This is a genomic window from Streptosporangium brasiliense, assembly GCF_030811595.1.
Classification (GTDB): domain Bacteria; phylum Actinomycetota; class Actinomycetes; order Streptosporangiales; family Streptosporangiaceae; genus Streptosporangium; species Streptosporangium brasiliense.
In genome coordinates this window covers 3,124,797-3,182,467 of sequence record NZ_JAUSRB010000002.1, presented here as the reverse complement: position 1 = coordinate 3,182,467, position 57,671 = coordinate 3,124,797, and the positions used below count along the sequence as shown (strand labels likewise).

46 protein-coding genes (2 of these 46 cut by a window edge) are annotated in these 57,671 nt (G+C 71.9%); 24 read left to right on the top strand and 22 right to left on the bottom strand.

The genetic code is table 11. The features are described 5' to 3' along the window. The 12 genes from J2S55_RS23300 to J2S55_RS23245 form a co-directional block, all read right to left on the bottom strand. Window positions 1-712, bottom strand: partial view of a serine/threonine-protein kinase gene (locus J2S55_RS23300; RefSeq protein WP_306864753.1) — the 5' end (the start) only. 737 nt of this gene lie to the left of the window's left edge; 712 of the gene's 1,449 nt are visible here — the first part of the coding sequence; the start codon lies at window positions 710-712; its stop codon lies off the left edge, out of view. A 59-nt stretch (window positions 713-771) separates the two neighbouring features. Then, window positions 772-2,748, bottom strand: coding sequence for a serine/threonine-protein kinase (locus J2S55_RS23295; RefSeq protein WP_306864750.1), 1,977 nt, complete (start codon window positions 2,746-2,748; stop codon window positions 772-774). Then, a complete protein-coding gene (locus tag J2S55_RS23290) occupies window positions 2,745-4,883 on the bottom strand; it encodes a serine/threonine-protein kinase (RefSeq protein WP_306864747.1) in 2,139 nt (712 codons plus the stop codon). Before J2S55_RS23290 ends, J2S55_RS23295 begins: the two co-directional genes overlap by 4 nt. A gap of 131 nt (window positions 4,884-5,014) precedes the next feature. Then, window positions 5,015-5,536 carry a YbaK/EbsC family protein gene (locus J2S55_RS23285; protein WP_306864745.1) on the bottom strand — a complete coding sequence of 174 codons (522 nt, stop codon included), beginning with the start codon at window positions 5,534-5,536 and terminating at the stop codon, window positions 5,015-5,017. A 64-nt stretch (window positions 5,537-5,600) separates the two neighbouring features. Further along, a complete protein-coding gene (locus J2S55_RS23280) occupies window positions 5,601-7,163 on the bottom strand; it encodes a flavin monoamine oxidase family protein (RefSeq protein ID WP_306864743.1) in 1,563 nt (520 codons plus the stop codon). Window positions 7,164-7,169: 6 nt separating this feature from the next. Beyond that, window positions 7,170-8,024 (bottom strand): M55 family metallopeptidase, encoded by an 855-nt coding sequence (locus tag J2S55_RS23275; protein WP_306864740.1) that lies wholly within the window; start codon window positions 8,022-8,024, stop codon window positions 7,170-7,172. Next, complete coding sequence (locus tag J2S55_RS23270) at window positions 8,009-9,232, bottom strand: DUF6395 domain-containing protein (RefSeq protein WP_306864737.1); 1,224 nt, start codon at window positions 9,230-9,232, stop codon at window positions 8,009-8,011. The genes J2S55_RS23275 and J2S55_RS23270 overlap by 16 nt, the downstream gene beginning before the upstream one ends. Beyond that, window positions 9,229-9,693: a hypothetical protein gene (locus tag J2S55_RS23265; RefSeq protein WP_306864734.1), complete on the bottom strand. Its 465-nt coding sequence runs from the start codon at window positions 9,691-9,693 to the stop codon at window positions 9,229-9,231. Before J2S55_RS23265 ends, J2S55_RS23270 begins: the two co-directional genes overlap by 4 nt. 111 nt (window positions 9,694-9,804) lie before the next feature. Beyond that, window positions 9,805-10,578 carry an enoyl-CoA hydratase/isomerase family protein gene (locus tag J2S55_RS23260; protein ID WP_306864731.1) on the bottom strand — a complete coding sequence of 258 codons (774 nt, stop codon included), beginning with the start codon at window positions 10,576-10,578 and terminating at the stop codon, window positions 9,805-9,807. Between the two features lie 48 nt (window positions 10,579-10,626). Beyond that, window positions 10,627-11,733: a glycosyltransferase family 4 protein gene (locus J2S55_RS23255; RefSeq protein WP_306864728.1), complete on the bottom strand. Its 1,107-nt coding sequence runs from the start codon at window positions 11,731-11,733 to the stop codon at window positions 10,627-10,629. Window positions 11,734-11,823: 90 nt separating this feature from the next. Then, window positions 11,824-13,944, bottom strand: a complete 2,121-nt coding sequence (locus J2S55_RS23250) for an amylo-alpha-1,6-glucosidase (protein ID WP_306864725.1) — start codon at window positions 13,942-13,944, stop codon at window positions 11,824-11,826. A gap of 196 nt (window positions 13,945-14,140) precedes the next feature. Further along, on the bottom strand, window positions 14,141-14,752 hold the full coding sequence (locus J2S55_RS23245) for a TetR/AcrR family transcriptional regulator (RefSeq protein ID WP_306864722.1): 612 nt from the start codon (window positions 14,750-14,752) through the stop codon (window positions 14,141-14,143). Window positions 14,753-14,856: 104 nt separating this feature from the next. On the opposite strand from J2S55_RS23245, the gene J2S55_RS23240 reads away from it, so the two are divergent. The 5 genes from J2S55_RS23240 (at window position 14,857) to J2S55_RS23220 (ending at window position 20,461) form a co-directional block, all read left to right on the top strand. After that, window positions 14,857-16,332, top strand: a complete 1,476-nt coding sequence (locus J2S55_RS23240) for an MFS transporter (protein ID WP_306864720.1) — start codon at window positions 14,857-14,859, stop codon at window positions 16,330-16,332. Next, window positions 16,329-17,144 (top strand): alpha/beta hydrolase fold domain-containing protein, encoded by an 816-nt coding sequence (locus tag J2S55_RS23235; RefSeq protein ID WP_306864717.1) that lies wholly within the window; start codon window positions 16,329-16,331, stop codon window positions 17,142-17,144. Before J2S55_RS23240 ends, J2S55_RS23235 begins: the two co-directional genes overlap by 4 nt. Continuing rightward, the gene (locus J2S55_RS23230; RefSeq protein ID WP_306864715.1) at window positions 17,141-17,644 is read left to right on the top strand and encodes a hypothetical protein; all 504 of its coding nucleotides are present in this window, start codon (window positions 17,141-17,143) and stop codon (window positions 17,642-17,644) included. Before J2S55_RS23235 ends, J2S55_RS23230 begins: the two co-directional genes overlap by 4 nt. Before the next feature lie 168 nt (window positions 17,645-17,812). Beyond that, a complete protein-coding gene (locus J2S55_RS23225) occupies window positions 17,813-18,175 on the top strand; it encodes an ArsR/SmtB family transcription factor (RefSeq protein WP_306864713.1) in 363 nt (120 codons plus the stop codon). A gap of 348 nt (window positions 18,176-18,523) precedes the next feature. After that, window positions 18,524-20,461 carry an N-acetylmuramoyl-L-alanine amidase gene (locus J2S55_RS23220; RefSeq protein WP_306864711.1) on the top strand — a complete coding sequence of 646 codons (1,938 nt, stop codon included), beginning with the start codon at window positions 18,524-18,526 and terminating at the stop codon, window positions 20,459-20,461. Window positions 20,462-20,553: 92 nt separating this feature from the next. On the opposite strand, the gene glgP is transcribed toward J2S55_RS23220, so the two are convergent. Continuing rightward, on the bottom strand, window positions 20,554-23,136 hold the full coding sequence (glgP, locus tag J2S55_RS23215; RefSeq protein ID WP_306864709.1) for an alpha-glucan family phosphorylase: 2,583 nt from the start codon (window positions 23,134-23,136) through the stop codon (window positions 20,554-20,556). A gap of 352 nt (window positions 23,137-23,488) precedes the next feature. Here glgP and J2S55_RS23210 point away from each other — a divergent pair, with 352 nt between their 5' ends. From J2S55_RS23210 to J2S55_RS23190, 5 genes are all read left to right on the top strand, one after another. After that, window positions 23,489-25,642, top strand: a complete 2,154-nt coding sequence (locus J2S55_RS23210; RefSeq protein ID WP_306864706.1) for an alpha-1,4-glucan--maltose-1-phosphate maltosyltransferase — start codon at window positions 23,489-23,491, stop codon at window positions 25,640-25,642. 45 nt (window positions 25,643-25,687) lie between these two features. Further along, window positions 25,688-27,391: a maltose alpha-D-glucosyltransferase gene (gene treS / locus J2S55_RS23205; RefSeq protein ID WP_306864703.1), complete on the top strand. Its 1,704-nt coding sequence runs from the start codon at window positions 25,688-25,690 to the stop codon at window positions 27,389-27,391. A 4-nt stretch (window positions 27,392-27,395) separates the two neighbouring features. Further along, complete coding sequence (locus J2S55_RS23200; RefSeq protein ID WP_306864700.1) at window positions 27,396-28,709, top strand: maltokinase N-terminal cap-like domain-containing protein; 1,314 nt, start codon at window positions 27,396-27,398, stop codon at window positions 28,707-28,709. A gap of 236 nt (window positions 28,710-28,945) precedes the next feature. Continuing rightward, window positions 28,946-29,959 (top strand): MDR family NADP-dependent oxidoreductase, encoded by a 1,014-nt coding sequence (locus J2S55_RS23195; protein ID WP_306864699.1) that lies wholly within the window; start codon window positions 28,946-28,948, stop codon window positions 29,957-29,959. Window positions 29,960-29,981: 22 nt separating this feature from the next. After that, complete coding sequence (locus J2S55_RS23190) at window positions 29,982-30,416, top strand: MerR family transcriptional regulator (RefSeq protein ID WP_306864696.1); 435 nt, start codon at window positions 29,982-29,984, stop codon at window positions 30,414-30,416. 60 nt (window positions 30,417-30,476) lie between these two features. Here the strand turns inward: J2S55_RS23190 and J2S55_RS23185 are convergent, their stop codons facing one another. After that, a complete protein-coding gene (locus J2S55_RS23185; protein ID WP_306864693.1) occupies window positions 30,477-31,418 on the bottom strand; it encodes a hypothetical protein in 942 nt (313 codons plus the stop codon). Between the two features lie 263 nt (window positions 31,419-31,681). Beyond that, window positions 31,682-32,545 (bottom strand): LysR family transcriptional regulator, encoded by an 864-nt coding sequence (locus J2S55_RS23180; RefSeq protein WP_306864687.1) that lies wholly within the window; start codon window positions 32,543-32,545, stop codon window positions 31,682-31,684. A gap of 82 nt (window positions 32,546-32,627) precedes the next feature. On the opposite strand from J2S55_RS23180, the gene J2S55_RS23175 reads away from it, so the two are divergent. The 4 genes from J2S55_RS23175 (at window position 32,628) to J2S55_RS23160 (ending at window position 35,958) form a co-directional block, all read left to right on the top strand. Beyond that, complete coding sequence (locus J2S55_RS23175) at window positions 32,628-32,786, top strand: hypothetical protein (protein WP_306864685.1); 159 nt, start codon at window positions 32,628-32,630, stop codon at window positions 32,784-32,786. Window positions 32,787-32,855: 69 nt separating this feature from the next. Beyond that, complete coding sequence (locus J2S55_RS23170) at window positions 32,856-33,686, top strand: NAD(P)H-binding protein (protein ID WP_306864681.1); 831 nt, start codon at window positions 32,856-32,858, stop codon at window positions 33,684-33,686. Between the two features lie 34 nt (window positions 33,687-33,720). Then, window positions 33,721-35,046, top strand: a complete 1,326-nt coding sequence (locus J2S55_RS23165; protein ID WP_306864679.1) for an MBL fold metallo-hydrolase — start codon at window positions 33,721-33,723, stop codon at window positions 35,044-35,046. Between the two features lie 18 nt (window positions 35,047-35,064). Continuing rightward, window positions 35,065-35,958 (top strand): alpha/beta hydrolase, encoded by an 894-nt coding sequence (locus tag J2S55_RS23160; RefSeq protein WP_306864677.1) that lies wholly within the window; start codon window positions 35,065-35,067, stop codon window positions 35,956-35,958. Window positions 35,959-35,977: 19 nt separating this feature from the next. On the opposite strand, the gene J2S55_RS23155 is transcribed toward J2S55_RS23160, so the two are convergent. Next, window positions 35,978-38,425, bottom strand: a complete 2,448-nt coding sequence (locus J2S55_RS23155) for a M14 family zinc carboxypeptidase (protein WP_306864676.1) — start codon at window positions 38,423-38,425, stop codon at window positions 35,978-35,980. Window positions 38,426-38,838: 413 nt separating this feature from the next. Here J2S55_RS23155 and J2S55_RS23150 point away from each other — a divergent pair, with 413 nt between their 5' ends. Continuing rightward, window positions 38,839-39,612, top strand: coding sequence for an NPCBM/NEW2 domain-containing protein (locus J2S55_RS23150; RefSeq protein WP_306864675.1), 774 nt, complete (start codon window positions 38,839-38,841; stop codon window positions 39,610-39,612). Between the two features lie 419 nt (window positions 39,613-40,031). Further along, on the top strand, window positions 40,032-41,303 hold the full coding sequence (locus tag J2S55_RS23145; RefSeq protein WP_306864672.1) for a chymotrypsin family serine protease: 1,272 nt from the start codon (window positions 40,032-40,034) through the stop codon (window positions 41,301-41,303). A gap of 376 nt (window positions 41,304-41,679) precedes the next feature. Here the strand turns inward: J2S55_RS23145 and J2S55_RS23140 are convergent, their stop codons facing one another. Together J2S55_RS23140 and J2S55_RS23135 are read right to left on the bottom strand one after the other, a co-directional pair. Further along, complete coding sequence (locus tag J2S55_RS23140) at window positions 41,680-42,588, bottom strand: MerR family transcriptional regulator (RefSeq protein ID WP_306864671.1); 909 nt, start codon at window positions 42,586-42,588, stop codon at window positions 41,680-41,682. A gap of 124 nt (window positions 42,589-42,712) precedes the next feature. Continuing rightward, window positions 42,713-43,531, bottom strand: a complete 819-nt coding sequence (locus J2S55_RS23135) for a helix-turn-helix domain-containing protein (protein ID WP_306864669.1) — start codon at window positions 43,529-43,531, stop codon at window positions 42,713-42,715. 130 nt (window positions 43,532-43,661) lie between these two features. On the opposite strand from J2S55_RS23135, the gene J2S55_RS23130 reads away from it, so the two are divergent. The 3 genes from J2S55_RS23130 (at window position 43,662) to J2S55_RS23120 (ending at window position 46,200) form a co-directional block, all read left to right on the top strand. After that, on the top strand, window positions 43,662-44,111 hold the full coding sequence (locus tag J2S55_RS23130; RefSeq protein WP_306864667.1) for a hypothetical protein: 450 nt from the start codon (window positions 43,662-43,664) through the stop codon (window positions 44,109-44,111). A 173-nt stretch (window positions 44,112-44,284) separates the two neighbouring features. Next, a complete protein-coding gene (locus J2S55_RS23125; protein WP_306864665.1) occupies window positions 44,285-44,956 on the top strand; it encodes a hypothetical protein in 672 nt (223 codons plus the stop codon). Next, entirely contained in the window at window positions 44,953-46,200 is a 1,248-nt protein-coding gene (locus tag J2S55_RS23120) for a copper amine oxidase (protein ID WP_306864663.1), read from the top strand. The genes J2S55_RS23125 and J2S55_RS23120 overlap by 4 nt, the downstream gene beginning before the upstream one ends. Before the next feature lie 36 nt (window positions 46,201-46,236). On the opposite strand, the gene J2S55_RS23115 is transcribed toward J2S55_RS23120, so the two are convergent. The 3 genes from J2S55_RS23115 to J2S55_RS23105 all read right to left on the bottom strand — a co-directional run bounded on the left by J2S55_RS23115 (window position 46,237) and on the right by J2S55_RS23105 (window position 48,354). Continuing rightward, a complete protein-coding gene (locus J2S55_RS23115) occupies window positions 46,237-46,605 on the bottom strand; it encodes a GNAT family N-acetyltransferase (protein ID WP_306864661.1) in 369 nt (122 codons plus the stop codon). A 63-nt stretch (window positions 46,606-46,668) separates the two neighbouring features. Beyond that, on the bottom strand, window positions 46,669-47,439 hold the full coding sequence (locus J2S55_RS23110) for a pirin family protein (RefSeq protein WP_306864659.1): 771 nt from the start codon (window positions 47,437-47,439) through the stop codon (window positions 46,669-46,671). A gap of 327 nt (window positions 47,440-47,766) precedes the next feature. After that, on the bottom strand, window positions 47,767-48,354 hold the full coding sequence (locus J2S55_RS23105; protein WP_306864658.1) for a YceI family protein: 588 nt from the start codon (window positions 48,352-48,354) through the stop codon (window positions 47,767-47,769). Between the two features lie 100 nt (window positions 48,355-48,454). On the opposite strand from J2S55_RS23105, the gene J2S55_RS23100 reads away from it, so the two are divergent. Next, the gene (locus tag J2S55_RS23100; protein ID WP_306864656.1) at window positions 48,455-48,934 is read left to right on the top strand and encodes a MarR family winged helix-turn-helix transcriptional regulator; all 480 of its coding nucleotides are present in this window, start codon (window positions 48,455-48,457) and stop codon (window positions 48,932-48,934) included. Between the two features lie 106 nt (window positions 48,935-49,040). Here J2S55_RS23100 and J2S55_RS23095 read toward each other — a convergent pair whose 3' ends face one another. Beyond that, on the bottom strand, window positions 49,041-49,727 hold the full coding sequence (locus J2S55_RS23095) for a DUF4328 domain-containing protein (protein WP_306864654.1): 687 nt from the start codon (window positions 49,725-49,727) through the stop codon (window positions 49,041-49,043). 190 nt (window positions 49,728-49,917) lie between these two features. Here J2S55_RS23095 and glgB point away from each other — a divergent pair, with 190 nt between their 5' ends. From glgB to J2S55_RS23075, 4 genes are all read left to right on the top strand, one after another. Further along, window positions 49,918-52,257, top strand: a complete 2,340-nt coding sequence (gene glgB, locus J2S55_RS23090; RefSeq protein ID WP_306864652.1) for a 1,4-alpha-glucan branching protein GlgB — start codon at window positions 49,918-49,920, stop codon at window positions 52,255-52,257. A gap of 272 nt (window positions 52,258-52,529) precedes the next feature. Next, entirely contained in the window at window positions 52,530-54,635 is a 2,106-nt protein-coding gene (locus J2S55_RS23085) for a S8 family peptidase (RefSeq protein WP_306864650.1), read from the top strand. A gap of 223 nt (window positions 54,636-54,858) precedes the next feature. Then, entirely contained in the window at window positions 54,859-56,472 is a 1,614-nt protein-coding gene (locus tag J2S55_RS23080) for a glycosyl hydrolase family 18 protein (RefSeq protein ID WP_306864648.1), read from the top strand. A gap of 148 nt (window positions 56,473-56,620) precedes the next feature. Continuing rightward, on the top strand, window positions 56,621-57,671 hold the 5' portion of the coding sequence (locus J2S55_RS23075) for a S8 family peptidase (protein WP_306864647.1). 965 nt of this gene lie beyond the right edge of the window; the window shows 1,051 of its 2,016 coding nt (coding positions 1-1,051); its start codon is at window positions 56,621-56,623; the stop codon falls past the right edge of the window.

Sequence of the window (57,671 nt, the reverse complement as noted above, 5' to 3'; positions counted from 1 at the left end):
GCGGCTCCAGCCAGCCGGGCACGCCCTCCAGGTCGGGGTCGTGGTGGACGACGCGGTAGCCCACCGCCGAGGGCGGTCCCATGCCGTAGGGGTGCCGCCCCGTGGCCGCGTAGGCCAGCGTGGCGCCGAAGGAGAACAGGTCGGCCTCCTCCCCCGCGCCCGTGCCCTCCAGCACCTCCGGCGCCAGGTAGCCGGGGGTGCCGAGGACCGCGCCGGAGACCGTGACCGAGGCCGAGTCGAGCGCGCAGGCGATGCCGAAGTCGATCACGACCGGCCCGCCGTCGGTCAGGATCACGTTGGCCGGCTTCAGGTCGCGGTGGACGACCCCGGCGGCGTGGACGGCGGCCAGGGCCTCGGCCAGGCCGCGCGCCAGCCGTACGAGGTCGCCGCCCCCGACCGGGCCGTCCGCGGCGACCACCGCGCTGAGCGGGCGGCCCTGCACGTAGCGGGTGACCAGGTAGGGGTGGGCGCCCTCCAGCGAGGCGTCCAGGACCTCGGCGACGTGCGGCCCCTGGACCAGCCGCATGGTCTCCACCTCGCGGGCCAGCCTGGCCAGGGCCGTGGCGTCGGCCGCGACGTGCGGGTGCAGGATCTTGACGGCCACCGTGCGCCCCTCGGGGTCGAGGGCGAGGTGGACCTCGCCGAAGCCCCCCGCCCCGAGCGTCGACAGCAGGTGGTACGGGCCTAGACGCTCACCGTCCGGCGCTCCCATGCGACTCCCTCCGGCCTGTCCCCCTCAATCGTGCATCAGCGGGGCCGATCGCGCACGGATCACTTTCCGAAGGTGAGGAACCCGAGACCGAGGCTCGTCATCAGGTCCTTGACCAGACCGCCGATGAGGTCGAGCACGCCCATCTTGCCGTTCTCCACCTGGGCCTGCCACTCCCTGGTGAGCTGCTTGACCACGTCGGTCGGCTCGTCCCACGGCGCGAAGGACGGCGCCGCCCCCAGCACCGCCATCACCGAGAAGAACGCCAGCGTGCCCAGGACGATCGTGGTCACCATGGCCGCCCCGGGGCTGCGGATCACACCGGTCAGCGCGCGGGAGACGGCCCTGCGCGGCTTGCCGCCGCCGGGCAGCACGAACAGCCCGGCCACGAACGCGCCCGCCGCGTAGGCGGCGGCCGGGTCGGTCTCCATCTTCCCGATGTAGACCAGGCCGCCCCACGCGCACATGCCGAACATCGCGGCCAGCGGGGCCGTGATCAGCGTCGCGAGCAGCGCCTTGATCAGTGCCCATGGCGTGCCGAGGACCAGGAGCAGCGGGTCGGTGGCGCTGTTGCCCCGCACCGAGCGGCGCTGGGCCAGGTCTCCGAAGAGGTATTCGCCGACCCGCAGGCAGAGCGCCGCGACCAGCGCGAACGCGCTCACCATGACCGGCCGCACGCAGGCCAGCGCGACGAGGATCGTCAGCAGCAGCACCGCGGCCAGCGGGTGGCCGGTGCGGTAGCGCGGCCGGTTCTGCGGCTCGGTGTGCGGGCGCTCCTGCGGCGGCGTGTGCGGCCGGGGCTGGACGGCCGGCGGCGCGTACGGCTGCGCCTGGCCGGTCGGCGGGGGCGGCGGGTAGCCGGCGACCCGCTGGTCGGCGTAGGGCGGTGGGGCGGGCCTCTGCTGCCGCGCCGAGGGCGGTGCCGGGACGTAGGGCGGCGGGGTGGCCGGGACGTAGGGCGGCGGGGCCGCCTCGGAGGAGCGGGTCGGCTCAGCGCGCGGCCTGCGCTCGCGCCGCTCCGGCTTGGCGTACTCCACCGGCGTCAGCAGGTCGGCGTAGGTGCCGTCCTGCGGCAGCGCCCGGGTGCCGTTCGGCGGGGTGGAGGGGGACGCGCCCTGACCGCCCAGCGCCTTGGTGCCGTCGGTGTTGAGCACCTTCGTGCCGTCGCCGGCGTCGAACACCCGGGTGCCGCCGTCGGCGGGGGCCGGGGGCGGCGTCTCCTGGAAGACCGTCACCGAGGGGTCGAGGGCGCGTGCCATCCGGTGCAGCGCCTGCGCGCTCGGCCGGTCGGCGGGGTCGACCGCCAGGGCCTGGCGGAGCCAGCCGCGCAGCCAGACCGGGGCCAGGTCGATGTTGGCCCGGCCCTCCATGATGTTGAAGCAGACGACCTCGAAGCTGCCCGTGCCGAACGGCGGCTTGCCGGTCGCCCCGAAGAAGACCGTCGAGGCCAGCGCGTGCACGTCGGCCGCCTGGGTGATCTCGGTATCCCGGATGATCTCCGGTGCGAGGTAGCCGGGCGTGCCGACGAACATGCCGGTCTGGGTCAGCCGGGTGGCGTTGACCAGGTGCGCGATGCCGAAGTCGATGACCAGCGGCTCACCGTTGACGATCATCACGTTGGACGGCTTGAAGTCGCGGTGGATGACGTCGGCGGCGTGGATCGCCACGAGCGCCGCGCACATGCCCTGGGCGAGCTTGATCACCTCGTCGGCCGGGAGCGGCCCGTCGGCGAGGACGGTCTCCTCCAGCGTGCGGCCCGGGGCGAAGCGGGTCACGATGTAGGGCTGCGCGCCGGTCAGCTCGGCGTCGAGAACCTCCGCGACCTGCGAGCTGCGCACCCGCCGCATGGTCTCCACCTCGCGGGTGAGCCGGTCGCGGGCCTTGAGGTCGGCGGCCACGTGCGGGTGCAGGACCTTGACGGCCACCTCCCGGCCGTCCTCGTCGAGCCCCAGGTGGACGACCCCCATGCCACCTTCGCCGATCTTTCTGAGCAGGCGGTACGGTCCCAACCGCTCAGGCGCCTGCGTCTCCCCCGTCATCGCGCCGCCTTCCGTAGATCCGTCAGTTCCGTCACCACCGTTCCGACATCGACAGGCGCCCACCGCGCCGGTCGTGCCCTGTCCCCCACGGTGCCGATCGCGACAAGGATCATGAGTGCGGCCACCGCGCCCAGCACCGAGGCCACGATCATGGCCGCGCTGCGCGAAGGCAGCAGTGATGCCAGGGTACGTCGCATCTGCCGGCCGGGGCCCTCCACCCCGGGCCCGGCGCAGACCGTCCAGAGCGCGACCGCCGTCCCCCAGCTCAGCGCGTTGGCGGGGGGCATCCGCACGGCGAGCACGGTGAGCAGCAGCGTCACCGGCAGGCCGAGGATCAGCGCGTAGGGGACGAGCGCGGCGGTGATGCCCGCCGACTTCAGCAGCGCGGCCGGCTGGCTCAGCACCCGGAACACGTCGGCGGCGGCCGCGCCCACCGGGCGGCGGGCGTTGAGTGCGGGCTGGGCGATGTCGGCGGCCCGCAGCAGGATCGCCACCGGGATCGCCACGGCGGCGACGATGACCGGCGCGAGGACGGCCGCGATCACCATGAGGATCAGCATCATCGCGCTCGCCACGCCGTACGCCTTGGAGCGCTGCAGCGTGTGCCCCGGGCGCTGCCCGAGGTGCGGCGGCTGCGGCTGGGACGGCTGCGGATAGGGGTAGGCCGGCGGCGCGGGCTGGCGGACGTGCGGGGTCTGCTCGAAGGCCGCCTGCTGCGGCGGATACGGCTGCGGGGCGGGACCGGGCTGCGGAGGGTAGCCGGGCTGCGGGGCGGGGCCGGACTGCTGGAGGTGGCCGGGCTGCGAGGTGTAGCCGCGGACGTATTCGGCCAGGTCCTGGGGGCGGACCCGCTGGGTCGGGATCTCCCCGTCGGGCACCGGCGCCGTGGCCTCCAGCGGGCTCGCCGGGTCGGCCCCGGGCCGGCCGCCGTCGAAGCGCCCCCGGGTGGGGATGTCCTCGGGGCTGAGCAGGCCGGTCGGCAGGTCGTGCGAGGCCTGCTGGGCCGCCGCCTGACGCAGCTCCTCGGCCGTCACCTTGCGGGTGGAGGCCGGGTCGTAGGGCTGCTCCCCGAGCAGCGAGACGTATTCGCGCGACTGCGGCTGCGGCTGCGGGGGCCACGGCGTGGACTGCGGCGGACCCGCCGGGCGGGAGGCCGCCGGGGTCGGCACGTCACCCGGGTCGCCCACGCGGCCCGGCACACCGGGCCCGGTGACGGGGCCCTGACCCGGGACGCCCGGCCCGGCGAGGAGGCTCTGACCGCCCGTGCCCTGGCCCGCCGGGCGGCCGGAGTCGTCGAGGTGCTGGAGTGTGGTGATCTCGTCGGGCACCCGGGGCCGGCCGGCCCTGGGCAGCAGGCGCTCCACCTGCGCGGCGAGCTCGGCGGCGCTGGGCCGCCTGGCCGGGTCGCGCTGGAGCGCGGCCCGCAGCACCGGCTGGAGCGGCTGCGGGACGGCGTCCACGTTCGCCTTGCCCGCGGTGATGTTGTAGAAGATCATCTCCAGCGTGCCCTTGCCGAAGGGCGGCTGGCCGGTGGCCGCGAAGACCAGCGTGCCCGCCCAGGCGTGCACGTCCACCTCGGGACCCGCCTCGTGACCCTCGATGATCTCCGGGGCGAGGTAGCCGGGCGTGCCGATGAACATGCCGGTCTGGGTGAGCCGGGTGGCGTCCACGGCCTGCGCGATGCCGAAGTCGATGAGGACGGGCTGGCCGTCCAGGATGAGGACGTTGCCCGGCTTGAGGTCACGGTGGATCACTCCGACGGAGTGCACGGCGGCCAGCGCCGACGCCACCCCGTGCGCGACCTTGAGCAGCGCGGGCAGCTCCATGGGGCCGTCCTGCTTGACCTGCTCGTCCAGCGGCTGGCCCGGGACGTATCGGGTCACGATGTAGGGGCGGTGGCCGGTCACGTCGGCGTCGAGCACCTCGGCGATGTGCTCGGTGCGCACCCGCCGCATGGTCTCCACCTCGCGCGAGAGCCGGCGGCGCGCGACGTCGTCGCCCGCCACCTCCGCCCGCAGGACCTTCACCGCCACCTGCCGGCCCTGGGGGTCGACCGCGAGATGGACCACACCCATGCCGCCTTCACCGAGCCGCCGGAGCAGTCGGTAGGGGCCCAGTCGGTCGTCCTGATTCATGGCATGAAGAACCATACCGGCTTAAACACCGCCCATGAGATGAACCATCAGGCCATATTCTTCGATTGAACAACGTCTGCCGGGCTCCAACGGTTTCCCAAAGCGCGGTAACACTCAATCTCTTTTCGGCGTCAGTTCGCCAGCCGGAGCACCTCGGCCGTTTTCAGACCGGCCAGCACGGCGCCCGGGAGCGCCAGCTTCGAGTGGCGGACGCCACTGCCGATCACGACTCCCGGGTGGGCCGCCACGGCCTCGTCCACGAGCACCGGCCACTCCTCGGGCAGCCCCAGCGGGGTGATCCCGCCGTACTCCATCCCGGTCAGGCCGACCGCGTCGTCCTGCGGCGCGAACGAGATCTTCCGCGCGTCCAGATGACGCCGGACCACCCCGTTGACGTCCGCCCTCATCGTGGCGAGCACCAGGCAGGCGGCGTAGCGGACCTCCCCGGCCCGCTTGGCCGCCACGATGACGCAGTTGGCCGACTCCTCGAGCCCCACGCCGTAGCGCTCGCAGAAGGCCGCCGTGTCCGCCAGCGCCGGATCGATCTCCGCCACCTCGACCCCGTCGAGCCCCGCCACCGCCCGCGCCACCGGCTCCGCCAGCAGGTCCGGCCGCGCGGCGGCCCCCACCCAGTCAAGTGTCCCGATCGCCATCGTCGTCTCCTTCAGGGTCGTGCCTGATTGCCCGCTCCAGAGACTGTACGGCCGCGCGGCGGGCTCAGGAGGAGGTCTGGAGGACCCGCCGGTGGAGTTCGGTGACGGCCTTCCTGGCTGACTCCATGGCCCCGGCCTGCCAGGCGATCAGATGGGTGAGCCAGTCGCCGGCGAAGTAGACCCGGCCGGCCGGGCGCTGCAGGAGGGTGAAGGCCCCCTGGTGGGAGGGCCAGTAGACCCAGCCGCCCTCGATGTGCGGCTGGCGCTGCCAGGCGATCGAGACACTGGAGCGGAGCTCGGTGCGGTATTTCTCACCGTGGATCTTCTTGCCCTGGGTGAGCGCGCGGCTGCGGCGGTCGCGGTGGGACAGCTCGCCGTACAGGTGGGCGTTCTCCTCGGTGTTGTAGTAGCCGACGACCAGGCCGCTGCCGGAGTGGTAGCCGTGGGAGGGGTACCAGATGTGGGTGATGTCCAGGTCGGTCTCGGTGATCCCGCCGTAGATGCGGTCGTCGATCTCCCACCAGCGCCTGCCGTACTCCAGGCCGATCTTGCCGGCGGCGACCGGGACGGGGGTGCGGAGCGCGGCGGTGATCGGGGCGCCCAGGTTGTGCGGGAGGCGGGCGAGCAGGTGGGGCGGGAGGGTGGCGACGCAGTAGTCGGCACGGATCGTGCCGCCCTGGTAGGCGACCTCGACGCCGTCGGGCAGGTTCTTGAGACCGGTGACCCGGGCGCCCGTCTTGATCCGGTCGCGGCCGACCGCCCGGACGAGGGCGGTCACGATCGCGTCCATCCCTCCCACCGGCTGGAACATGGGCATGGCCTGCTCGTAGCCGAAGTCCATCGTCAGCGCCCGGCCCGTGCCGGCGGCGAGCACGTCGCTCAGGGAGGGCGGCGCGCCGACCGGGACGCCACCGGTGACCCCGGGGTAGGTCTCGAAGCCGCGGCGGGTGGAGCCCCGGTAGGTCAGGTCGGGGCCGATGTCGCCGAAGCGCCGCAGGAACTCCGCCAGCCGCTCGCGGTCGTCCTTGGTGAGGCGGCGGTTCAGCGCGCCGGCGTCGGTCGCCTTGGCCAGCAGCTCCGCGACGTATCCGTAGAGATCGGCGCGGGCGGTGCGCGCCCGGGCCGGGGCGGTCATGCCGCGCGTGTAGACATATGCCGAGGCGTTGTTGTTGACGAACGTCTCGATCGGCACGCCCAGCTCTCGGCAGTAGTCCATGGTGACCATCCACTGCGCGATCCGCCCGGGCCCGGCGTTGAAGTAGGTCCCCTCGCCGAACTCCGCCGTCTGGGTCTCGCCGTCCTTCTCGGTCAGCCGGTCCCCGGCGCGCAGCGTCAGGTTCCTGCCGCCCACCCGGTCGGCGGCCTCCAGGACCGTGCAGTCGTATCCGGCCTTGCCCAGCTCGTAGGCACAGGTCAGCCCGGCGACCCCGGCCCCGAGGACCACCACCTTCGCCGCGCCCCGGCCGCGCAGGGCGAAGTCGGAGGGCTGCGGGGGGACGAACGCCTTCTCCTGGGCGTCGGGGGCCAGGCCCAGCGCCCCCATGGCAGCGAACATGGCCCCGGCGCCGCCGGCCGCGCCCACACCGAGCAGCAGCGCCCTGCGGGTCATCGCAGTGGAATCACTCATGACGTGTCAGCCGTAGACGCCGCTGCCGCAGGCGATCTGGCCGCCGATCATGGAGAAGATGCCCATCAACGCCATGATCTGGGAGAAGTCGCCGGTGGTGAACTCGGTGTGGCGGGGGCCGGCCGATCTCACGCCGGGGATGAGCGCGCATCCGGCGGCGATCGCGGTGGAGTTCCACTCCACGCCCAGGGTGAACGGGGGCTCGGGGGCGCAGGGACGGAAGTCCGCGACCCGGTTGAGCGCGCGGGCGGCGGCCTCGCGGATGCGGGCCTGGGCGACGGCCGGCGGCAGGAGCTCGGCGGAGAACTTGTCGACGCCCTTCTTGACCGCGACGGTCTCGACGTCGCCGAGCAGCTCGCGGGCCTCCTCGCAGACGGCCTCGTCCCCCGTCACCAGGGCCACCGGCACGCCGAGCGACCCGGCGAACGACGCCACCAGCCGGGTCTCGCCGCAGACCTCGCCGTTGAGGTAGACGTTCTGGATCTCCTTGCCCATCCAGGTGTGGTTGAGGACTCCGTGCTGGACCCCGGCCCGCGCGTGGTATCCGGCGAAGCAGGCCGCCCGGTAGCTCGCGTCGAGCCCCTGTCCCATCCGCAGCGGCTTGCCCGGCCCCCGGATCAGCGTGGCCCGCTCGTCGAGCAGGTCGATCCTTAGGTTCTTGACCGACCCGTGCGCGTCGTTGACGCGCACGGCCTCGGCCCCGGCGTCGAAGGCGCCCTGGATGACCGCGTTGGCGTCGCCGGTCATCAGCTCGCAGCCGCGCTCGTAGCCCCGGCCTCCGGCGTGCATCTCCTCGGGGTCCGTCAACCCCGTGACACCTTCCATGTCCACCGAGAGGTAGACCTTCACGACATCCCCCATGTCTCGACGCGGCGTGCCTCGTCGTCGCTCATGAACCCGACCTCTTCGGCGATGAAGTCACGGACCTGCTCCCGCCACGGCTCGGGGATCTCCTCGATCGCGGGCGGATAGCAGCGCTCCAGCCAGGACGTCGACGCCTCGGTCGCGCCCAGGAACTCCGCGGCCCTGCCGAAGACCGTGTCCTCGACACCGGGCACCCGCGCGCAGCCGTACTCGATCATCTCCTGCCCGCCGTACGGCGGGGGCTCCTGCCACTTGCGCGCGACCGGGCGGCCCGGGGTGACGGTGGTGCGCAGCGGGCGGCGTTCGACGGCGGCCTGGATGAGCTCCTTGTACAGGCACTTGCCGCAGGTGCCGCAGGGACCGTCCACCCCGCGCAGGCACCAGCGGACCTGCTCGCGCAGGTCCGACTCCAGGGCCAGGCGCATGGTGACGGCCTCGCTCACCCCGCCCACCGGGAGCACGATGTGCACGCCCGCCGCGGCGAAGGCCCGGCCCCAGGCGCCGTGCGGGGACCACATCGGGTTGTCGGGGGTGTAGCGGAGCAGGTAGCGGTCCCCGCCCAGCCAGCGCGAGCCCAGCTCGTAACCGAAGGCCAGCCCGCCCAGGTCGAGCTCGTCGGCCAGCAGCAGCGCCCCGGCGGCCACCGCGTGGTGCTCGGGGTAGCCGGGCCGGGGCTCGGCGAGCGTGAACTCCAGGTCGGAACGGACGACGGTGAGCTCGCGGCCGGTCCGCGCCGCCAGCGAGGCCAGGACGTCGGCGCGGTAGTGGGTCCAGCGGTTGGGCACGCGCGGGTGGGAGACCCGCTGGAAGTGGACGAACGGCGCGTCGGGCAGCATCGCGGCCACCGCCGCGGAGTCGGCGCCGCCGCTGTAGGAGATCGCCAGTCTGCCGCCGGAGCGCGCCGCCCCGCCGACGGGCCCCGCCTCGATCCCCCAGCCCGACCGGATCGCCGCGGCGAACTCCGGCGAGACCGGCCGGTCGAAGACGATCGCGCGCCGGGTCCACGGCGCGACGACGGTCCACGCGGCCAGGGCCGACAGGTCGGGGTGGACGTCGTACGGCTCGCGCGGCAGCTCGACCCGGAAGGAGTTGGTGGCCAGCTTCAGCGGCTGGCCGTCGGCGCAGAACCCGGTGATGGCGTCCTCGGGATCGAGCCGGAAGGTGAGATGCCAGACGCCGCCGTCCGCGGCCCAGGTCGCCCTCATGCGCCGCTCCCGGAGGATCCGTCGGCACGGCTCCCGGAGGACCGGTCCGCGCCGGTCCCGGCGAGACGGTCCAGGGCGCCACCGGAGGACCGGTCCGCGCCGGGGGGCGCGGCCACGCCGGCCGCGCCCGCGGCGGGCGGGCCGCCCGGGAGGCGGTCCACGGCCTGCCAGAGCAGCACCTCGTTCTGGAGCACCCGGTCCATCGCGACCGCGGTCTCCTGGGCCAGCCGGTGAGCGTCGTCCCAGCGGCGGGCCCGGGCCTCCTCGACCCCGGCCTTGGCCACCTGCGCCCGGAGCCTGTCGATCTCGGCCCGCAGCGCGGTCACCTCCCGGCTCAGCGTCTGGACCTCCCAGAGCGCGTCCCTGATGTCCTGGCGGTGATCGGCCAGGGAGATGTATCGGGAGTCGAACCAGCCGCGCACCGCGCGCCGTAGGCGGGCAGGCACCAGAGCGTGCTTCACTGACCGAACCATAGTCTGGAACGATACCGGCAAAGCCTGATCTACCCCGAGGGTCCTGCCGACATCGGCACCGCCCGGACCGGTGCCCGCGCCGTCTCGCCCGGGAACGCCTCAGCGGCCGGTGAACTTGGCCTGGGACTTCTCCGCGAAGGCGCGCATGCCGGCCTTGGCGTCATCGGTGGCGAACAGGGCCGAGAACTGCAGGCGCTCGATCTCCAGGCCGCTGTCCAGGTCGACCTCCAGGCCGCGGTCGACGGCCTGCTTGGCGGCGCGCAGGGCCAGGGCGGGGCCGCCGGCGAACCTGGCGGCGTAGGCCAGCGCCTCGGTGTAGACGTCGGCGTCGGGGACGACCCTGTCGACCAGCCCGATCTCCAGTGCCTCGGCGGCGGGCACGTGGCGGCCGGTGAAGATGAGGTCCTTGGCCCTGGCGGGGCCGACCAGGCGGGGCAGCCGCTGGGTGCCGCCCGCCCCGGGGATGATGCCCAGCAGGATCTCCGGCTGGCCGAGCTTGGCCGACTCGCCGGCGATCCGGATGTCGGCGCACAGGGCCAGCTCGCAGCCGCCGCCCAGGGCGTAGCCGGTCACGGCGGCGATGACCGGCTTGCCGATCTCCGCCACGGCGGTGAAGCAGCTCTGCAGCACCGCGGAGTGCGCCGACATGTCCGCGTAGGACATGTCGGCCATCTCCTTGATGTCGGCGCCCGCCGCGAAGACCCGCTCCCCGCCGTAGAGGACGACGGCGTAGACGCCGGGGTCGGCGTCCACCTGCCGGGCGCAGGCCGCGATCTCCTCCTGCACCTGCCGGTTGAGCGCGTTCATCTTCGGCCGGTCCAGCCTGATCGTCGCGATCCCCTCGGCCGTCTCCACCCGCACGAACTCACCCATGGCCGTCCCTCCGCCGAAAATTCCGTCACCCCAACATAGAGGCGCGGCCTAGTTGGCGGGCAGTGCCAGGCTCATGGGTTCCTCCGCGGGGCCGGCGGGGCCGGCGATCACCCGGCGATAGACCTTCTCGTACTCCTCCGTCATCACCTCGACGTCGAAGCGGCCCGCGACGTGGGCCCGGCAGGCGTGCGGATCGAGCCCGCCGGCCGCCTCGACGGCCTCGGGCAGCTCCCCGGCGTCGCCGCGGACGAACCCGGTGACCCCGTCCACCACCACTTCGGGCACGGCCCCCCGGCCGAGCGCGACCACGGGCGTCCCGCAGGCCATGGCCTCGATCATGACCATGCCGAACGGCTCCTCCCACAGGACCGGGAAGAGCAGGCAGCGGGCCGCCGCCAGCAGCTCGCGCTTGCCGACGGCGTCGGCCTCGCCGATGTACTCGGCGTCGGCGCCGAGCCGGGGCCTGACCTGCTCATCGAAGTAGTGGTGCTCCACCTGCTCGGTGAGCTTGCCGGCCAGCAGGATACGCCGCCCGGCCGCGCGGGCGGCGTCGATGGCCAGGTGCGCGCCCTTGTCCCCGTTGAACCGGCCGAGCCACAGCACCCAGTCCTCCTTGTCCTCCCGGAAGGGGAAGGAGGACGTCTCGACGGCGTTGTGGACGGTCCCGGCCCAGTTCAGGTCCGGGGCGGACCGCCGCTGGGCATCGGAGATGCCGACCATCGACACGGTCTCGCCGAGCGCCCGGTAATACTCGCCGAACTCGCCCTCCACGTCGTAGTGGCAGGTCACCACGGTCGGCACGGGCCGCGTGTCGGCGGTCAGCGGCCCCGCCAGCGAGTGGTCGTGGACGATGTCGGCGTCGAGCCCGGCGACGAGGGCCTGCGCCCTGGCCGCGTGCAGCACCTCGGGCATCGCCTCGCCGATCCGCTCGGAGGGCGGCGTGTCGCAGGTGGCCAGGAAACGCGCGGACGTCCCCGGCCGGCCGGCCCCGATCAAGGTGACGTCGTGCCCGCGCCGGGACAGCCCGGCGACCAGCTCGGCGATCATCGACTCGATGCCCCCGTAACCGTGGGGCGGTACGTCGTACCACGGCGGGGCGATCATCACGATGCGCAGCCCGTCGGGCCATTCCGAAAAACCTGTCTCAGAGATCATGCCAACCTCGCCTACGGCCTTCCGGCCGGTCAGAAGCATCCGGATTCAACTGATCGAGCTACCGGGGGCGGGGGGGTTGGGGAGGGGGCGTCAGGGGACGTGATGGAGGACCGCCGTCGTGGGATGGCGTGGTTCACGGTGCACGGTGATCCCCTCGGGCAGGCCGGTGACGGAGATCTCGCCGCCGGCGACCTCGACGTCGATCCGGGTGCCCGCGATCGGGATCCCGGTGATCCGCAGGTTGTCCAGCCCGACGGGGGCCAGCCAGATGTGGCCGTAGGGGATCCACGGGTCGAACCGGAGCAGGCAGCGGACGAGCTGGATGGGGGTGGCGGCGGCCCAGGCCTGCGGGGAGCAGGAGGTGGGGAAGGGCACCGGCCAGGCGAAGTCGTCCCGACTGAAGCCGCAGAACAGCTCCGGAAGCTGCCAGCCGAAGACCTCGGCCGCGTCCAGCAGGCCGAACGCGATCCGCTGCGCCTCCTCGGCGAAGCCGTACCGCATCAGGCCCGCGGCGATGATGGCGTTGTCGTGCGGCCAGACCGAGCCGTTGTGGTAGCTCATCGGGTTGTAGGCGCCCATGGTGGAGGCCAGCGTGCGCACGCCGTACCCGGTGAACATCTCCGGGGAGAGCAGGTGCCCAGCGACGGAGGCCGCCCTGTCCTCGTCGATGATGCCGGTCCACAGGCAGTGCCCCATGTTGGAGGCGAGGCTGTCTACGGGACGTCCCGCGGCGTCGAGTCCGATGGCGTAGTAGCCCCGGTCCGGCAGCCAGAACCGCTCGTTGAACGCCTCCCGGAGCAGCGTCGCGCGGTCGCTCCAGTGCTTCTTGAGGACCTGGTCGCCGACCTCCTGGGCGAAGTGGGCGCGCGCGTTGTAGGCGGCGTAGACGTATCCCTGGACCTCGGCCAGGGCGATGGGCGGGCGGGCCAGGGTGCCGTCGGCGAAGTTGACGCCGTCGACGGAGTCCTTCCAGCCCTGGTTGAGCAGGCCGTGGTCGGTCTTGCGGCGGTAGAACAGGAAGGGGTCGGCCGACTTGGTGATCCATTCGAGGGCGGCGTCGGCGCTCGGCAGCAGCTCGTCGACCGCCTCCTGGTGCACGCCCCACCGGCGCAGCTCGCCCAGGAGCATCACGAACAGCGGGGTGGAGTCGACCGAGCCGTAGTAGGCGAGGCCGCCGTCCGCCGAGACGCCCGGCTGCGCGCCGAAGCGGAGCTCGTGCAGGATCTTGCCGGGCTCCTCCTCGGTGAGCGGGTCGTCGATCCTGCCCTGCAGCCGGGCCAGCCGCCGCACGGTGCCGAGCGCCAGGGACTGGTCCAGCGGGAGCGCCATCCACGAGGTCAGCAGCGAGTCGCGGCCGAACAGGGTCATGTACCACGGCGCGCCCGCGGCGATGCTCGGCGGCTCGTCGGGCCGGTCGGGCTCGAACAGCCGCAGCGACCCCAGATCCTCCCTGGAGCGGCGCAGGACCTGGGCGAGGGCGCGGTCGGGGGTGCTGACGGAGGGGCTCAGACGCCTCCAGTCGGCGCGGCGCCTGGCCGGTTCGGCGTGCTCCACCGGATGGCGGGTGGAGAACCAGGCGGGCGACTCCTCACCCTCCAGGATCGGGTTGACCTGGAGGCTGACGGTCCATTCGCCCCGGGCCGGGACGACGGTCCGGAAGATGAGCATGCCCGGGACGGCGAACGGCACCGGGTCGGCCACCACCCTGGCCCCGCGCGAGCGGCTGGTGGAGAAGACCAGCAGCCCCGCCCTGTCGGGGGTCATCTCCACGTCGGGCACGTAACGGATCCGGCCGGCCTTCACCTCGAACAGGTCCGCCACGTCGGAGCTGAGGTGGATGTCGACCACGCATCCGGCCGGCTCGTCGGACAGGTTGCGCAGGGTCAGGTCCTCGCGGAGGCCCCCGCCGACGTAGCGGTCCCTGACCACCAGCAGCGTGCTCTCCGCGCGTCCCGGCCGCGGCCCCGCCCGGCCGATGAACGTCGCGTGGTACGGCTCGCCCGTGAGCACCCGGAGGGCCTCCACCGGCACGTCGTCCACCCTCAGCTCCCAGCGCGACAGCAGCCGGGTGTCGGCGTGGTAGACGCCCTGCGCCCCTCCTTGCAGGATGTCGCCGCTGCGCGTGCACACGCAGAAGGACCCGCCTTCGACCAGCGTCACCGTGGTGTCGCCCAGCGCGCCGGGCTGGCCTTCGAACGTCCATCCGTTCACTGTCGTCTCCGGGCTGTGAGTGAGGTCTCGGCTCTGTAGCCATTCCCACCCCGGGAGGCGGACAATACTTCGCGCGCGCCCGGAACCGCCCGCGTGGATCGATGAAATCGCTGGTCACAGCCCTGCGCGAGGCACGGCCGGCCCGCGGGCGTCAGGGGCGGCCGCGGTGGGCGCGGCCGGCCCGCGGGCGACGGGGTCAGCCGCGGTAGGCGCCGGCGCGCGCCGCGGCCGCGGCCGCCTCGGCGGCGCGGTCGGCGAACGCCTCGTCGAGGGGGCCGCCGCTGGCCAGCAGCCGGTAGTACAGGGGGGCGGAGACGGCGCGGATCACCTCCTGCGCGTCGGTGCCCGGGGGCAGCTCGCCGCGGGCCACGGCCTGCTCGACGCAGACGGCCCACTCCTCGACGCGGGTCTCGTAGAAGCGGTGCAGGGCCTCGGCCGTGCGCTCGTCACAGGTGGCGGCGGCGATCACGGCCTTGAAGAGGGCGCCCTGGCGCGGGTCGGTCAGCGTGCGCTGGACGAGGCGGGCGTTGGCCTTCAGGTCGCCGATGAGCGAGCCGGTGTCGGTGCGCGGCAGCGACTGCTCGGCCATGTCCACCAGCAGGTCGGCCACCAGGCCGGTGGTGGTGCCCCAACGGCGGTAGACCGTCGTCTTGCCGACGTCCGCGCGGCGTGCGATGTCGGCGAGGTCGAGATGGGCGAAGCCCCGCTCCGCGAGGCAGTCCCCGGCTGCCCGCAGGACCGCCTCCCGCACCCGGGCCGTCCTGCCGCCGGGCCGTACGGTCCCCGGCTCCGCGCCTTCAACGGTCATAACGGTTCTCCAGTTCCATTTACATGCCCATCGGTGCTATGGTCATCTCATCTTAACGGAACCACAGCCCCGTTAGAACTTCCCCTTTCTCAGGAGGGACTCCCATGTCCGTGCTCGATCACGCTCCACACGCCCCGGAGGCCGGACCGGCGTCCGCGGCCGACCAGCGGCAGAAGACCCGCATGACAGGGCGGCAGAAGCTGGTGCTGACCCTGCTCCTCGGGGCCCAGTTCATGATCGCGGTGGACTTCTCCATCCTGAACGTGGCACTGCCCGTCGTCGGCGCCGGCCTCGGCTTCGCCCTGTCGGACCTGCAGTGGATCGCCACCGCCTTCGCCCTGGCCGCGGCCGGCTTCACCCTGCTGTTCGGCCGGGTGGCCGACCTGTTCGGCCGCAAGCGCCTGTTCCTGGGCGGCATGGCCGTGCTCGGCCTGGCCTCCGTCCTCGGCGGCCTGGCCACCTCGCCCGAGATGCTGCTGGCCGCCCGCGTGCTGCAGGGCCTGGCCACCGCGGCCGTCACCCCGGCCGGGCTCTCCCTGCTGACCACCGCCTTCAAGGAGGGGCCGCTACGGGAGAGGGCCCTGGGCCTGAACGGCGCGCTCATGTCCGCGGGCTTCACCGCCGGCGCCATCCTCGGCGGCCTGCTCACCGACCTGCTCTCATGGCGCTGGGCGTTCTTCGTCAACGTGCCGGTCGCGGCCCTGGTCCTGGCCCTCGCCCCGTCCGTCATCACCGACTCCCGCCCCGCCGAGCGCCCCAAGCTGGACGTCCCCGGCGCGATCGCCGTCACCGGCGGCCTGCTCGCCCTGGTCTACGGCCTCACCCAGGCCGGTGAGGGCGGCTGGACCGCCCCTGCCACCCTGGCCGCGCTGGCCGCCGGCGCCGTGCTGCTGGTCGGCTTCTGGTTCATCGAGAAGCGTTCGGCCGCCCCGCTCGTCCCCGTCCGCATCATGAAGCGCCGCAGCGTGATCTGGGGCAACACCACAGGTCTGATCGCCTTCGTCACCGAGACCTCGCTGGTCTTCCTGCTCACCCTCTACCTGCAGGAGGTGCTGGGCTACTCCCCGCTGGCCACCGGGCTCGCCTTCGGCGTCCTGGGTGCCGGCACCGTCATCGGCGGCACCCTGGGCGGCAAGGCCGTCGGCCGGTTCGGCAACCGCACCACCATCGTCACCGGCGGCGCCGTCCAGGCCGCCGCCACCCTCGCCCTGGTCGCGCTGGGCACCTCCGGCACCTGGATCTGGCTGCTGCTGGCCGCCACCTTCATCGGCGGCGTCGGCAACATGCTGATGATCGTCGGCTTCATGGTCACCGCCACCTCCGGCCTGCCCGACTCCGAGCAGGGGCTGGCCACCGGCCTGGCCACGATGACCCAGCAGGTCGGCATCACCATGGGCATCCCGATCATGAGCGCCATCGCCACCGCCCGCATGACCGCCCTGGGCACCACCGGCCCCGACGCCGTCCTGTCCGGTGTCAGCCTCGCCGTCCTGGTCAACTCCGCCCTGGTCCTGGCCGGCGCGCTGCTCGCCGGAGCCTTCCTCTCCCCCCGCCGTGACAGGCGCGCGGCGGTCAAGTGACCCGCCCCGGGACGTACCGGCCCCCCGGCGCCGCCGGGGGGCGCTGGTGGCCGGTCACCCTGCCCGGCCCCGGCCACGACGTGCCCGCCCGGGTCTACCGGCCCGGGCACGCCCCGCACGGCTGGCTGGTGTGGGCCCACGGCGGTAGCTGGCGCGCCGGGTCGGCGGCCGGCTGGCACGCCGCCACCGCCGACCTCGCCCACGCCGCCGGGGCCACCGTCGTCAGCGTCGACTACCGGCTGGCCCCCGCCCACCGCCACCCCGCCGCCCTCACCGACCTGCTGGCCGCCATGGACTGGGCCCAGGAGCACGGCGCCGGCCCGGTCGCGGTCGGCGGTGACAGCGCCGGAGCCACCCTGGCCGCCTCCGCCGCCCTCGTCTGGCGCGACCGACACCGGCCGCTCGCCGCGCAGGTCCTGGCCTACCCGCCGATCGACCCCGGCTGCCACGCCCCCTCCTATCACCGCCGCCCCCACGCCTTCCCCGGCCCGGCCGAGCTGGCGGCGGCCTGGCGCGACTACCGCGGCGGCGCCGGACGCCATCCGGCCGCCACCGCCCCCACCCCGCTCTACAGCACCCCGGCCGAGGCCACCGACCTCACCGGGGCGGCTCCCGCCGTCCTCGCCGTCGGCACCCTCGATCCCGTGGCCGACGACGTGCTCGCCTACGCCTGCCGCCTGCGTGCCGCCGGGACCCCCACCCGCCTCCTCCGGTTCCCCGGCGGCCGGCACGGCGCCTTCCTCACCGACCCCGCTTTCCGTCACCGGCTCGGCACCGCCTACGCCGCCGTCCACTCCCGGGAGACCACATGACCACCGGCGTCCCCGACCACGCCGCGGCGCTCCTGCGCCACTTCGCCGACCTCCGCGACGGCACCCACGGCCACGCCGCTTCCCGCCAGGGCAAGGAGCGGCACTTCCGCGAGGCCGTCGCCCTCCTCGACCCGTACGCCCGCCAGGCGCTCGGCGAGATCGACTCCGGGCTGCTCCTGGGCACCGGCGAGATCATCGCCACCGGCGTACGCCGCACGGCCGACGGCGGGCTTGACGCCGTCTGGGCCCTGGCCTGGCCCGAGCAGCGCGCCGCCGGCATCGAGCCGATCGTCCTGCACGCCTTCTACGGCGCCGGATTCCACCACCCGCACCTGCAGGGCGGCACCGTCGGCCAGTGGCCCATGAACGTCTTCACCCCCGGCGAGGCAGCCGCCGAGCTGCCCACCCTGCGCGCCATCGCCACCGCGGACCTGCACAACCTCGTCTTCCAGCGTGACCACCGCATCATCCCCGCCACCGTGCGGGAGGCCGACCGGTGACCTCGCGCGCGCCCGCCGCCGCGGGACGGGCGGCCGGTGGCGCCGCCGCGGGGTGGACGGCCGGTGGCGCCCGCCGCGGTCACCGGCGCCGCCCGCCCCGGGCCCCGGCCACCCGCTGGGGACGGTCCGTCGCAGGATCTCCTAGGCTGTTCGACGGAGGTCGATCACATGAGCGCACGGCCAGAATCGGACGGCCCGCCCAGCTCCGCCCGGGCCCGTGGCCTGACCCACGTCCACCCGGCGGACGTCTCCCTGCAGGCCGCGCTGGACGCGGTCGCCGACCCGGTGCGCCGGGCGATCCTGCGCGAGCTGGCCGGGGAGCCCGACTGGGCGCGTGCCTGCGGCACCTTCGACCTGCCGGTCAGCAAGGCGACCCGCAGCCACCACTTCACCGTGCTGCGCCAGGCCGGCCTGCTCGAACAGCGCGACGCCGGGCCTCGCCGGGTCAACCGGCTGCGCCGGCCGGAGTTCGACGAGGCCTTCCCCGGCCTGCTGGAGCTCGTGCTGAGGGAGCCGCCGGCGGCGCCGTAGGCAATCGTTCGGCCAGTTCTCCGGCTTTCCGCGGGAAGCCGGCACGGCATTCTGCGATCCTCAGGCGTCCGTCGCGGAGCCGCCGCCGGAGGCCGTCGCCGAGGTGCCCGCGCGGAGCCGCTCCCCGGGCGGCCGCCTGACCGGCGGCCCGGCGCCCATCGCGAGGGGAGCGGTCCGGCGCCCGGCGTGAGGAGATCCGCGCGCATCCATGACGGTTCACCCCCTGCCGGACCCGCATGGTGAAGAAACTCTTCTCCAACTGTCACAAATATGAAGAAACTTATTGACATCGCGATCTTAACTTCGCAGTCTGACTTGCATCGGATCCCCCAGCCGAGGAGCACCCCCATGCAACGATCCGCACCGCTCCGCATGGCGGCCGCAGCCGTCATGGCCGTCGGCGGTCTTGCCCTCATACAGCCGGCGTCGGCCGCCCAGGCGGCCCCCGACGACCGGCAGGCGGCCTTCACCGAGGCCGCCAAGGCCTACGACGTCCCCGAGAGCATCCTGCTCGGCGTGTCCTACCTGGAGTCACGCTGGGACGCCAACGCGGGCCGGCCGAGCAACTCCGCGGGCTTCGGCCCCATGCACCTCACCGACGCCGCCGCGCTCGTCACCGAGGGCGCCGCCGAGCACCACGGCCAGGGCGAGGAGGACCCCCGCGGCGACGAGAGCCGGCCGCGCACGGTCACCGGGAAGGCCCCGGCCCCGGCTGAGATCCCCACCTCGCTCAAGACCCTGGAGAAGGCCGCCGAGCTCACCGGCGCGAGCCGCGAGCAGCTCCGCGCCGACCCGGCCGTGAACATCCGCGGCGGCGCGGCTCTGCTGGCCGACTACCAGAAGCAGCTCGGCGCGCCGCTCAGCGCCGACCCCGCAGAGTGGTACGGCGCGGTGGCCCGCTACTCGGGCGCGGAGGAGGCCGAGGCGGCCAAGTTCTTCGCCGACGAGGTGTACACCACGATCCAGAGCGGCGCCGAGCGGGTCACCGACGACGGGCAGAGGGTCGGCCTGGCCGCGGTACCCGGCCTGAAGAAGTTCGAGAAGTGGCTGGACAAGCTCGGGCTGCACCGGCCGCGCCGGGACGGCGTCGAGTGCCCGCCCACGGTCTCCTGCGAGTGGGTCCCGGCGCCCTACCAGGCCCTGCCGGACGACGACTACGGCAACCACGACCTGTCCGACCGGCCGCGGAACCAGAAGGTCGACTACATCGTCATCCACGACATGGAGGGCTACTTCGCCCCCTCCCTGAAGCTGGTGCAGGACCCCACCTACGTGAGCTGGCACTACTCGCTGCGCTCCAGCGACGGTCACATCGCCCAGCACGTCAAGACCAAGGACGTCGCCTGGCACGCCGGCAACTGGTACGTCAACGCCAAGTCGATCGGCCTGGAGCACGAGGGCTTCCTCGGCGAGGGCGGCGCCTGGTACACCGAGGCGATGTACCGCACCTCGGCCAAGCTGGTGCGCTACCTGGCCCTGCGGCACGGCGTCCCGCTGGACCGCGCGCACATCATCGGCCACGACAACGTGCCGGGTACCCTGCCGAGCACCGTGCGCGGCATGCACGAGGACCCGGGCCCCTTCTGGAACTGGGCGCACTACTTCGACCTGCTCGGCAAGCCGCTGCACGGCTCGGGCGGCCCGAAGGCGGAGTCGGTCATGATCCTGCCCGACTACGACAAGAACCAGCCCTACTACTACGGCTGCGACCGCAAGAACCCCACGGCCGACTGCGCGCCGCACGGCTCGTCGTCGATCTGGCTGCGCACCGAGCCCCGCCAGGACGCCCCGCTGGTCAAGGACATCGGCAAGCACCCGACCGGTGACTCGCTCTACAGCGTCTACGACCACAGCGCCCGCGCCAACACCGGCCAGCGCTACGCCGTGTCCGAGCGCCAGGGCGACTGGACGGCGATCTGGTATCTCGGCCAGAAGGCCTGGTTCCACAACCCCGCCGCCCAGCCCACCGCGGTCCCCTCGCGCGGCCTGGTGGTGACGCCCAAGCCGGGCCTGGCCAGTGTCCCGGTGTACGGCAGGGCCTATCCGGAGCCGGAGGCCTACCCGGCGAACGTGCCGGTCCAGGCGATCACACCGCTGCAGTACACCTTCTCCGCCGGCCAGCGCTACACCCTCGGCCTCGCCACCCAGGGCGAGTATTACCGGGCGGTGACCTTCGACGCCTCCCAGCACGTGGTGGTCCGCGGGAAGCTGAAGTACTACCAGATCCAGTTCGGCCACCGCGTGATGTTCGTCAAGGCCGACGACGTCGTGGTCTCCGTCGCCTGAGCGTCCCGGGACGGCTCGGCGGGACCGCGGGCCGGCCGGGGGACTTCCGCTCCCCCGGCCGGCCCGCCGGTCTCAGCCGGCCGGTCCCCGGCTCAGCGCAGGGTGCCGTTGGTCATGCCCGCCGGCTCCTCCGGAACGGCCACCAGACCCAGCTCGGAGGGGGCGGCCACGAGAGGGTGGTCGGGGACGACCCGGACGGTGTAGCCGAAGGACCCGGTGCGGTCCAGCGGGATGGTGCCGCTGAAGACCGCCTTGCCGTCGTCGCCGTCCGCCTCCAGCGTCAGGTCCGTGTAGGCCGGGCCGACCAGCTCGTCATGGAGCCCGACCAGGCCGTAGGCGGCCTGGACCCGGATGTCCTGGGGTTGCAGCTCACCCAGGGCGATGGTCGCCCGCAGCTCCAGGGCCGCCCCCACCTCGGGGGCGTCGCCCAGGTTCGCGGCCTCCACGTGCTCGACCCGGATCCCCGGCCACGCCTGGCTCACCCGCAGCTTCCACGCGGCGAAGCTCTTGGCCGGCTCGTAGCCGTCGGTCACCAGGGCACGCGCCGACCTGGCCGCCGGGGTGTAGAGGTCGACCACGTAGTCGCGGAGCATCCGGCCGGCCAGGACCTTGGGGCCGAGGGAGGTCAGGGTGTGCCGGACCATCTCCAGCCAGCGCAGCGGCAGGCCGTCGGAGGCGCGGTCGTAGAACCGGTCGGCCACCTCGTGCTCGATCAGGTCGTAGAGCGCGCCGGCCTCCAGCTCGTCACGGCGGTCGGGGTCGGCGACACCGTCGGCGGTGGGGATGGCCCAGCCGTTGGTGCCGTCGTACCACTCGTCCCACCATCCGTCGCGGATGGACAGGTTGAGCCCGCCGTTCAGCGCGGCTTTCATCCCGGAGGTGCCGCTCGCCTCCAGCGGCCGGATCGGGTTGTTCATCCACACGTCGGAGCCCTGGACGAGCAGCTGCCCCAGGGCCATGTCGTAGTCGGGCAGGAAGACGATGCGGTGCCGCACGTCCTCCCGGTCGGCGAACTTCACGATCTGCTGGATGAGCTTCTTGCCGCCCTCGTCGGCGGGGTGGGCCTTGCCCGCGATCACGATCTGGACCGGCTTGTCCCGATCGAGCAGCAGCCCGCGCAGCCGCTCGGGATCGCTCAGCATCAGGGTGAGCCGCTTGTAGGAGGGGACCCGGCGGGCGAAGCCGATGGTCAGCACGTCGGGGTCGAGGGCGTCGTCGATCCAGCCGAGCTCGGCGCGGGAGGCGCCCCGGTCGATCCAGGAGCGGCGCAGCCGCTCGCGCGCGGCCTCGACCAGCCGCCCGCGCAGCTGCCCGCGGATCCTCCAGATGTCGGCGTCGGAGATCTTGTTGACGCCCTCCCAGCCCTGGGCCCGCTCGACCAGCGTGGGCAGCTCCCTGCCCGCCAGCTCCATGATCTCGCGGCCGACCCAGCTGGGCGCGTGCACGCCGTTGGTGATCGAGCCGATCGGGATCTCCTCGGCGTCGAAGCCCGGCCACAGCCCCTGGAACATCTCCCGGCTGACCGCGCCGTGCAGCTCCGAGACCCCGTTGACCCGCTGGGCCAGCCGCATGCCCATCGCGGCCATGTTGAACTTGCCCGGCTCCTCCTCGGCGCCGAGCGCCAGGATGCGCTCCACCGGGACCGTGGGCCACGCGTTGTCACCGCCGAACTGGCGGGCGATCATCTCGGCCGGGAAGCGGTCGATCCCCGCGGGGACGGGTGTGTGGGTGGTGAAGACCGTCCCGGCGCGGACCGCCTCCAGGGCCTCCTCGAAGGAGAGCCTGCTCTCGGTCAGCTCGCGGATGCGCTCCAGGCCCAGGAAGCCCGCGTGCCCCTCGTTGGTGTGGAACACCTCGGGCTCGGGATGGCCGCTCACCCGGCAGTAGGCCCGGATGGCGCGGACGCCCCCGACGCCCAGCAGCAGCTCCTGCAGCAGCCGGTGGTCGGTGCCCCCGCCGTACAGGCGGTCGGTGACGTCACGGGCGGCGGTGTCGTTCTCGGCCACGTCGGAGTCGAGCAGCAGCAGCGGGACCCGCCCCACCTGGGCCACCCAGATCTGGGCGTGCAGGACGCGCCCCTCGGGCAGGCCGAGGGCGATCCGCACCGGCGTGCCGTCCTCCTCCTTCAGGAGGGTCAGCGGCAGTCCGCCGGGGTCGAGGGACGGATAGTGCTCCAGCTGCCAGCCCTCGGGCGACAGGGACTGGGTGAAGTAGCCGTGCCGGTACAGCAGGCCGACCGCCAGGATCGGCACGCCGAGGTCGCTGGCGGTCTTCAGGTGGTCACCGGCGAGGATGCCCAGCCCACCGGAGTATTGCGGCAGGGCCGCGGCGATGCCGTACTCGGGCGAGAAGTAGGCGATGGCCCGGGGCGCGTCGGGGATGGTCTGGTACCACCTCGGCGCGGTCATGTATTCGCGGAGGTCGTCCGCCGCGTCGGCGACCCGTCTCAGGAAACGGCGGTCGGCGGCCAGCTCGCGGAGCCGGCCCGCGTCGACCGCGCCGAGCAGGGCGACGGGGTCGTGGCCTACGCGCTCCCAGACGACCGGATCGACCTCGGCGAACAGGTCGATCGTCTCGGGATGCCATGACCAGCGCAGATTGTGCACAAGCTCGCCGAGGGAGGCCAGCTCCGGAGGAAGGACGGTGCGGACGGTGAACCTGCGGATTGCTCTCACGCTGCCAGACCCTAGTTACTCAGCGCCACGAGGGCGACCTAAACACTCACGCGTCTCCCCCTCACCGCTATCAATCACCCCCAAACACATCAAAGCCGGGTTGATCATGTCTTCGGGCAACTCGCCGGAGAGTGAAAGGTCCCGCACTCTTCCGCCTACACGCATGAAGATGGACTATTGGGGCAACGCATCTATGGGCCGCAATACTCCGCCTCCCGGAACCGGCCATCCACGCGGAGGCGGGACGTAGTCCTGCCCCGAGGCCGGTCGCGGGACATTTGAAAAAGCGAAGATCTTTTTTACTGACTTTTTTCCGGCGGTACCGGGCGTGCCGTCGCTACCTTGAGACGCGATGATCGGACGAATCCCAATCCAGGACATCCAGCCCACGGTCGACTGCGGGCGCCGCCCCGCCAAGGCCGCCGCGGGCGAGACCTTCGAGATCACCGCCACCGTGTTCCGGGAGGGACACGACGCGGTGGCCGCCGGAGCCGTGCTGACCGGCCCGGACGGCGTGCGCGGACCGCTGCTGCGCATGAGGGAGCTGGCTCCCGGCACCGACCGCTGGGGCGTGGAGGTGACGCTGCCCGCCGAGGGCGACTGGCACTTCCGCGTCGAGGCGTGGAGCGACCCCATGGCCACCTGGTTCCACGACGCGGGTATCAAGATCCCGCGCGACATGGACGCCGAACTCATGTGCGAGGAGGGCGCCCGGCTCTTCGAACGCGCGGCCAAGGCCGTACGGCCCGCCGACTGCGGAGGCGCGGCCCGCAAGCCCGCGACCGCGACCGCGAAGGCGGCGGGCGGCGGGACGGCGGGCGGGGCCGGCGGCGCGACGGCGGCGGGCACCCGGACGGCCGGGCGGGAGGCGGTCACGGAGTTCCACGTCTGCGGGCACCGGGCCGCGCTGCTGTCGGTGGCGGCCAAGCTGCGTGACAAGGAGCTCGACCCGCGCGCCCGGTTCTCGGTGGCCCAGCTCCCGGACACGGCGGAGCTGCTGCGCGCGCACCCGCTCCGGGATCTGGTGACCAGGTCGGCCAGGCACGTGATCAGGGTCGACCGGCGCAGGGCGCTGTTCGGCTCCTGGTATGAGTTCTTCCCCCGGTCGGAGGGGGCGATCGTCGACCGGGACACCGCCCCTAAATCCGGAAATTTCACGACTGCAGCGAAGCGGCTGCCCGCCGTCGCGAAGATGGGCTTCGACGTCGTCTACCTGCCGCCCATCCACCCGATCGGGCACAGCTACCGCAAGGGCCGCAACAACACCCTGACGCCGGAGCCGTACGATCCGGGCTCCCCCTGGGCGATCGGCTCCGAGGAGGGCGGGCACGACGCCATCCACCCCGACCTCGGCACCTTCGAGGACTTCGACGCCTTCGTGTCCAAGGCCCGCGAGCTGGGCATGGAGGTCGCCCTCGACCTGGCCCTGCAGTGCGCGCCCGACCACCCGTGGGTCAAGGAGCACCCGGAGTGGTTCAACATCCGCGCCGACGGCTCGATCGCCTACGCGGAGAACCCGCCGAAGAAGTATCAGGACATCTACCCCCTGAACTTCGACAAGGACCCGGAGGGCATCTACGCCGAGGTCAAGCGGGTGGTGCGGCTCTGGATGGACCACGGCGTGCGGATCTTCCGGGTGGACAACCCGCACACCAAGCCGGTGGCGTTCTGGGAGCGGCTGCTGGCCGACATCAACTCCACCGATCCGGACGTGCTGTTCCTGGCGGAGGCGTTCACCCGGCCGGCCATGATGCAGGCGCTGGCCAAGGTGGGCTTCCACCAGTCGTACACCTACTTCACGTGGAAGAACTCGCGGCGGGAGGTCGAGGACTACCTGGGCGAGCTCTCCCACGAGACGTCGCACTTCCTGCGGCCGAACGTTTTCGTCAACACCCCTGACATCCTCCACGAATACCTCCAACACGGGGGAGTCCCGGCATTCCGGATCAGAGCGGTCCTCGCGGCGATGGCGATGCCGACCTGGGGGGTGTATGCCGGATATGAACTTGCGGAGAATGTCCCAGTTCGACCGGGCAGCGAAGAATACCTAGATAGCGAGAAATATCAGTACAGACCTCGCGATTGGGTAGAGGCCGAGCGGGAAGGCCGTAGCCTCGCCCCCTTCATCACGCAACTTAATTTGTTCCGAAGAGCACACCCGGCGCTCCAGGAACTGCGTAACCTACGGTTCCATAGCGTCGACCATCCGGACGTGGTCTGCTTCTCCAAGCGGCTGCCCGGCGCCTACGACACGGCCACACGACGGCACGGCCTGGGCGATGTGGTGCTGACGGTCGTGAATCTCGATCCACACAACACCCATGAGGCGACGGTGTCGCTGGACATGCCGTCTCTCGGTCTCGACTGGCATGCCGAGTTCTTCGTCGACGACGAGCTGTCAGGCGAGTCCTATCGCTGGCGACAGAACAACTACGTGCGCCTCGATCCCCATATCCACCCAGCACACATCTTCACTTTGCGTGCCGCGACGGCGAACCAGCGGTGAGCCGGCCGGGTACGCGATACCGGCAGAACAGCGGGGAGTCCACTGGTGAGTCAGCTACCTGAGCCAATCCCGAACACTTTCGACGAGGAGAAGCCGCGCGATCCGTACTGGTTCAAGCGCGCCGTCTTCTACGAGGTGCTCATCCGGGGATTCGCCGACTCCAACGGAGACGGCACCGGAGACATCCGTGGTCTCATCGACAAACTGGACTACCTCCAGTGGCTCGGTGTGGACTGCCTCTGGCTGCTGCCCCTGTACGAGTCACCGCTCCGCGACGGCGGTTACGACATCGCGGATTTCATGAAAATCCTTCCCGAGTTCGGCGATCTCGGAGATTTCGTGAAATTGGTGGACGAGGCTCACAAGCGAGGTATGCGGGTCATCGCCGACCTGGTGATGAACCACACCAGCGACCAGCATCCCTGGTTCCAGTCCTCCCGCCACGACCCCGACGGCCCGTTCGGCGACTTCTACGTCTGGAACGACGACGACGAGCGCTACAAGGACGCCCGGATCATCTTCGTCGACACCGAGACGTCCAACTGGACCTATGACCCGGTGCGGCAGCAGTACTACTGGCACCGGTTCTTCTCCCACCAGCCGGACCTCAACTACGAGAACCCGGACGTCCAGGACGCGATGCTGGAGGTGCTGCGGTTCTGGCTGGACCTCGGCATCGACGGGTTCCGGATGGACGCCATCCCCTACCTGTTTGAGCAGGACGGCACCAACTGCGAGAACCTGCCCAGGACCCACGAATACCTCAAGCGGGTCAGGGCCGAGGTCGACCGCCTCTACCCCGACCGGGTGCTGCTGGCCGAGGCCAACCAGTGGCCGGCCGACGTCGTGGAATACTTCGGCGACCCGGCCACCGGCGGCGACGAGTGCCACATGGCCTTCCACTTCCCGCTGATGCCGCGCATCTTCATGGCTGTCAGGCGGGAGTCCCGCTACCCGATCTCGGAGATCATGGCCCAGACGCCGAAGATCCCCGAGAACTGCCAGTGGGGCATCTTCCTGCGCAACCACGACGAGCTCACGCTCGAGATGGTGACCGACGACGAGCGCGACTACATGTACTCCGAGTACGCCAAGGATCCCCGGATGCGGGCCAACGTCGGCATCCGGCGGCGGCTGGCCCCGCTGCTGGAGAACGACCGCAACCAGATCGAGCTGTTCACCGCGCTGCTGCTGTCGCTGCCCGGGTCCCCGGTGCTCTACTACGGCGACGAGATCGGGATGGGCGACAACATCTGGCTGGGCGACCGCGACGGCGTCCGCACCCCGATGCAGTGGAGCCCGGACCGCAACGCCGGGTTCTCCAACTGCGATCCCGGCCGGCTTTACCTGCCGGTCATCATGGACCCGATCTACGGCTACCAGGCGATCAACGTCGAGGCGCAGCAGAAGAGCTCCGGCTCGCTGCTGCACTGGACCAAGCGGATGATCGACATCCGCAAGCGCCACCCGGTCTTCGGCCTGGGGGCGTTCACCGAGCTGAACTCCTCCAATCCGAGCGTCCTAGCCTACGTGCGCGAGTTCGGCGACGACCGCATCCTGTGCGTCAACAACCTCTCGCGGTTCCCGCAGCCGGTGGAGCTGGACCTGCGCCGGTTCGAGGGATCGGTGCCCGTGGAGACCATGGGCGGAGTTCCGTTCCCACCGATTGGCGAACTTCCGTATCTTTTGACGCTTCCTGGGCATGGGTTCTACTGGTTCACCCTGCCGCCCGTAACCCAGGAGGCGTAAAGCCGTGTTGACGCAGCTCCTTACCGGCTGGATCACCCATCAACGATGGTTCGCCGGTAAGGGGCGGCCGATAGACGAGCTCGGCATCGATTCCGACGTCGAGCTCGCCCCCGGCCTGCGCCATCTGATCATCTCGGTCCACCAGGCCGGGACGCACGACCGCTACCAGCTCCTGCTCGGCGCCGACGGGCACACCTCCGGCCGCTACAGCCACGCCCGGATCGGCGAGGGCTACTACGACGCCGCCTACGACCCCGACCTCACCGGCACCCTGCTCACCGGGATGGCCGACGGCCACGACCTCGGCCCGCTCCGCTTCCGCCACCTGGAGGGGGTGGAGATCGACACCTCCCTGCGGAGCCTGGTGCTCGGCGCGGAGCAGTCCAACACCTCCCTGGTGTACGGCGAGACCTACATCTGCAAGCTGTTCCGCCGCCTGATCCCCGGCGTCAACCCCGAACTGGAGATCGTCACCGCCCTGGCCCGGCACGGCGCCCACCACATCGCGCAGCCGTACGGCTGGATCGAGACCGACCTCGACGGCGAGCCCACCACCCTGGCCATGACCCAGGAGTTCCTCGCCACCGCCAACGACGGCTGGGCCCTGGCCCTGGCCAGCGTCCGCGACCTGTACGCCAGCTTCGACCCCTCGGCCTGCGACGCGGGTGGCGACTTCAGCTCCGAGGCCTACCGGCTCGGCGTGGCCACCGCCGAGGTCCACCGCGAGCTGGCCGCCGCCTTCCCCACCGACGTGATGGAGTCGCAGGACGTCAAGCAGATGGTCGAGGACCACCGCCGCCGCCTGGCCGGCGCGATCGCCGAGGTGCCCCAGCTCGCCGCCTACGCGCCGGTGGCCCAGGAGGCCTACCAGCGGGTCGCCGACGTGGTCGCCGAGATCCCCGTCCAGCGCGTCCACGGCGACTACCACCTCGGCCAGGTGATGCGCACGACCACCGACTGGGTCGTCCTCGACTTCGAGGGCGAGCCCGGCCAGCCCCTCGCCGAACGCCGCGCCCTGTCCTCCCCGCTGCGGGACGTGGCCGGCATGCTCCGCTCCTTCGACTACGCCGCCCGCCACCTGCTGGCCGACCATCCCGACGCGGACGAGTTGCGCCCCCGCGCCATCGAATGGGCCGAGCTCAACCGCTCCTCCTTCCTGGCCGGCTACTCCGCCGGCGGCGGCCGCCTGCAGGCCGAGGACGCCGTCCTGCTGCGCGCCCTGGAGCTGGTCAAGGCCGTCTACGAGGTCACCTACGAGGCCCGCAACCGTCCGGCCTGGCTGCCCATCCCGATGGCCGCCTTCCAGGTCGAGCGGTAGAGGACCGCCGGGGTCCCCCACCGGTGCCGCCTGTCAGGACCTGGCTCCGCGCCCCGGTCCCGGGAGCCGGTCGCGGGACCCGCTTCCGTGAGCCGGTCGCACGAGCCGTACGGAAGGTCCGGTCCCGGAACGGGCTTGCACTTGACGTAAGCGTCAAGCTTTAACGTCGTCGGCGACAGCCTTCAAAGCCCGTGCGGGACTGTCCTGCGCGGCGTCCGGCCTGCCGAGGAGCCACCATGACCGTCGCCGTCCCAGCCACCCATCGCGAGGTGCACCTGACCGCTCGCCCGGAAGGGGCGCTCAGCACCGATCACTTCCACGTCGTCGAGGTTCCGGTCCCCGAGCCCGGAGCCGGCCAGGTGCTCGTGCGCAACCGTCTCATGAGCGTCGTCGCCGTGATGCGCACCCTGGTGGGGGACGGCGCCGGCCTGCCCATGCCGCCGTACGGACTGGGCGAAACCCCGTGGGCCCCGGCCCTCGGCGAAGTGGTCGCCGCGCCGGGCGCCGGCCTGAGCGTCGGCGATCTCGTCACGCATACCCAAGGCTGGCGCGAGTACGCGGCCGTCGACGCGGCCGCCGCGCAGCGCGTCGACCCCGAGGCGCTGCCCGATGTGGCCGCCCATCTCTCGCAGGGACTGACCGCCTGGCTGGGCATCGTACGGGCTGCCGAGGTGAGGCCCGGCGACACGGTGTTCGTGTCCGGTGCGGCGGGCGGCGTCGGTTCCCTCGCCGGACAGTTCGCCCGCCTGCGTGGCGCGGCGCGAGTGATCGGCAGCACCGGTTCCCGGCTCAAGGGCCGGTATCTGGTCGAGGAGCTGGGTTACGACGCCGCCGTCATCCGGGGGGAGGGTCCCATCGAGGACCAACTGCGGGAGGCGGCCCCCGACGGCGTCGACGCGGTCTTCGACAACGTCGGCGGCGAGCAGTTGTCGGCCGCGCTGGCGGTGGCCCGCCGCGGCGCCCGCGTCGCGCTTGTCGGCGCGCTGTCCAGCCAGCTGTCCGGTGGCTTCAACGCCCCGGTCGAGATCGACAGCGCCTCTCTCATCCTGCGAGGGATCACGCTGCGCGGAATGTCAGGCAGCGATCATCTGGACGCGATCCCGCAGGCGATGCGGGACTTGGGCCGTGGGCTGCGCGAGGGCACCATCACCTTCCCGCACGCCCGCCTGTCGGGCATCGACCAAGCGCCGCGGGCATTGTGCGAGTTGCTTGAAGGACGTCACATCGGTGCGGTACTGGTGGAGCTGTGACCCAGACCGGAAGGACCTGAAAATGCGCATCGGCGAGGCGGCGGCGTCCGCGGGTCTCACCTCGAGGGCACTGCGCTACTACGAGCAGCGGGGCCTGATCGCGGCACGGCGCACGCCGTCGGGCCACCGCGAATACAGCCATGATGACGTCCACCGGCTGCGGGCCGTACGCGAGCTGCTGGAGGCGGGCCTGACGATCGGCGACGTACAGGACTTCGTCCACGTCCTCGACATGCGGTTCCCATCGGACGGTGAAGTCTCCGCGACCGTCACGGACGGGTCGAGCCGCTGCCCGGTCGCCGAGGTCACCGGCCGGCGGCTGGCCGATCTCGACAGGCGCATCGAACGGCTGACCGAGCTGCGCGCCCGCCTCACCGAGGCGCTCAACCACCGGTTCGGCGAGCTGTTCCTCGGCCCCGACCAGGCGCGTGACCACAGGCCGGAGCAGGCGGCCTGACGAGCCGCGGGGCGGGCGGCCCCGGGCACGGAGGGTGCCGGGGCCGCCGTGACGCGGGGGTCAGCAGATGACGAGCAGACCTGTGATGGCGGAGCAGGTGGCCGAGGCCGTGTCGTTGGCCGGCTGGGTGTCGGCCGGGGCGCTGTCGAGACGTCCGGCCGTGACGGTGAGGCGGTTGCTGATGGTCAGCAGCTGGGTGTGCAGGCCCAGGGACCTGGTCACCGAGCCGCCCGCGGGCAGGGAGCCGAGGTCACAGGTGACGGTGCGGGCCCCGGTGTCGGCGGCGCAGCCCGGGGCCGCCGGCCGGGCGAAGCCCGCCGGGTAGGTGAAGCGCAGCCGCGCCGCGGTGGCGGTGGCCGGCCCCCGGTTGGTGACGGTGGCGGTGAAGGTCGCGTAGACGACGCCCAACCCCTTGGGGGAGGCCGCCAGCGAGACGGCGAGGTCGGCGGCGGGCGGGGTCTCGTTGATCGTCAGGTCGCCGAGGTCGGTGGTGACGGGGCCGTCACCGAAGTTCTCGGTCAGGGTGGCGTGCAGGGGGACCTGGCCCGACGCGGTGGTCTTGAAAGGAAGATAGATCAGCGTGCGGTTCGTGTCGCCCGGATCGAAGTCGCCCCAGTCGACGGTGACGGTGCGGCTCGCGGTGTCGCCGGTGACGGCCCGCGTGTGGCCCTCCACATCGGACGACCACCAGGACAGGTCGCCCGCGTCGAGACTGCCGTCGGCCTCGGGGGCGAAGGTGATGGTCAGCGGGGCCGTCTCGATCCTGCGGTCCGAGGTGTTGGTGTAGACGAGGTCCAGCAGGGCCTCGGCACCGGGGGCGACGGTCCTGGACGCGGTGAGCGTGATGTGTCCGGGCTGCCCGATGGTGATCGTGGTGGCCTCTTCGGCAGCGGCGCGCTGCGGGCCCGCCAGTCCGGCGGCGACCAGGAGCGCCAGCAGGAGGCCAGACACCACGGATGTCCGGTGCGCACGGCCTGGCGCGATGCCTGTCGTCGGGAACATGCCTTCTCCTTCATGCTCATGGCTTATGCGGCGAAGAACAACACCTGGATGGTCGCCGTGCGGGGCCCCGCCGTTCTCCGCTCGGCACGGGGCCGGAGCAGGCAGGCGGGATCGCTCCGTACAGGGCGATATGCAGAGTGTGACGGATCTTCATGAAACATGAGGTGTTTCCGGCATATCAGATGAGATCAGCATGAATTCTGCTTCAGCCGGAGAAGGCCGGCCGGCCCGCCGTTCAGCCGGCCCCGGCGGTGCCGGGGGCGCTACGGCTCGGGCGACAGGGCCTCGACCAGGTCGCGGATGGTGCTGCGATGATCGCCGGGCCGCCACGCGAGGGCGAGCACGCTCGGGGACAGACCCGTGACCGGGATCGTCATGATCCCCGGCCGCCGGTAGATCTCGGCGTTGCCGGCGGCGAGCAGAACGATGGTGTCGCCGCTCTCAAGCGCCGCGAAGGTCTCCTCGGCGTTCGTCACGGTCGTGCAGACCACCGGTGACCGCCCGCCGCGCTCGTCGGTCGCGAGCCAGTGGTCGCGGAGCGGGCCGGCGCTTTCGGGGAGCGCCAGGAAGTTCTCCTCCAGGAGCTCGGCGAAGGCGACCTCGTCCCGTCCGGCCAGCCAGTGGTCGTGCCGGAACGCGACCCAGCGCGGCTCTCGGGCCACGACCCGGATGTTGAGATCGTCCTGACCGGGGAACGGCAGCCAGACGAACGCCACGTCGACCTCGCCCTCGGCCAGGCCCGCCGTGGGGTCGGTCCAGTTGACCTGGCGCAGCCGCAGGTCGCAGCCCGGCTGGCGTTCGGTGAACCGTTCCCGCAGCGTTCCTAGGAGGCCGCGTCCGACACTGGTCGACATGCCCACGGTCAGCCGTGAGGCGACGGCGGCGACGGCGGCGTCGACGGCCTGCTGGGCCTCGTCCCACTGCTGGAGCAGCCGGCGGGCGGCCGGCAGCAGCGCCTCGCCCGGCGCGGTGAGCCGCACCGTGCGCCGGTCGCGGTCGAACAGCCTCACCCGCATCAGCTCTTCGAGCTGGCGTATCTGCTTGCTGAGCGCCGGCTGCGAGATGAACAGGCGCTCGGCCGCGCGGGTGAAGCTGAGCTCCTCCGCCACGGCCACGAAATACCTCATGTCACGCAGATGAGCATCCATAACGGTCGGCTATTACAGCAGATATTGGACATGCGGGGAAGGCCGACGCCACGATTGCGGCATGAGCACCACGGAGGATCGCCACCTGGTGACCGTCGGCGGCGCCACCGCGCTCCGCACGGCGTCGTCCCAGGTCACGAGCCGCCTCACCGATCCGTTCGGCCCGCCGCCGTGGACGCCGGGCGGCACCTGCCGCTTGGCCCCGCACACTGCCCGATGACGGCCCGACCGGCGGGTTCTTCCGCGACGGCCGTCCCCTCCCCTGATGAACGCCCGGAAGGACAATGAAATGATCTTGGTGACGGGTGCGACAGGCAACGTCGGCTCCGAAGTGGTCCGGGCCCTGGCCGCAGCCGGTGAACCCGTCCGGGCGCTGGTGCGGAAGCCGGACACCGTACCGCTGCCGGACGGCGTCGAGGCGGTGACGGGTGACCTCAACCGGCCGGGGAGCATGACCGGAGCGCTGGGCGGGGCCCGCGCGGTGTTCCTGCTCCCCGGGTACGAGGACATGCCGGGCCTGGTGGCCGAGGCCCGGCGTGCGGGAGTGGAACAGGTCGTGCTGCTGTCCGGCGGCTCGGCCGGGAGCGGCGACATGACCAACGCGGTGACCCGTTTCATGGCCTCGTCCGAGTCCGCCGTGCGGGAGTCCGGGCTGCCATGGACGTTCCTGCGGCCGAGCGCGTTCATGTCCAACGCCCTGCGCTGGCTGCCGCAGCTCCGGTCCGGCGATCGGGTGCGGGTCCCGTTCCCGAACGTCCGCGCGGCGAGCGTCGACCCGTACGACATCGGGGCCGTCGCCGCCCGCGCGCTGCTGTCGGACGAGTACCGGGGCGAGATCCTCCGGCCGACCGGTCCGGTCGCGATGCCACCCGCCGACCAGGTGGCCGTGCTGGCCGAGGTCCTCGGCCGCGATCTGGAGTCCGTGGGCCTGACGGACGAGGAGGCGCGCACCGACCTGCTCGCCACCATGCCCGTCGAGTACGTGGACGCGTTCTTCGACTTCTACGTGAACGGCTCGCTCGACGAGTCGATCGTCCGCCCGACCGTCCGCGAGGTCACCGGCCGCGAGCCCCGCACCTTCGAGCAGTGGGCACAGGCCCACGCGGACGACTTCCGCTGAACCTCCTCGCACCCCAACCTCACCAAGGCTCCAGATGAACCAGAGATTGCGGCGCCTTCTCGCCGCAAGCTCCGCCGCCGCATGCGCGATCGCGTCGGTGGCGGGCTGTTCGAACGACGACAGGCCCGCGGCGCCGACCGCGCAGAAGGCGGAGCCGGGACGCTTCGCCTCGTCCAACCCGGGCTCGGTCAACACCTACTGGATCCAGGCGCCGGAGGGCCTGATCCTCATCGACACCCTGCGCACGCCGGCCGATGCCCGGAAAGCGGTGGCGGAGATCGAGAAGACCGGAAAGCCGGTCGCCGCCATCCTGCTCACCCACTCCCATCCCGACCATGTGGGCGGGGCGGGCGCCTTCCACGAGGCGTTCCCCGAGGCCCCCATCTACGCGTCCAGGACGACCGACAAGACGATGCGGGAGGACAGCCGGGGCTTCTACCCGCTGGCCCGCTCGGCGAACGCGGACTTCCCCGCCAAGGTCACCTACGCCGACCGGACCTTCGAGGACGGCGCACCGTTGCAGGTCGGCGGCCTCCGCTTCGAGACCGCCACGTTCGCCCACGGCGAGTCCGACACAGCGGACGTCTACTACCGTCCCGACACCGGTGACCTCTTCTCCGGTGACCTGGCGACCGGTAAGGTCACGCCCGCGCTGATCGAGGGGACCAGCTGTGGCTGGCTCCAGATCCTCGATCAGCTCGGTGGGCGCTTCTCCGGGGCCAGGACGATGTACCCGGGACACGGTACCGCAGGCCCGGCCCGCGCGTTGATCGACGAGCAGCGCCGGTATCTCCAGGTGTTCCGCGCTCTGGTCCGGCCGGCCGTCGCCCCGGACTCGCCCGAGGGCAGGACGGTCGGCCCCGGCGAGCAGAAGTCGATCATCGCCGAGCTGGACCGCGCCTACCCCGGCTACCCACCGGTCGCGGACCTTCCGACCATCGTGCAGGAGAACATCAAGGCCGTCGCGCGCGAGCTGTCCGCCGAGGACCCCGCGGAGACGCCTGCCGCCTGCGCGGACACCCCCCAGGAAGCGGCGGACGGGCTGCTCGCGCCGGTGAGCGCCTACGTCACCGCGGTCAACGGCCGGAACCTCGACGCGCTGGCGGGAGCGTTCGCCGCCGACGCGGAGCTCGTCGACGTCGGGCGGCGTTTCAAGGGGCGCGCCGCGATCCGCGACTGGGCCCGGGCCGAGGTCATCGGCGGCAGCCTGACCGTCATCAGGGTCGCCGAGAGCCGGCCCGGTCACCAGCGCCTCCTGGTGCGCTTCGCCCCCGGCGGCCAGGGAGGCTTCGACGCCTACTACGCCTTCACCGTCGACGGCCCGTCCATCACCGAAGCCGAACTGACCTATGCGAACTGATCGAAGGAGCGAACGTTCATGACCACCGTACAGAAGGTGAAGTTCTCCGCCGGTGACGTGACGCTGACCGGGAACCTGTTCCTGCCCGGCGGCACCGGCCCGGCGCCGGGCATCGTGGTGGCGGGCACCTGGACGAGCGTCAAGGAGCTGATGGCCGACCGGTACGCCGAACGGCTCGCCGACCGCGGGTTCGCCGCCCTGTCCTTCGACTTCACCGGCTACGGCGAGTCCGAGGGCGAGCCTCGCGACCACGAGGTGCCGGAACGGAAGGTCCGCGACATCAACCACGCGGTCACCTTCCTCGCCGAACATCCTGCGGTGAACGCCGCCCGTCTCGGCGCCCTCGGTGTCTGCGCGGCCGCGATGTACATGAGCGGGAACGCCGTCGACGATCCCCGCGTCCGGTCGCTGGCGCTCGTCGCGCCCTGGCTGCACGACCCCGAGATCTGCCGGGAGGTGTACGGCGGCGAGGAGGGCGTCGCGGACAAGCTCGCCGAGGCCGCACGGGCACGCGCGAAGTACGAGGCGACCGGCGAGGTCGAGTACGTGCCGGTCGTCAGCGGCTCCGACCCTCGCGCCGCCATGCCGTTCGACATCGACTTCTACCTCAACCCCGACCGCGGCGGCCTCCCGCAGTGGCCCAACCGCTTCGCGGTGATGGCATGGCCGGACTGGCTCGGCTACGACTCGATCTCCCTCGCCTCCCGCATCGCCCAGCCCGTCCTGCTCGTCCACAGCGAGGACGCCGCCATCCCGGACGGGGCGCGGCGCTTCCACGCCGCGCTGGCCGGGCCCAAGGATCTCGTCTGGACCGAGGGCGACCAGTTCGCCTTCTATGACCAGGAACCGCAGGTCACGACGGCGGCGGACGCCGCAGCGGCCCACTTCACCCGCACGCTGCCCCGCGGATAGGGGGCTGACGGACAGGGGATCAGCGGGGGTCGCCGACCTCCACCCGCTGCCTGCGGTAGCCGTCGCCGTGGCCGTCCGGCCGGTAGCCCCTCTCGACGTTGCCGGCGATGTCCACGGCGAACCAGCGCACCTCGGTGGTCCGGCCGACCGTGAGCTGCTGTGCTCCCTCGCGCATCCCCGCGGCGGCGAGCTTGGGCGAGCTCAGGGTCGGACGGCTGCCGTCCAGCGTGTAGTGAACGTTGGCGGGCTCGTCGGTCGTGAACGTGAACGTGGCCGACGTGCCGGTCCGGCCGGTCACCTTCAGGTCCGACCGGGGACGGTCCCTGTCGCCGGCGAAGGCCCGGGCGATCTCCAGGATGCCGATCTGGCCGGACGCGAACTCCATCGCCTCCTCGTGTCCCTCGGCGAAGTCCGGCTGGAAGCCGACCGCCCGGAACTGCTTGGTCGCCGGGTCGTAGAGGTCGGCGCCCACCTCGAAGTCCCAGCCGATGACGCCCCGGCCGTACCAGTGCTCGTCGGCGCTGTTACCGGCCGCCGAGTAGAGCACGTCCGGGACCGGACCGGTGCGGCCCGGCCAGATCGCCGTGCCGCGCCAGGACTGGACCGCCGAGAGGATGTGGCCGGAGGCGTCCCAGAAGAAGCTCTCCGTGCCGTAGTCGACCCGCGGCAGCACCTCGCGTCCGGCGGCCTTGTACGCCCCCGGCGGCCACATGAAGTAGCCGCCGTAGGAGTGCGTGTTCATCGCGAACCGGATGTTTGGATACTGCCGGGTGAGCCAGACCTCGTTGCGCGCCTCCGGCTCCGACAGCTCGGCCGGGCCCGCGAAGGTGTCGCTGGTGCAGTTCGTCGAGGCGCCGCTGTAGCCGTCGAACACCGAACCGACCGAGAAGTTGCGGTTCAGGTCGACGCCCCAGGAGTTGCGCCGTGCCGGGTCGGCCGCCTCGGCCGCGCAGTGGTTGGTCATGTTCCGGCGCTGGAAGTTGTAGTCGTACATCGAGTAGTGGGCGCCGTCGGGGTTGACCGTCGGCATGATGAAGATGTCGAGGTCGTCGACCACCTTCCTGGTCCGCCCGTCGCGGGCGTAGTTGCGCAGGAGCCGCTCGGCGGTCTCCACGCAGACCAGCGGGGTCACCCACTCGCGGGCGTGCTCCTGGCAGTAGAGGAAGACGCCGGTCTTCGAACCGTCCCGCTTCTTGCCGATGCGCAGCGCCTTCACCTGGAACGGGTCGCGCGAGACGCTGTCGGGCGCCTTCAGGCTGTCGGTCAGCCTGGTCGCCGGTGCCGCCGCGACCACGCCGCCGCCGGCGTCGCCCCGGTAGGTGGCGGCGCTCAGCAGCGCCGACGCCGCGGCGTCGGCGTTGAGCGCCGCCACCACCTGGCGGGCGGTGCTGCTGACCGCGGCGGACCCGTCGGTGGCCAGGGTGACCACGACGTCCTTGCCGTTCACCGACACGCTCAGCGCGCCGGAGGCGGTCTCGGGCCTCACCAGGGCCAGGCTGACGTCGTTGCCGCCCTCGGACCCGTACGCCTTGGACGACACGTGGAACGTGCTCGCCGGGGCGGCGCCGAACTGCGCCTGCGCCGCCCGGCGGTAGCCGTTCGTCCGGTACGGCAGGTCGACGATCTGCGAGATCCTCGGGAACTCCCGGGCCAGCGCGGTGATCCGGCCGGTCACCTCGGTCGGGTCCATGTAGTGGTCGACGAAGTCCGCGACGTAGTGCCTGCCCGGCGCCTTGCGCGGGGCGCCCAGCCACTTGGTCACCGGCACCGTGACCGAGCCGCCCCGGCTGCTGGTGACCGTGGCCCGGGTGGGGGCCGCGGTGACGGACAGCGGCGAGTTGAACCGGTGGTACATGTACTGGCCGGCGTCGGTGAAGCGGGACATCGTCGCGGTGCCGCCGGAGTCGGGGCCCGTCCCCTCGCCGCTGTCCCAGGTGACGGTGAGCACCGTCTGCGCGTCGGTGGCGCTCGACTTCACCTCCACCGACAGGAAGCGCTGCCCGTCGAGGCTGGTGAACCACTCGGCGCGGAGCGGGGTCAGCCGGTCGGTCTCCTCCGCCGCCCCGGCCGCCAGCGCGATCGCGGCCCGCCGTTCGGTCGCGTTCTCGGCAACGTCCGCCTGGTCGGAGATGGCACCGCCCACGTCGAATCCGAGGTCGCGCAGCCCCTGGGCCTCCCGGGGACTCAGTACGGCGTGCACCTCGAAACCGCCGTCGACGGGTTTCTTGTACTCCGCGAGGTCGACGCCCATGGAGTTGAGCCGGTCGACGCCGGCCTGGTCGGGGACGACGACGCGGAGCAGGGCCACGCCGTCCTGACCGGCGCCGGACAGCCGGTCGGGCGCGACCTCACCGGGTGGCGGGGACGGGTCGGCCAGGACGGGGACCGAGCTGAGACCGAGGGCGGCGGGCAGGGCGAGCAGGGCCGCGAGGCGGCCGGCTCTCCTGCCGTTGCGAGAGCTCCCCATAAGAGATTCCTCCAGTTGGCGCACGGCCCCGGACAGCAGGTCACCCGGCAGGAAATGCGCAATCGGCAAGAATCTTCACAAAATGGTGGATCACCGTCAAGGACCGGAGTAAACGCGTCCGATGCCGCGTGCCGCCCCGCTCCCGGCGCTCGCGCGGCAGGCGGCGGCCTTCCGCCCATCACCCGGATCCGCAGTTTATCCACCACCGTGATCAATGCAGCGGAAAATCGCCGATGTCGCAGCTCGGACCGGCCGGCTCCGTTGTCCGGCGTCGATCGCCCGGCTCCGGAGGATGATTTCCGACCCACCACCGGATTTCCTGGGAAACTATTCAAAGCCAGGACGGATCGGCAAAATGGATCTTCTGGCTCCCCGCACGGTCCTGTCGGCTCCAGAAGAAGGCACGGTCCCGCATGTCTCCCACCCGCAGCGAGAATCCGCCGGACGGCCACCCCGAGACCTCCCCCGGCGACACCCGGGCCGCGGCCCCGACGAGGCCGGACCGCGTCACCACCTGGATCACCGTCGTGGGGACGGTCGTCGGCACACTGATCACCGCCTCGGGAGCGATCTACGTCGCCGCCGTCAACAACCCCGGCAGGGCCGCCGAGGTGGCGGCCGGCGTGATCGGCGAGAAGGCGGTCGTGACGCGGAGCGTCACCGCGACGGTGACGGCCACGGCGACGGTCACCGCCCCGGCGGACGGGAGGCCGCAGGCGCAGAGCAGCCCGGCACCGGGAGGCACCCCGCTCAAGACCGGCGACGCCGCGGCCACCAAGGAGTGCGCCCCGGAGCACTACGGCCGCGGCTACTGGGAGGACGGGTCAGCGGCCCTCGCCGGGGCCGAGGACAAGTTCCCCGCGATGATCTGCACCGTGGAGGACCCGGGAGCGATCATCGGATGGCTCGACTACCCGGTGCCGGACGGAGCGACCGGACTGACCGCCCGCGTGGGCATCGACCGCCAGTCGCCGAACCCCACGGTGCGCCTGCAGTTCAGCGTCCTCACTTTGGACGGCAAGGCCCTGGCCAGGAAAGACGTCGACTACCGGACACCGACGACGATCGAGGCCGACGTGTCGGGACAGCCGCGCGTGCGGCTCCAGGTCTCCCTGCTGGGCGGCGATGACATCGACGAGGGCAACGGCGCGACGGCCGCCTGGATCGACACCCAGTTCGTCTCCTGACGGGAGCCGGACGGCGGGAGGCCGCACGGCGGGAGGCCGGGCGACGGGAGCCCGCTCCCGGCCACCCCGCCCAGGAGGCACGGCGCCCGGCCGGTCACCCCGGGGAGCGGCCCTCCGCGATCACGGTCATCCTCTGCGGGCCGATGCGACATGAACTTCTCCTCACAACGCGCCCGGAGCACCTGTTGGATCCGAATCATCGAATTCGACCGCAGGAGAATCATTCCCGCAGACGGGGGAGCGGGAACGCCGCCACCCGAATTGCTCCGGACCGGTAAAACGCAGCCCCCAATCCCGCCATACGGCAATGTTTAATATCGCCTTACTTTCTGTGAAGTAATCTGTCAAGCCATTGATTACCCCATAACACCATGAAATACCGGGTTCCTCACCTCACCCCCCGCAAGGAGGAAATCCCGGTGGAAACTCCCCCCACCATCGAAAGGGCGAGCCGGTTCACCCGCCGTCTCGCGATCGCGCTGGGAGCCACCCTGGTGGCCACGGCGATCGGTGGCGCCCAGGCCGCCGTCGCGCAGGAGCCCGCCAAGGACACCCGCACGCAGGCCATCGAGCAGGCCGGTCCGGTACCGGGCGGCTTCGCCTCGTGGAAGGAGCTTCTGGCCACCCAGGAACGGCTGGTCCGCGCCGCCGACCGCATCTCCGCGGCGGCCCGGGAGCCGGGCGCCGACGGCTACGCCGGCATCATCGCCGCACCGGAGAACCACGGACTACGCCTTTACTGGAAGGGCGACACTCCCGAAGCGGTCGACGCCCTCCTCGGCGAGCTCCGCGGCGACGTCGCCGTCAGCGTCCTGCCGGCGCGCTACTCCGCGCGCGAGCTGGCACGCGAGACCGCCCGGATCACCCGGAAGGCCGGCGGTGTGATCACCTCGGTCGCGCCCCGGCCCGACGGCTCCGGCCTGACCGTGACCGGTCTGAGCGCCAGGTCGGCCCGCTCCGCGCTCACCGACGTGACGGTGCCGGTCACCGTGGAGGTCGGCGTCCGCCCGACCCTGGCGACCCGCTGGGACGACTCGCCGCCGTGGTGGGGCGGGGGCGCCTGGCGCAACACCAGCGGCGGCGGCTGCTCCACCGGCTTCGCCGTCTCGCACGGAGGCGTGACCAAGATGCTCTCCGCCGGTCACTGCGGGGCGGTGGGCAACACGGCCACCGATCCGACCGGCCAGGTCATCGGGAACATCTCCGAGGACGACAACGGCCGCGACGTGCTGCTGATCAACGCGGGATCGCAGGGCCGGGTCTTCAACAACGTCGTCGGCAACACCGCCAGCGAGTTCAGCAACCCGGTGATCGGCACCTTCGGCAGCTACGTCGGCCTGTGGGTGTGCACCTCCGGGGCCTACTCGGGCACCAACTGCAGCATCCAGGTCCAGCAGACCGGCGTGAGCATCAACGTCGGATACTGGATCACCGGCACCGTCTGGGCGGAGCAGTCCGCGCACACCAACGCCGTCGGGCAGGGCGACAGCGGCGGCTCGGTCGAGGTCATCAACTCCGCCAACACCGCCCAGGTGTACGCGGCGGGCGTCAACACCGCCATCGACGGTGGCACCGCGGTGCCGTGCACCGGCTACGTCACCAGCGGCCGGACCTGCGCCTGGCGGATGTACTACACCCCGTGGAGCAACGCGGTGGCCTCCTTCCCCGGAATATCGATCGTCCTGGGATGAGCCCCCGGCACACCCGGTACGGCTGAGAGCGGGGCCCGCCACGGCAGGGAACGCCGGGGCGGACCCCTTGACCGGACGCAGGAGGTCCGATCCGATGCAGACCCTAGCCGAAGACCCGGGCCGATCCGGGTCCGTTGGTCCGCTGACCAGCCACCGACACCGCTCGGCCACCGCCGACGCGGGCACCCGCCGTACGCCCACGGGGCCGCGAGCCTGCCGCACCGGACCCACCACGGCCGGCAGCGGCCCGCCTCCGCGCGGGTCCGCGCCCGGATGACCGTACGGCGGCGCCTCCGCCCGATCCCACGCCGGAGAGAGGGCACCGAGGGTTCCGGCTGCCTGGACCGCGACTACTGGAGATCGACGCCCGGCCGGGTCACCGGTGGGCGCGGAGCGCCGCGATGAACCATTCGAACGCCGCGACGCTGGGCGGGAACGGCGGCAGGCCGTTGACGGCCCCGATCAGCTGCCAGTACCGCTCCACCCGCCGGTCGGTGAACATCTCCAGCTCGTCGGCCAGCCGGAGGCGTTCCCCGGCGGGGGTGTCCGCGCCGATGATCCGGTGCAGGACCGCCCCGCCCTCGGCGGACTCCGGGGCGACCCCGGCGGCCAGCGCGCCGCCGGCGTGCTCCAGGATCGGCCCGTGGTCGTAGTGCTGGGGTTGCTCGCCGGGCTCCGCGCCCGCCACCGCCATCTGGCGCACGCGCTGCCGGAAGGACTCGTCGGCGACGAGCTCGGCGAGCTCCATCCAGGCGTCCACCTGCTCGGCGCTGGGGTCGTCCGGCAGCTCCGCCGGCATCTGGCGCATCATCCGCGCGATGTGGGCCCCCGGCGTGTCAGGGTCGAGGCCGGCGAAGGTCTGGTCGACGAAGTCGTCGATGACGCGCTGCCGCTCCTGGGCGGACATCCTGGCCAGTCTGTGCATGAGTCTCATCTCCTCGGTGGTGCTCCCTCGTCGGGCGACCGACCGCAGCACCGCGCGCCGCAGTTGCAGGACGCGGATCTCCGCGTCCAGGGCATCGGCGTGCGCTCCGGCGATCTCGGCGACGGTGCCCTGGACGCGCAGGATCCGCCGGACCGTCTCCAGGTCCAGGCCCAGCTCGCGGAGCGTCCGCACCAGGTCCAGCCGGGCCACCGCCGCCACGTCGTAGAGCCGGTAACCACCGGCCGAACGGCACGTCGGCGGGACGATCCCCAGGTCGGACCAGAAGCGGATGGTGCGCACCGGCAGCGCGGTACGGCGGGCGAGCTGCCCGATGGTGAACAGCCCGGTGCGGTCGTCCATGGGACCACCTTCGACCTTCCAGCCGCTGGAGACTCAAGTCCTGAGGCCGACCTCACTCGGTCACCGCGGTCGCGACGGACTCATGGGGAGGGGCCGCAGGGCCACGGCCGGACGGCCGGGACGCTCACGGACCAGTTTGGCCGGCCAGCGCGCGCAGGGCGTCGGCGGTGAATCTGTCGAGGGGGTAGAACAGCTCGATCGCCAGCTCCGACAGCGTCACATCGGCCGGAGCGCCGAACGTGGCCATGGTGCCGAACATCGACAGCTCGCCGTACGGAGTGCGGATTCTCAACGGCACCTGCACCGGGCTCGGCCGCTGTCCCGGGCCGCCGGTCTCCCCCGACTCCTCGTCCGCAGGGACGGGGTAGCGGCACACCTCCTCGTAGAGCGCGCGCAGTTGCGCGTCTCCGGTGGCGCTGACCTGGCGGCGCAGCCGTTCGAGGGAGAGGGATCGGACCTCGCCCAGGTTGGCCAGGTGCGCGGCCAGCCCGTCGGGGTGCAGCAGCAGCCGGAACACGTTCGGCCGCGGCTCCAGCAGATGCGGCGGTATGCCGTCCATCAGGACGGACATGGCCCGGTTGCCGATCAGCACGTTCCAGAGCCGGTCGACCACGACGGCGGGATACGGCTCGTGCGCCGTCAGCATGGTGTCCAGAGCCGAGCGGATCGACGCCATGTACTCGTCGTCGAGGCTGCTCTCCCGGTAGGCCGGCGCGTAGTCGGCGGCCAGCAGCAAGGTGTTGCGCTCACGCAAGGGGACGTCCAGGGCGGCGGACAGGCGCAGCACCATCGCCCGGCTCGGGCGCGCCCGGCCGGTCTCCACATATGACAGATGCCGCGCGGAGGTGTCGGCCAGGAGGGCGAGGTCGAGCTGGCTGAGCCTGCGGCGCTGCCGCCACTCCCTCAGCAGGGCACCCACCCGGGACGGTCGCTCCACATCCATGCCCGGGAGACTAGCCACCGTGAGGTCACCACTGCCATCACCTCGGAGGTCATTGAGCCCATGACCGGGGTGATGGCAACGTCTCTTCCGGCCAGGGCCCGACCGGGCCCGTCCACGGAAGGAGACCTGTATGAGCAGCGTGACCGGGGCCGCCCGGCCCCCGGCGGCCGGCGGTGGCGGGTCGGACCTGCTGCGCACGGTCCTGCGGATCGACGGCTGGAGCACCGCCGTCTTCGGCGTCGTCATGCTCGCCGGCAGCGGGCCGCTCAGCGGTCCGCTCGGCCTGCCGACCACCTGGTCCGTCCCGTTCGGGGTCGCCATGCTGGGTGGGGCCGCCGCTCTCGGCCTCATCGCCGGCTATCCGCGGATCCCCCCGCGCCACGCCGCCTCCGTCGTCGCGGGCAACGCGCTGTCGTGCGTGGCGCTCCTGCTGCTCACCTTCGCGGACGTGATACCGCTCACCGGTCCGGGGGTCGCCTTCATGCTCGTCGGAGCGCTGGTGGTCGCGGTCTACGCCGGGCTCGAGTTCATCGGCCTGCGACGCTCCATGAGCGCCGGCGCCCGGGAAGCCATGGCCTGAGAAGCCCCACCGGCGCGGGGCTGGACGTCTTCGAGACCGAGCCGACCGCCTTCCGGGCCCGGCCTGACCCGGCAAAGTGGATCAACAGCGCAATACGCCTTTCGAACCGACCAGACGCCTCGGCGCGACTACACTGCGCGACTACAGGTCAACAATCGGTAAAGAAGGTGCTCGTGGGGCGACGGCGGATCATGATGACGCTCGCGGGAGCGGGGGTGGCGGCCGTCGCGGGGACGGCGCTCCTGCTGTCCGGCGGGCAGGGGTCGCAGGCGGCCGGGGCCGCACCGGCGGTGCCCGCCGCGGGAGATCCGCTGACCGGCCAGGAGGTCACCCGGGCGGGCGACATCGCCTCGGCCGTCTCCCGGGCACACCTGGCCGCCGGACGGGTCAAGCTGCTCTACGTCGAGCGCGACGACGGCAAGGACGCCGAGGAGCGGCGGCGGGCCGACGCCTACCTGTACGACTACGCCACCGACAGGCTGATCGTGCGGACCGTGGACCTCGGCCAGGGCAGGGTCGTGGCGGAGAGCGTGACGCAGGGCGTGCAGCCGCCGCCGTCCGGGGCGGAGGAGCTCAGAGCCGCCGAGCTGCTGCTGGCCGACCCGGAGTACGGCAGGGGCGTGCGCGAGTCCTACGCCAGGGCGGCCGGCCGGCCGCTGCGGTCCGCCTCCGACCTGGGGCTCCGAGGGCTGATCTTCACCCCCGGCCAGGAGGGCGGGGCCCGCCGGTGTGAGACCCACCGCTGCGTGCGGCTGTTCGTCCGGCTCCCCGGCAACACCTGGCTGGACACCAGCCGGATCGTCGTCGACCTGTCCGCCAAGCAGATCTACACCCTGGAGTGGTGACCTTGTCCCTGCGTCCGGCCCTCTCCCGGTCCCCGCGCCTGGCCCTCGCCTGCGCCGTGCTGCTCACCTGCGGTCTCGGTCCGGCGCCGGCCGCGCGGGCCGCGCCGGGCCCCCACTCCGCCGCCGCCCGCTCCGGGCCCGTCGCGCGGGCCTCCGCCGCGCCCGCCGCGCCGGCCGCGCAGCCCCCGTGCAGCGCGCCGTACCGGATCGACAGGACCCTGCCGAACGGCGCGCGCTGGCAGCTCTGCTGGGAGATGCGCAACATCGAGGGGCTGGTCCTCACCAAGGTCGTCTACACCCCCAGGGGCAACAGCCCGGTCAGCGTGCTGCGCAGCACCGCGCTGGCCCAGATCCACGTCCCCTACGACAGCGGCAGCCCCCGCTACCACGACATCGGGGCCCTCGGCGACTCCGCCATCCCGTTGCAGGCCGCCGACTGCCCGGCCGGCGAGCGCCGCCTGCAGTACGTCTGCGTGACGACGCGGGCGCGCGGCCACGCCTACCTGAAGCCCGGTTACGAGGAGCCGAACATCTCGGCCCAGGGGCAGGATCTGGTGGTGTTCGCCGCCTTCCAGGTCGGCTGGTACACCTATCTGGCCGAGTGGGCCTTCTCCGACGACGGGGCGATCACCCCCCGCGTGGGCGCGACCGGCTCGCTGGCCGGGTCCACCACCACGCCCGAGCACGGCTGGCCGATCGGCGTGGGCAGCGCGGACTTCGAGGAGAGCCACAGCCACAACATCTTCTGGCGTCTCGACTTCGACATCCAGGGCGAGAGCGGCGACGTCGTCGAGCAGTACGACTTCTCGGGGTCCGGCACAGCCAAGCGGAGTCTCACGCGCACGGCCTTCGCCCGGGAGGGCAAGGCCGTCAACGGCCGGATGCGCTGGTGGCGCGTGGTCGACCGCGGGGTCCGCAACGCCGACGGGCACCCCGTCTCCTGGGAGCTGAACAACTCCGACAGCGCCGAATACCGCGGCCCGGCCGGCGAGGCGTTCACCCGCGCCGACCTCTACGTCACCGACTACCGCTCCTGCGAGCGCCTGGCGACCACCAACCCCGCGCCCGGGTGCGCGGAGTCCGTCGACCGTTACGTCAACGGCGAGACGGTCACCGACCCCGTGCTCTGGGTCAACGTCGGCTTCCACCACGTCGCCCGCGACGAGGACGCCGACCCCATGCCGACCCACTGGCAGGGCTTCCGCATCACCCCCCGCGACGTCACGGCCAAGAACCCCCGTTGAGCCGCGCGCCTCATGGCGCTCCCGTGGAAGCGGGTCCTACGGCGCAGGCGGCCGGTCGGGCTCCCCGGAGCTCCCGCCCGGCCCGTCGGCGGGGAGGCCGAAGCGGGCTCGCCGGTCCGGGGGCACCAGGCCGAGGTAGCCGGGGTGTCGCTCGATGTAGCCACGGATGAACGGGCAGAACGGCAGGACCGACATCCCGGCGGTGCGGGCGGCGTCGAGCGCGCCGCGCGCGAGGATCGAGCCGAGTCCGCGGCCTTCGAAACGCGGATCTATCTCCGTGTGGGTGAACGACAGCTTCTTACCTGCCCGCCTGTACACGGCGGACCCGGCGGTCTCCCCGTCGACGAGGATCTCGAACCGGCCGGCCCGAGCGTTGTCGACGACCTGCGGTTCCGTCTGACCCATGCTCGCTGCTCCCGAGGTCGACATGTGTCCGTGCTCTCCTTCTCGCGCTTTCTCGCGGCGGGGTCAGGCGGCGATGGCCGCGTGCATCTCCCACACCAGGATCTCGGCGGGTTCGGTGGCGGTGACCCGCTGGCCGCCGGTGGCGGTGAAGCGGACGGCGTCACCGGTGCCCAACGCCCCGGCGCCTTCGAGGGTGACCGCACCGCGGGGCACGAACAGGTGCAGGAACGGCGCTTCGGGAAGCTCGACGCTCTGGCCAGGCCGCAGGCGGGCGGCGTGCAGGGCGGCGTAGCGGTTCTTGATGCGGATGGCGGAGGCCCCGTCATGCTTGGCCATCCCGGACGCGACCGGCACCAGGCCGCCGGCCAGCAGCTCGCCCTCGATCTCCAACTGCTCGTAGCCGGGGGCGATCCCGGGCTCGTCCGGCACCACCCACATCTGCACGAAGTGCACCGGCTCGTCGTGGGGCGCGTCGCCCCGCAGCCGCCAAGAGTCGTTCTTCTCCGAGTGCATGATGCCGGTGCCGGCGCTCATGCGCTGGGCCAGTCCCGGATAGATGACGCCGTTGTGGCCCTCGGAGTCCTGGTGCACGAGGGAGCCCTGGAGCACCCAGGTGACGATCTCCATGTCGCGGTGCGGGTGGGTGTCGAACCCGCTGCCGGGGCGCACGATGTCGTCGTTGTTGACCAGCAGCACCCCGTGATGGGTGTTGCCCGCGTCGTAGTGGCCTCCGAACGAGAAGGAGTGCTTGGAGTCCAGCCAGGCGATGTCGGTGACGGACCGCTCGTCGGCGCGGCGGACGTCCACGGTCGGGGTCGGCGGGAACACGGTCATGAGATTGATCCCCTTTCGGGTCCGGAAAGGCGCACGGGCGTGGAAGGCGCGGGTGCCTGCGTGGGTCGCGCGGACGGCCTGTGCCGGTCGCGCGGACGGCCTGTGCCGGTCGCGCGGACGGCCTGTGCCGGTCGCGCGGACGGCCTGTGCCGGTCGCGCGGACGGCCTGTGCCGGTCGCGCGGACGGCCTGTGCCGGTCGCGCGGGTGCCTGCGCGGGTCCTGTGGTCCCGTGGGTCCATAGTCCCGCGGGACGCGGGCCGGCGGTGCGGCGGCCGGGCGTGGCCCGGGGGCGACGCGGCGGCCGGACGTGGCCGGTGACGGCCGCGTCAGGCGTTCTTGACGGCGGAGACCTCGAACTCCAGCACGATCTTTTCGCTGACCAGGACGCCGCCGGTCTCGAGCGCGGCGTTCCAGGTGACGCCGTAGTCCTTACGGTTGATCGTCACAGCGCCCTCGAAGCCGACGCGCACGTTGCCGAACGGGTCGGTCGCCGCGCCCTCGTAGGTGAAGGGGATCGTCACCGTGTTGGTGACGCCCTTGATGGTCAGGTCACCGGTCACCTCGAAGTCGGCGTCGCCGGTCTGGCGGACGGCGGTGGAGACGAAGGTGATCTCCGGGTAGGACTCCATCGCCAGGAAGTCGTTGCTGCGCAGGTGCTCGTCACGCTGGGCGTTGCGGGTGTCGATGCTCGCGGCGCTGATGGTCACCGTGGCGGTCGAGTTGGCCGGGGTGTCGCCGTCGAGCACGGCGGTGCCCTCGAACTCGTTGAACGCGCCGCGGACCTTCGTCACCATCGCGTGCCGGGCGACGAACCCGATGCGGGTGTGAGCCGGGTCGATGGTGTAGGTGCCGGTGAGCTTGGCGAAGTCGGTGGCGGTGGTCGTCATGGTGGTCTCCTCCTGCGGTTCGGCCATCCAGTGGATGACGTGTCATCTATGCGCCTCAACTTACATGACGCATCATCTATTCCGCAATCTCCATGACACGTCATCCAGAATGGGTAGAGTGGGGGACATGAACAGCCCTCGATGGCTCGACGACGACGAGCAGCGCGCCTGGCGGGCCTACATACGGCTCCAGGGGCGGCTGACCGCCCGGCTCAACCGGCAGCTCCAGGCCGATTCCGGCCTGTCCCTGGCCGACTACGAGGTGCTGGTGCAGCTCACCGACGTCCCGGACGGGCGCCTACGCCCCTTTGAGCTCCAGCGGGAAATACAGTGGGAGCAGAGCCGCCTGTCACACCACCTGAGCCGGATGCAACGTCGTGGTCTGATCGACCGCGAGGAGTGCCCCGACGACGGCCGGGGAGCGTTCATCGTGGTCACCGACGCCGGCCGCCACGCCATCACCGCCGCCGCGCCCGGACATGTAGAGACCGTTCAGCGACTGTTCTTCGAGGGGCTCACCCGCGACCAGATCGCCGCGCTGGAGCGGCTGTCGACTCAGGTGCTCGCCCGGCTCGACGCCGTCTCCGAGGACGTCCCCCGAGGGTGATCCGTCCCGCCCCCCGGCGTCGCGGAGATCGGTTCCCGGGAACGGGCCGGAGGCCGCTCCCGGCGCCACGGCACCGGCGGGGCCTCGCGCCGGCCTTCCCGCGACGTCACGGCGGAGAGCCCGCGCCGGCCCAGGCCCGGCGGCCCTCCTGACATCTGGTGATCCGCAGCACCACCGCGACCGCCAGGGCCGCCGCGACCAGCGTGACAGCGAGGCCGTAGGCATCGAACCCGGACCCGGCCCCGGACCCGGACCCGGAGGCGAGTGAGTCCGGGGCCCCCATCGCGAGGAGCAGCCCGGCGGCCAGCGGCAGCACCCAGAACCCGAGCAGCCACGACACCCACCAGGCCCAGATCAGCCACGAGTGCACCTCTTTGCCGATGTGCTCGCCGCGCACGCCGCCGGGCCGGGAGACCGCCCAGACGTCGTCCACGATCTGCTTGGGGATCCACCAGTTGAGGACCGGCAGGAACCAGCCCAGCACGGCGAGGATCCGGGGCCAGCGGTGCGGGACCCGGCTCAGGGAATCGGCGTTCGCGCGGGCCCGCAGGAGCCAGACCACGAAGGCGACCGCCGCGACGGCATGGGCCAGATACCGGAGCAGGAGGAACGTCGCGGCCACGGCCAGGCCGTCCGGCCCCTGCGGGCCCGCCTCCTCCACCAGCCTGCTCACCGTCGGGGCGAGGTGGGGCCCGCCGAGCACCCAGAAGATCTCGGCCGCGGCGGCGACCGCCAGCGTCGCCACCGCCGCCGTGGCCGGTCCCCGCAGGGGGCGCAGGGAGTGGGGGTGCATCGCCGTCCTCTGTGTGATCAACCGGATCGGCGGACAGTATTTCCATAAGCGACATGCGACGACAATCAGGGCTTTCCTCACGGGCGGCTTCGCACGTTTTCGCAACACGCATGGTGATAGCGGACAGGGGCATGGGTTGGAGCGCCCCGATAGGGCAGGGTTAGGGGATACCGATCTACGGGAGTGAGCCATGAACGCGCACTTGGACCTGGAGCGCCTGGCAGGTGGGGCGCACCACGATCCGCACTCGATCCTCGGGGCGCACCCGGGGCCGGGGGGCGTGACCGTCAGGGCGCTGCGGCCACTCGCCGAGAAGGTCCAGGTCGTCACCGACGGCCAGGCCCACGACATGGAGCACCTCGCCCACGGGGTGTTCGCGGTGACGATCCCCGGGCTGGACAAGGTGCCCGACTACCGCCTCCGGGTCACCTACACCGGGGCCGAGCCGTACGAGACGGGCGACCCCTACCGGCACTGGCCCACGCTGGGCGAGGTGGACCTGCACCTGATCGGCGAGGGGCGTCACGAGCGGCTGTGGGAGGTGCTCGGCGCGCGGGTCATGCGGCACGAGGACATGGACGGCACCGCCTTCGCCGTATGGGCGCCGAACGCGCGCGGGGTCCGGGTGATGGGCGACTTCAACCACTGGGACGGCACCGCCTATCCCATGCGCTCACTGGGCAGGTCCGGGGTCTGGGAGCTGTTCGTCCCCGGGCTGGGCGAGGGCGACCGCTACAAGTTCGGCGTCCTCGGCGCCGACGGGGTCTGGCGGGCCAAGGCCGACCCGATGGCCCGGCGCACCGAGACCCCGCCCGCCACCGCGTCGGTGATCGACAGGTCGGAGTACGGCTGGCAGGACGGCGAGTGGATGCGGCGGCGCGCGGAGCGCAGCGCGGCGGCGGAGCCGATGAGCACCTACGAGGTGCACCTGGGCTCGTGGCGGCCGGGGCTGTCCTACCGGGAGCTGGCCACCGAGCTGGTCGACTACGTGGTGGACATGGGGTTCACGCACGTCGAGTTCATGCCGGTGGCCGAGCATCCGTTCGGCGGCTCCTGGGGTTACCAGGTGACGTCCTACTACGCGCCGACGGCCCGGTTCGGCACCCCGGACGAGTTCCGCCACCTGGTGGACCGCCTGCACGGGGCGGGCATCGGGGTGGTGGTCGACTGGGTGCCCGCGCACTTCCCGATGGACGACTGGGCGCTGGCCCGCTTCGACGGGACGCCACTGTACGAGCACGCCGACCCGGCGCGGGGCGAGCACCCCGAATGGGGCACCTACATCTTCGACTTCGGCCGCAGGGAGGTGCGCAACTTCCTGGTCGCCAACGCGCTCTACTGGCTGCGCGAGTTCCACATCGACGGGCTGCGGGTGGACGCGGTCGCCTCGATGCTCTACCTCGACTACTCGCGGCGCGAGGGTGAGTGGACGCCCAACGAGTACGGCGGGCGGGAGAACCTCGACGCGGTGGAGTTCCTCAAGGAGATGAACGCGGTCGCCTACCGGGACCAGCCGGGGATCGTCACCATCGCCGAGGAGTCGACCGCCTGGCCCGGGGTCTCCCGGCCGGTGCACCTGGGCGGGCTCGGCTTCGGGTTCAAGTGGAACATGGGCTGGATGCACGACACCCTCGCCTACCTCAGACACGAGCCGATCTTCCGCCAGTACCACCACCACCAGATGACCTTCTCCCTGATGTACGCCTACTCGGAGAACTTCGTGCTGCCGCTGTCGCACGACGAGGTGGTGCACGGCAAGGGGTCGCTGCTCGGCAAGATGCCCGGGGACGAGTGGCAGCGCTTCGCGAACCTGCGCGCGCTGTACGCCTTCATGTGGGCCCACCCGGGCAAGCAACTGCTGTTCATGGGCGGGGAGTTCGGCCAGGGCTCGGAGTGGTCGGAGTCGCGCGGGCTCGACTGGTGGGTGCTCGACTTCGACGGGCACAAGGGGGTCCAGCGGCTGGTCCGCGACCTCAACCGGATCTACCGGGAGACCCCCGCCCTCTGGAGCCTCGACACCTCCCCCGACGGCTTCCGGTGGATCGACGCCGACGACGCGCAGGGCAACGTCTTCTCCTTCCTGCGGCTGGCCCCGGATGGCTCGGCCGTCGCCTGCGTGGCCAACTTCTCCGGCTCGCCGCATGAGGACTACCGCCTCGGCCTGCCCGCCGCGGGCCCGTGGGAGGAGATGCTCAACACCGACGCGTACGACTACGCGGGCAGTGGGGTGGGCAACCTCGGCGCCGTGGAGGCGACGGAGGAGCCGTGGCACGGCCTGCCGTACTCGGCCCGCCTGCGCGTCCCGCCCCTGGGGACGGTCTGGCTGCGCCACTCCGGCGAGCGCGTCGAGGAGGAGCCCGTCGCGGAGGCCGCGGCCGTGGCGGCGGTGATCGGGGAGACCGTGGACGGGACCGCGACCGCGGACGCCCCGGACGAGACCGCGGCCGGGGGCGCCCCGGACGAGGTCGTGGCCAGGAGCGCCCCGGACGGCGCCGTGGCCAGGAACGTCACCGCGGGAGACCTCAGCTAGATCACAAATCAACTCAAACCTCAATAATTTCCTTAAGCTCCCCTTAAGCTGGCGCCTCACAGCGCGCGCGAGCCTCGGCTTGCGCGCGCTTGTCGGCTGGTCAGCGGGTGGGGGCGAGCGGGCCGTGACGAGCTCCGGGTGAGCTCGGGGCCGCTGTCCGTCGTGCCCGGCGACCACGACGACCCGGTCCCGTCCGGCTGAGGCCGGCCGGGGCCGCCTAGCTCGCCCCTTGCCGCGCCGTCGTCGGCGCGGTCCCTTCCCCCGGAGGACCAGTGAGACTTCGACGTCTCATGGCGGGAGCGGCCGTCCTGGCCGTGACCGCCACCACATTCGCCATCACGCCGGGGACCGCCTCGGCCGTCTCCGCGTCGTCCCCGCAGGCGCTTCCTGGAACGTTCCCGCAGGCGCTCTCTGGAACGTTGCAGACAGCGCCGGAGGCCGACGAGCCCACCCAGGCCGAGACCAGGAAGGCCCTTGAGGCCTTCGAGAACAAGGTCCGCGTCATCATCGACACCAAGACCTCCTCCCAGGTCGGCGGCGTCGCCGAGGACCTGAAGGCCGAGGGCGACAAGGTCCTCCTGCAGGAGGCGGCGGAGTCCTTCCTGGTGGCGGTCGTCGACAAGACGGACGTCGCCCAGCTCAAGAAGGAGCCGGAGGTCGAGTCGGTCAAGGTCGACACCCTCACCTTCCCCTCGCTGCTGACGAGCACCAAGGTGATCGGCGCGGACAAGGTCCACGCCTCCGGCGTCACCGGCGGCGGCCAGGCGGTCGCGGTCATCGACACCGGCGTCGACCGCGACCACCCCTTCCTCGCGGGCCGGATCGCCGCCGAGGCGTGCTTCTCCACCTCCACCATCAAGGACATCGCGATCTCGCTCTGTCCCAACTTCGGCTCCAAGCAGATCGGGCCGGGCGCGGCCGACGCCGAGACGCCCAACTGCTACAGCCTGATCCAGCGCGGCAACCTCTGCTCCCACGGCACCCACGTGGCCGGCATCGCGGCGGGCAAGCTCACCCCGGGCGCCCCGGCCGACGGCGTCGCGCCGGGCGCGGGCGTCATCGCGATCCAGGTGTTCAGCAAGATCTACGACGGAGGGCCCAACGGCTGCGGCAGCTGGGCCGAGGTCCCCTGCATCGGGGCCTACCAGTCCAACATCCGCCAGGCGCTCGCGCACGTCGAGACGCTGACCGCGACGCACAAGATCGCCGCGGCCAACATGAGCCTGGGCGGCGGCAGCTCCGCCACGGACTGCGACCGCCTGCCGAACGGCCAGGAGACCCTCCCGGAGGCGGCCTCGCTCCGCGCCAGGGGCGTGGCGACCGTCGTCGCCGCGGGCAACGAGCACACCGTGGGCGCCGTCTCCTGGCCCGCCTGTGTCTCCAGCGTGATCACCGTCGGCGCCACCGACGACAACGACGCGGTCGCGCCGTTCTCCAACCAGGGCAAGCAGCTTGAGCTGTTCGCGCCGGGCGTGGGGATCGAATCCTCGGTCCCCAGCGACAAGTGGTCGGGCCGGGGCCGCAACAACACCTACGACGTCTACAGCGGCACCTCGATGGCCGCCCCCCACGTCGCCGGCGCCTTCGCCCTGCTCCGCCAGAAGCGGCCGGACGCCTCGGTGGAGGAGCTGCTCACGCTGCTGCGGCGGACCGGTAAGCCGATCACCTACGACAGCGTCGAGATCGTCGACCGGGAGCCGGTCGAGGTCAAGGCCGTCACGCCGCGGATCGACCTCTGGGCCGCGCTGAACCCGGCGCCGACCACCCCGACGCCGACACCGACGTCGACCCCGACCGCCACGCCCACCGCGACACCCACGGTGACGCCCACCGCGACACCCACCGCGACGCCGACGGTCACGCCGACGAGGGGGCCGTCCGCCACGCCCAAGCCGACCCCGACCCCGACCCCCACTCCGACCGCCACCGGCCGGGGCTTGGGCGACGTGAGCCCGATCCCGGTGCCGGACCTGTGCGGGCGCGGCCGGGGCAGCACCGCGCTGACCGCCGCCCAGTGGGCCGCGGAGTTCCGCAAGGGCGCCGGCAAGCTCTCCGACAAGACCCTGCTCTGCTACCTGAGCCTCGCCCAGAACGGCAGCAAGGTCTTCCCCGAGGCCACCGACTCCAACTCGCTGGGCAAGGCCTACAAGGTGCTCCGGGGCAAGGGCGCCAGGGCCACGCTGGACCGTGAGCTGCTGGCCGCCTGGCTGAACTGGGCCCACGGCGTCTACGACGGCTCCACCAAGGTCCACCGCACCACCACGCTCAAGAGCGCCGTCGCCGTCGCCGAGAGGCACCGCCTCAACGGCAAGGCGACCGCGGCGCAGCTCGCCGGCGCCGCCAAGTATCTGCGCACGTACGTCAACAAGGCGAAGTAAGTTTTCCCAACTGTAATCCCAACCGATCGGGCCGGTCACGTGGGACGTGACCGGCCCTTTCGCGTCCGGAGGCGGTACGGCGGGCGTCCGGTGGACCTTAAATCGGCCTTATGTCGCCCGGCAGGGCATTGACCACCCGGGAACGAGAACTTACGCTCTGGAAACTAATAGGAAACTTTCCTATGAATTCGGGGGCTAGGAACTCTCTGACCTGGAGCGACCCTTGCGACGAATCACCATCGGCTCCCTAATCGCAGCGGCGGCGCTGCTCGTCCCCCTGGGGTTGAGCGCCGCGACGGCCGCCACTCCGGCCACCGCCACCTATTCGACCGACTCCGACTGGGGCTCAGGCTTCCAGGGCAAGGTCACCGTGAAGGCGGGGACGAGCGCGCTGACGAGCTGGAAGGTCGAGTTCGACCTCCCGGCGGGCAACTCGATCGCCTCCGCCTGGGACGCCGACCTCACCAAGAGCGGCAACCACTACACCTTCGTCAACAAGTCCTGGAACGGGGCGCTGGCGGCGGGGGCCTCGGTGAGCTTCGGTTTCACCGGCTCGCCCGGCGGGCTGTCCGGCGTGCTCAACTGCAAGCTCAACGGCGGCGCCTGCGACGGCAGCGGCAACCCGGACCCGACTCCCACCCCCACCCCGACACCCACCCCGACGGTCACTCCCACGGTCGACCCGACACCCACCCCCACCCCGACGGTCACCCCTGACCCCTCGGGCAAGAAGGTCGTCGGCTACTTCACCGAATGGGGCGTCTACGGCCGCAACTACCACGTGAAGAACCTGGTCACGAGCGGTTCGGCGGCGAAGCTGACGCACATCCTGTACGCCTTCGGCAACTCCGCCGGCGGCAGGTGCTCGATCGGCGACTCCTACGCCGACTACGAGAAGGCCTACACCGCCGACCAGAGCGTCGACGGCGTCGCCGACACCTGGGACCAGCCGCTGCGCGGCAACTTCAACCAGCTCCGCAAGCTGAAGAAGGCCTACCCGAACATCAAGGTCATCTACTCCATCGGTGGCTGGACCTGGTCCGGTGGCTTCACCCAGGCCGCGGCCAACCCGGCCGCGTTCGCCGACTCCTGCTACAAGATGGTCGAGGACCCGCGCTGGGCCGATGTCTTCGACGGCATCGACATCGACTGGGAGTACCCCAACGCCTGCGGCCTGACCTGTGACACCAGCGGCCCGGCCGCGTACAAGAACGTCTTGTCCGCGCTGCGCGCCAAGTTCGGCCCCACCGCTCTGGTCACCTCGGCGATCACCGCCGACGGCTCCACCGGCGGCAAGATGGACGTCGCCGACTACGCCGGCGGGGCTCAGTACCTCGACTGGATCATGCCGATGACGTACGACTTCTTCGGCAGCTGGGACGCGAAGGGCCCGACGGCTCCGCACTCGCCCCTGACCGCCTACCCCGGCATTCCGAAGGACGGCTACAACTCCGACGCCGCGGTCCAGAAGCTCAAAGGCAAGGGCGTGCCCGCCAACAAGATCCTTCTCGGCATCGGCTTCTACGGCCGCGGCTGGACCGGCGTGACCCAGGCGGCTCCGGGTGGCACCGCCACCGGCGCCGCCCCTGGTACCTACGAGGCGGGCAACGAGGACTACAAGGTCCTCAAGACCAAGTGCCCCGCCACCGGCACCATCGGTGGCACGGCCTACGCCTTCTGCAACGGCCAGTGGTGGGGATACGACACTCCGGCCACCATCACGGGCAAGATGACCTACGCCAAGAACCAGGGTCTGGGCGGCGCGTTCTTCTGGGAGACCAGCGGCGACACCGCCAACGGTGAACTCATCAGCGCGATCGCCAACGGACTCAAGTAGCATTTCGAACACTCGGCCCTCCGTGCGCGTCACGCCGCGGGGGGCCGAGCCGTTTCTGAAAGATTCCTCAGAATCCGGATCAAGGTATTCACTCGGGATAAATGGCTGCTTAGACTCCCAATCGCCCGTTTGATCCCCCGGAGGACGTGTGCGACTTCGAGCCCTCGTGGCCCTGGCGATCGTGCTCACTGTCGCCCCTGGCGTTCCCGCGCTCGCCGAGGAGGCGCCGGCACCGCCTCCGGCGGCCGCCCAGGACTCTCCGGCACCCGCCGCGGAGACACCGCCCCCCGGCGGGGAGGCACCGCCCCCGGACGAGGGGACGCCCGTCCCGCCGCCCGCCGAGCAGCCGCCGGCCCCCAAGCTGGAGCCCGGGCTGGCCGCCGACGGCGACGGAGCCCGCGTCATCGTCGAGGTGACCGCCCCGGCGGAGGCCGCGCCGGTCGCCGGCGAGGCTCGGACGCTGTCCGGCACCGAGGTCGTCCTCCAGCCGCCGGACACCTCGTTCATCGTGGTCGAGGGCACGGGCGAGTCCCTGGCCGCGCTGGCCGATGACCCCCGGGTGGTGTCGGTCCGCCGGGACCGCACCTACTCCCCCAGCGACCTGGGCACCGGCCTCAGTGTGATCGGGGCGGACCAGGCCCACGCCGCGGGGTTCACCGGCAAGGGCCAGATGATCGCGGTCATCGACACCGGGATCGACCGGGACCACCCCGCGCTCCACGGCAGGGTCGTGGAGGAGGCGTGCTTCTCCGCCACGGACGACGGCGCGAAGTCCCTGTGCCCCGGCGGGAGCGACACGCAGATCGGCACGGGATCCGCCGACGCGGAGACCGCCATGTGCGTGAAGGACTCGGTCAACCTCTGCGACCACGGCACCCACGTGGCGGGGATCGCCTCCGCCGTCGCCCCCGACGCCGACATCATGGCGATCCAGGTCTTCAGCCGGATCGACGACGCCGAGTCCTGCGGCGAGGAGTCCTGCCTGACCGCCTACGAGTCCTCGATCCTGCTGGCCCTCGACCACGTCGCCAGGAGCACCCGCGACATCGCGGCGGTGAACCTCAGCCTCGGCGGCGGCCTCTTCAACGGGGCGTGCGACGCCGAACCCGCCCTTCAGGAGATGAAGGAGAGGATCGAGGCCCTGCGCGCCAAGGGTGTGGCCACCGTCGCCGCCGCCGGCAACGAGTACGAGACCGGCG

Excerpts from the sequence above, each read along its gene's own strand:
- J2S55_RS23295 (WP_306864750.1), bottom strand. The coding sequence starts at position 2,748 with ATGACGGGGGAGACGCAGGCGCCTGAGCGGTTGGGACCGTACCGCCTG.
- J2S55_RS23290 (WP_306864747.1), bottom strand. The coding sequence starts at position 4,883 with ATGAATCAGGACGACCGACTGGGCCCCTACCGACTGCTCCGGCGGCTC.
- J2S55_RS23285 (WP_306864745.1), bottom strand. The coding sequence starts at position 5,536 with ATGGCGATCGGGACACTTGACTGGGTGGGGGCCGCCGCGCGGCCGGAC.
- J2S55_RS23280 (WP_306864743.1), bottom strand. The coding sequence starts at position 7,163 with ATGAGTGATTCCACTGCGATGACCCGCAGGGCGCTGCTGCTCGGTGTG.
- J2S55_RS23275 (WP_306864740.1), bottom strand. The coding sequence starts at position 8,024 with ATGGGGGATGTCGTGAAGGTCTACCTCTCGGTGGACATGGAAGGTGTC.
- J2S55_RS23270 (WP_306864737.1), bottom strand. The coding sequence starts at position 9,232 with ATGAGGGCGACCTGGGCCGCGGACGGCGGCGTCTGGCATCTCACCTTC.
- J2S55_RS23260 (WP_306864731.1), bottom strand. The coding sequence starts at position 10,578 with ATGGGTGAGTTCGTGCGGGTGGAGACGGCCGAGGGGATCGCGACGATC.
- J2S55_RS23255 (WP_306864728.1), bottom strand. The coding sequence starts at position 11,733 with ATGATCTCTGAGACAGGTTTTTCGGAATGGCCCGACGGGCTGCGCATC.
- J2S55_RS23245 (WP_306864722.1), bottom strand. The coding sequence starts at position 14,752 with ATGACCGTTGAAGGCGCGGAGCCGGGGACCGTACGGCCCGGCGGCAGG.
- J2S55_RS23240 (WP_306864720.1), top strand. The coding sequence starts at position 14,857 with ATGTCCGTGCTCGATCACGCTCCACACGCCCCGGAGGCCGGACCGGCG.
- J2S55_RS23230 (WP_306864715.1), top strand. The coding sequence starts at position 17,141 with ATGACCACCGGCGTCCCCGACCACGCCGCGGCGCTCCTGCGCCACTTC.
- J2S55_RS23225 (WP_306864713.1), top strand. The coding sequence starts at position 17,813 with ATGAGCGCACGGCCAGAATCGGACGGCCCGCCCAGCTCCGCCCGGGCC.
- J2S55_RS23220 (WP_306864711.1), top strand. The coding sequence starts at position 18,524 with ATGCAACGATCCGCACCGCTCCGCATGGCGGCCGCAGCCGTCATGGCC.
- J2S55_RS23210 (WP_306864706.1), top strand. The coding sequence starts at position 23,489 with ATGATCGGACGAATCCCAATCCAGGACATCCAGCCCACGGTCGACTGC.
- J2S55_RS23195 (WP_306864699.1), top strand. The coding sequence starts at position 28,946 with ATGACCGTCGCCGTCCCAGCCACCCATCGCGAGGTGCACCTGACCGCT.
- J2S55_RS23190 (WP_306864696.1), top strand. The coding sequence starts at position 29,982 with ATGCGCATCGGCGAGGCGGCGGCGTCCGCGGGTCTCACCTCGAGGGCA.
- J2S55_RS23185 (WP_306864693.1), bottom strand. The coding sequence starts at position 31,418 with ATGTTCCCGACGACAGGCATCGCGCCAGGCCGTGCGCACCGGACATCC.
- J2S55_RS23180 (WP_306864687.1), bottom strand. The coding sequence starts at position 32,545 with ATGAGGTATTTCGTGGCCGTGGCGGAGGAGCTCAGCTTCACCCGCGCG.
- J2S55_RS23175 (WP_306864685.1), top strand. The coding sequence starts at position 32,628 with ATGAGCACCACGGAGGATCGCCACCTGGTGACCGTCGGCGGCGCCACC.
- J2S55_RS23170 (WP_306864681.1), top strand. The coding sequence starts at position 32,856 with ATGATCTTGGTGACGGGTGCGACAGGCAACGTCGGCTCCGAAGTGGTC.
- J2S55_RS23165 (WP_306864679.1), top strand. The coding sequence starts at position 33,721 with ATGAACCAGAGATTGCGGCGCCTTCTCGCCGCAAGCTCCGCCGCCGCA.
- J2S55_RS23160 (WP_306864677.1), top strand. The coding sequence starts at position 35,065 with ATGACCACCGTACAGAAGGTGAAGTTCTCCGCCGGTGACGTGACGCTG.
- J2S55_RS23155 (WP_306864676.1), bottom strand. The coding sequence starts at position 38,425 with ATGGGGAGCTCTCGCAACGGCAGGAGAGCCGGCCGCCTCGCGGCCCTG.
- J2S55_RS23150 (WP_306864675.1), top strand. The coding sequence starts at position 38,839 with ATGTCTCCCACCCGCAGCGAGAATCCGCCGGACGGCCACCCCGAGACC.
- J2S55_RS23140 (WP_306864671.1), bottom strand. The coding sequence starts at position 42,588 with ATGGACGACCGCACCGGGCTGTTCACCATCGGGCAGCTCGCCCGCCGT.
- J2S55_RS23135 (WP_306864669.1), bottom strand. The coding sequence starts at position 43,531 with ATGGATGTGGAGCGACCGTCCCGGGTGGGTGCCCTGCTGAGGGAGTGG.
- J2S55_RS23130 (WP_306864667.1), top strand. The coding sequence starts at position 43,662 with ATGAGCAGCGTGACCGGGGCCGCCCGGCCCCCGGCGGCCGGCGGTGGC.
- J2S55_RS23115 (WP_306864661.1), bottom strand. The coding sequence starts at position 46,605 with ATGGGTCAGACGGAACCGCAGGTCGTCGACAACGCTCGGGCCGGCCGG.
- J2S55_RS23110 (WP_306864659.1), bottom strand. The coding sequence starts at position 47,439 with ATGACCGTGTTCCCGCCGACCCCGACCGTGGACGTCCGCCGCGCCGAC.
- J2S55_RS23105 (WP_306864658.1), bottom strand. The coding sequence starts at position 48,354 with ATGGCCGAACCGCAGGAGGAGACCACCATGACGACCACCGCCACCGAC.
- J2S55_RS23100 (WP_306864656.1), top strand. The coding sequence starts at position 48,455 with ATGAACAGCCCTCGATGGCTCGACGACGACGAGCAGCGCGCCTGGCGG.
- J2S55_RS23095 (WP_306864654.1), bottom strand. The coding sequence starts at position 49,727 with ATGCACCCCCACTCCCTGCGCCCCCTGCGGGGACCGGCCACGGCGGCG.
- glgB (WP_306864652.1), top strand. The coding sequence starts at position 49,918 with ATGAACGCGCACTTGGACCTGGAGCGCCTGGCAGGTGGGGCGCACCAC.